Source organism: Paraburkholderia phymatum, from assembly GCF_038900715.1.
In the GTDB taxonomy this organism is placed as follows: Bacteria; Pseudomonadota; Gammaproteobacteria; order Burkholderiales; family Burkholderiaceae; genus Paraburkholderia; species Paraburkholderia phymatum_A.
In genome coordinates this window covers 686,450-733,861 of the sequence record NZ_JAYMRZ010000001.1, presented here as the reverse complement: position 1 = coordinate 733,861, position 47,412 = coordinate 686,450, and the positions used below count along the sequence as shown (strand labels likewise).

Below are 47,412 nucleotides of genomic sequence, written 5' to 3'. Positions count from 1 at the left end.
GGTGCTAAAAACCGCCCTCGAGAGATAGGAAGGAGTCCAAAACCAACCCACACCCGGACCCAAAACCGACCTCAACCCCGACATTTCTAATTAGCCACAACCCCGACATTTCAAAAAAGCCTCGACATTTCGCGTTTATCGCGCTATCTGCCGTGCTTCTGCCGCCATGTTTCCATGATCGACTCTCATCAATACGCGACACATGCTGGAGACCCGTTTTGCACCGAAAAACCCGGATGCATGATTTGCAGCCGATACTCGTATGATATTGATCATCTGCCGCGTATCAAAACTTGTACATACAAATTCGTGTCACCAACGCGTGCGGATGCTCACTTGTGGCCCCAAATGTGGGCTTGAATGTACCAACCGGTTAATCGGGTGTTCGTCTCTCGAACATCGGTTCAGTTTTAAGCGCCCTCTCCGCACGCGCGGGTGCCTACCACACAAACGCGAGTCGGTATCGCCTACGCGATTGGGTGTCGAGAATGCGAAAGTGGCGTTAAAACTCTATCTCTGCCTCTCGCTCGCTCTCTGAGGGTTGCTCTATGGGTGCTCTACGGTTAGGTGCCCGCTTTCCTGTGAATGGGTTACAGGGCCATCCGCTATCGTATCGCTCATGATCTGGTAAAGGCCCGGGCTTTCGTAGCCATAGGCCGGTATCGTCCGGTGTCGTCTTGTCCTGTTTCTCGTGTTCCCTGTCTATTGCCGCCCGCAAGGCTGTTGGATATTCATGCCGCAGCTGGCCCGATTCATAGCCTTTGATCGTCTCGCATACCTTGCATGTATCTGAGAGGTTAAAGAGGCCGTTGGGGTCGGTACGATAGAAACATGAGGCTAGGTAGGCTCCGCATGTATCACAGTACTTGTGGCCTTTAAGATTGGCGAGTCTGTTCTTTTGTCTTTGCGCCGCCGTCATTGCATCGGCTGCTGTGGGCGGTTGGTATTCTGCCTTGCGGATTGGTTGAGGGAGTTTCTTTGGTTTTGCTTCTCCCTCCGCCGCATCAACGCATGTCTTGCAACGTCTGTAATAGCGATTGAGCTTGCCCGTTTGGTAAAACTCACTGAGGGTCTTGTCTGTGTCGCATCCTTTGCAGTGCTTTGTTTCTTGTTTTTCTAATCCCGGCTCCGCCGCGCCACCGGCATTTGACGAAGCGGTTGATTGTGCTTCGCTGAAGTGGATTTTGCTATCAGGTGCATTCGCGCGTGAGGCTTGCACAGGCGCGGGACTCCACAACGATGGATGCAGGGCCGCCGAAATGCATAGCTGCATCCCAGAGGGATTGATTACTCTCACCTTGGCTTGCGCTCTTAGCTCGGCGCGTCTTTGCTGTCTTGTCACGTTAGACTCCCGCGTTAGCCAGAATCTGGCGCGCATCATCGGGCGTTATCGCAAGGCCATCGATTGCCCACGCCATGCCCTCTGCAATCACGACAAGCGCCAGCAAGCGGCCATTGATTTCAACGCCTATTGTTTCCCCTGTCTCTATCGCCATCGTCTCCAAGCGCTCGTAAAGACTCATTGCTCACTCCGTTGATGTAGGGTAATCAACCGCCCCTTAGCATTCGCAAATAGGCTTGGACGCCTTCTGATACGCCCTCACGCGTGATCGGAATACATTGAATAGGCCCGATACCTTTCAGGCTCGACCCGTTCCCTATCGGATTTTCTGGCTCCGCCACTCGCTCTTGCTGCCGCTCCCTTTTGTACTGCACGCGGCCACGCCTCACGAAGGCATATATGGGGGACGTGGCCATGATCGCGGCTCAGTGCTCGATAGCGCTGTTCGGATTGCTGGGCGGCATCCTGTTTTGTCAGGCCGTGGTGATCGTGATCGTGATATCGCTGTTCTTGCCATTGGCAACGATGAACAGGCCATTGGTAAAGGCGATGCTCTGCCCCGTTACCGCTTGCTCATAGTTGGAGCCAAAGGAAATGAGCGGCTTTCCATATGCACCTGTCGTGCTGTCATACAGGCTGAACGTGCCCGCGCCGGATACACCTGTGATGGTGCCCGCGCCTTCGTATATCGCTGCTACGCTGCCAAGCTGTTCCCCTACCCCACCCGGATACTTGCCGGTAAGGACGTCGCCTTGAAACGGGGTGATAGTCAGTGTTGCCATGATGTTCTCCTATAGGACTACGAAAATTCAGGGTTAAATTTCAGGTTCGAGCGTTACCAGAATGCTATACATCATCGCATCCGCCAAATCGTCGGCCCGCTTGTATGCCTTGGGGTCGTTGATGACGAATCCGCAAAACTGGCTTATCAGGTGATTCGCTTGCACTTCCTTATACACTGCCGTCTTGTCTATTGCGTGCTGTGTGAGTCGAACCTGATTGCTATATACAGGGCTACTGCACGCAATAGCTCTATCGTTCTTACCCATTGAAGTGTACTTGGGAGGGATCGCGTTAACCATCCATCCTCTGTCCTCCGCCTCTTGCAGCAACACGGAACCGGATGCCTTGTCCTCTACCCATGCGCCCGCGCTGCCATATCTCGCTCCGCAAAATGCCGCCAGTTCATCGCATCGGGCCAGCACTCCGGGGAGCCATTGAGTAAGGACGTTACCCTTAACCTGCACTACGTCCCAATCGAGAACGATTAGAGGCGTGCCCGCGATCTTGTTACGTGCGAAGTACACAACGGCTGTTCCATCGTGTTGGACGCCATCCTTGATAGCGGTGTCAATCGCGCATCCGATGTAATCGCAGTGCTGCGGAAACGGTACGCCCGCGCCGTTGTTCGTGAGGTTTTGCAGGTCGAAAAACGCCGTGCCAGTGAAGTCTACGAACTCCGCTAGGTACTCTTGGCGAAACACCAGCGGGTGAACCGTTGATTTCTTTAGCGCCAACTCTTCGGGTGGCAAGTGTGGATTGCTCGCGCTAGGTGCGTGGAATACCCGCCACTGTTCCGATACATTCTGATTATGGTTGATCTGCCAAAACCAGTTTTCGGGATTGATGCCTTTGGGTGTTCCTGCAACGATGCAACGCCCGCTATAGTCCAGCAAAGTAGGCTCAATGGATTTTTCCCATTGGTCCTTCATCGTTGAGTCTTTGGTTGACTGCGCTTCGTCAATCAATACACGATGAAATTTTCGGGAGCGTCCCGCATCCTCATCCGTGAGACTGAAAAATTCAATCCGCCCGCCGCTACGTAGCTCAATGATCCTCTCAACCTTTGAACTCTGCGTAATAACGGGTTTGAGATTGAATAGCAGATTGCTAAATATCGGCCTCATCTTTTTGTAGTCGGGCGCGAAGATGCCGACATACCATGAGTTACGCACGGCCCAATTACCTGCCATCGTCTCAAACATGGTGGACTTACCCCACCGCCTCCCGCACCTGAGAACGCTGCGCCGCCCCAAGGCGTGATAGATATTCACCTGGCCTTGGTACATGCGAGCCAGCTTGATCTCTTTTGCCATTACGCGGCCCCTTTCTGCGGCTCTGAGGGGTCGGCATCGGGCTTTTGCTCATCAGGGCTATTGGTTAGCTTGAACGTGCCATCATCGCCCACAAGTTGCGCTCCGTAGTGCTGCGGATCACGGCGCGTCGCAAGCCATTGGATATGTTGCACGCGCAACCGTGCGCGGCCCAAACGCGCGGATGCGTCAACCGATTTGAGGCCGTCAAAGAGGCTGTCGAGCATTGGGAACACACTGTCCACCATGCCATCTACCTGATAGGCGAGAGCATCCCGATACGCCTGTTCGTTCGCCTCGCTCTTTTTGCGCCACACGTGGAATGTCGGTTCGGCGGGCATGCCGGGGCGCTTCGATGCTCCCGCGACGGACTCACCCCGCTTGATCCATTCCAGCATCGCCGCGAATTTGTCGGCGGGCATCGGCTTGGGGCCGGGTTTGGCCTTTAGCGGAACTACTTTAGCCGGTACTGCCAGTTTCGACGGTTTAACGGTTCCCGGTGGATTGAAAGTGATAGCCATTACTGCACCTGTTCGTGTCTAGGTTTGAAATGGCCTTGGTGTTGGTGATGCTCTTTCTTAGTTGTTATGTGCTGCTGTTTGATTGTGCAAAATTACTTCGCTTACTGCATAGGGGTCTCTCTCCAGTGCTGCCGCCAATTCTTGCGCCGCCGTGCTTGCTTCGCTTGCCAGTTGTTCGAGATTGGTTAGCGCGATGCGGTGCGCAAAGAGTCGATTCTCATCATTCATATCGGCATGCCCCGCGCGCAATAGCGTCTGTTCTGCGGACTCAATGAGGCGGCGCATATTTTCGATTCGATCGTTCAGTGTGACACGGTACATGATGTTCTCCGGTACTCAATTTCTGAATCCACTTCATCGCGGCAAGTAAAACTGACTACTGTTCGGGTTCGCCAATACCTTTTGCACCGCCACCGCCGCGCCTGAGTCATATGGTTGCGTCACCAACAAATCAAGAGTCGTGACCCATGCCAGACCATCGCAGTTCCTGCTATCTCCGACATGGCGAACACCTGTAACAAGATAGGAGCCTTGGAAAGCGATTGAGACTTGCGCGGTGTTGACGCCTCCTATCGGCGGCGGCGGGATATAACCTACCTGTGCCCCCGGCCCGATGTTGAGCAATCCTTGCGGGATCGCCACAAAATCGCCTACCTTGATATCTCCGCGCAGCACACAGGTAAGTTGTATTTGCAACGGTTGAGAGTAGGTCGGTTGCCCTATCAGGTCTACGATGTAAATCTGCTTGGGTTTGGTCTGTGCCGTGCCATCGAATAGCAAAATGGTGTTGCCCTGCAATGCCATGTGAACACCCATGTACTCAGCAAGGTCGGGCGCATAGCCTCCCAACATGCTGAGGCTCGCCCTCTTTACCCAATCAGCAAGCTGCGTCAACCGGCTAAACCAATGCCCCTTGATCATGCCGCCAGAATTCACGAGATTCGGATTGATGCTCCCGCTAATGCCGTACTGAGGAAACGGAACCGACAGGCACTGCACTAACGCATCCTGCATCGTCTGGCCGGGGTTCCACGTAAAGACGATGTTGGCGGCCTTGCCGTTTGCCGTGGGAATGGGGAGGGTGCTGGCGGTCGGCGGGTTGCCGGTTGTCTGATTGGCAGTAGCGCTGCTGCCGCCCGCCTGAACATAGATTGCGAGATATTGATCTTTGCCGATCCAATTACCAAAGCACTGCAAAATCTGGCCTTGGCAAAGCGGCCCAATCTGCACAGGATTCGCCAACGGCAGACCTTTCGCCATGCCACCGACCATCATGAAATTGAGGCCGTTAAGGTTTGATCCTTGGCTGATCTCCTGTAGCGAAACACCATCGATGCGGACATAGCTGTTAGCCAAGGGCGCGTCGAGGAAACCAACGGGAATGTCAAAGGACACACTCAACGCGTTGGCGTTGTTCGATGCCAGCGTTGTAGGCGTGCCGCCCGCATACAAAGACGAGTAGGTCCATGTATTGACGTCGAAAGGGACGCGGATAAAACCCGCTTTCCCGTTCAGATTCGCGACCAGAATTTCCCCCGTCTTGGGGTCCGTCACGCGGATAGCGTAGTAGCGGCTCATGATCTCAGTGCGGCAAAGAGCCAATCGTTACGTTGGTGGATGCGCCGGGGACGCTTCGCACATTGACATTCACATTGACGGGGGCCTGTGCGTTGCTCGGCAGATTCTTTCTTTCCGGTGTTCTAAACTGCGAACCGCCGCCCTCCCTGAACACGGATTCGAGCCGGGAAACAAACTTGTCCATACCCGATACAACGCCCATTTCAACGGCGTGCGCGGTCTGATCGGGTGTCGGCTTACCGGCTTGCGACATATCGACAAACTGTTCGCCCTTGTCGAGCGTGCTCTGATCGAGTTTGAGATTCGCATCGTTCTTTGCGCCCGCGAACGCCTTGCTATGGCTCCGCAAATAGGCGCTTTCCTCTGGACTCAAACCAAGGTCGAAACCCTTGTCAAGGAATGGACGAAGATAGTTCAAGGTTTCCTGTTTGGCTTTCATCAGCCACTGGCTACCATCGGCCCTGATATGCGTATCGCCGTCATATGCGGCCAGGCCCTTGGCGAGTGATCCAAACTTGTCGATCAACTCACGCAAGAGTCTGCCGCCCGCGTCAATCGATTGTTGCGGGTTCAACGGATCGATACCCATGCCCTTGGCTGTTGCGGGCATGAATTGCATCAGTCCTTGTGCGCCGCTGGCGGGATTGACGGCGCGCGGATTAAAGCGGCTCTCTACTTCCATCTGTACCGATTGCACGCCAGCGGGTAGGCGATACCTGCTCTCTGCAAGTGATGCCCACCTTTTGAACTGTGTGATGTCGGGGGTGTCGTTCGCATTGGGTTGCGTGACTCCCGGCATGGTGGCATCGGGGATGCTCGGAAATTTCGAGCGAATCCAATCGCCTACCATGCGGAACCCGCTCACGGCATCATTCTGTTTGTAGGCCGGTCCACCTTGCTCTGGACTCTTGAACGTCGTGCCGCTGTTGACAGTATCAATGACGTTCGCACCTTCATCCAGTACCTTGGCTACTTTGGGACCGGCCCAATTCGCCAGCTTGATACCCGCATCCGTCACGGCATCCGCGAAGTGACCTAGTTGCGGCGTGGCCTTGGAAAGCTGCGTATTGAATGCGGTGCCGAACTTGCTGAGGTCTCCGCGTAGCTTCTGCATAAACGCGGTGCTCTGATCGGCGGTTTTTTGATCAACGCCCATTGCCCGCTGATCGGCCAGGTACTTTTCACGCGTGGCTTGCCATTGCTGATCGGACCATGATCCAGCTGCCCGCAACGTTTCGGGGCCAAAGGGATAGCCTCTGGCCTCCGCGATCTGCACGGCGGGCAAACCTTGGCTCTCCCAATCCTTGAACTGTAGCCCCATGCGGCGCACGGCATCCAGTAGCAACTCATCGGGGGCGGCGGTGCGAATCTCCTGCATCGGGATACCGCTGGAAAGCAAGCCTTTCCACAAGCGGGTATCGCTGCGAGCATTCGCAAAGTTATTGAGGTCGGCTTTCGAGAGGCCCAAGGGTTGATAGTCCGCTTCGAATGCGGCTACCTTGCCAATCGGCAATCCGAGTTGACGGCTTTCGAGATTCTTTTTACTGAGGTCGTTTGCTGCGTTCGTGACTGCCCCGCCCGCCGCCGCTGCCAGTCCACCAAGTTTCAACGCGTCCTTACGCAAGCTGGCGGTGTTGAACCAGTTACGTGTGATCGACAGAAAGCTACGATTGGTGTTGCTCGCGTGCTTGTCGATCTCTTTCCATTGCTTCGCGGATTCGGTGCTGTAGTGATTGAACAGAAAGATAAAGCTCTGCGGCCCCGTCATCTTTGATGTGCTCACGGCTTGCGTGATATGGGCCATCTGTTCATTGATCGCGGCGGCGGCCTGTGCTGCATCATTGAAACCCTTGGCGGCTCCCGCAAAAGGATTCGTGGCTTTCTCCGCCTCTTGCTGGTAGTCTTGCCATTTCTTGACGAAGTCATCGAACTGACTCGTATCAACGTTGACTACCAACACTCCCGACTTGTTTTCTGCTGCCATGATCGTGCCGCCTGTCTGTAGTCCTGAAAGCTGCAATTGCAAGTGATTGCATTCTGGGGGTCCGAACTGACGAATCGTGTGATTGCGCTATAGCTAGTGGAGGCTCGCTCCGTTGCGTTCGATGTGGGCCAGTTCATCGGCCCATTGCATCGTCTGAGCCTGCAATACCGTACACATTTCCATCAATTCGGCCAGTCTCGCATCGTCGGGGTACTCAACCATCAATGTCCCTAGTCCGATGCCGACGAAGTGCAACAGGCCACTTAGTGCAAACAGGGTGTCGAGCGACATTTCGCCGCCCGTCGCGAACGCCTCAATCTGCTGATTCGCTACCGCAAGCTGTTTCATCAGTTCGCCTAGCGTGACGGTCTGTTCCATGACTTACCCCGCGTTGAATTTACGGCTACCGGGATTGCGATGTATCGGGCCGTGCTGGTGAAGCTCGCCATGATGTTGCGGCTCTCCCTGTTCTTCACGGATGCGGCGCTGTCTATCCAGTTCTTCGCGTTGCTCTGTTTTTGACAACGCATTCCATTGCTCTTGGCGTTGCTGTTGCTGGCGTTCGTGTTCTCCGCTGGCAATGTCCCTAATCTTTTTGTGCTTCGCTACCAGCTTCATACCGTGATTGACGTCTGAAACATCGCCCCCATCTGCAATGAACGCGTCATACTGCGCCATGACTTCATCATCGTCGTCATAGTAGGCAATCAGGATGCCGATCAATTCGCCCTTTATTCGTTTGAGGCGCGCGTGTGCCGACGCGATTCCTAGCTGCAAGGGCTCTTCGATATGCGGCGGCAAATCGTCGGCGCGCTTCGCCTCACTCTCTTCGAGATACGTGAGTAGCGATTGCATTTCCCGCAAGTTGTTTCGCACTTCGGGCGGGGCTTCGTTCGGGTTCATCGCTGCACCTTCCTGAATGCTCGTTTCAGTTCTTCCAGCTTTTCTGCATCGCTCTTGGAATCGCCCGAACGCATCGGCGCTTCTACTACCGGGGTTTGCCGGTTGTATTGGCGTGGCTTGATTCGCTTTCCGTAGCCGTGATTTCGTTCGGGTTCCATAGTGTTCTCTCAGGTCATGATTTAGGCTCGTGCCAAGGCTTGCTCTGCACGATCACGAAGTCATAACGCATTGCGTAATACGCTGCGAAAACTTCCTCAAGGTGCTTTTGCGCCTCCGCCAAAAGGCGGTCTGCATCGGTTTGGGTTATGGCTCCGCTGGCGATTGACTCACTCGCCGTGGGGCTTTCGATACGCAAGAACAATTTCGGTCTGTACATGGTCGTCTCTCATGCCATCGGGGGTGATCGGCGTGCGCCGCCCGGAACCAGAATCGGACTAGCCATGACCGGCCCTTTAAATTGATTGAGCCAGCATCCCATGCTGCCTTCATATTCGCTGTAGGCCCGCCCCGATCTGTCTTTGAGTTTGATCTCGACTAACCGACCATCGCGGGCCGGTTTCTCAATCGCTTCCTTCAAGACGGTCTGCTCAATGTCGCGAAAGAGTTTTCCATTGATCTTTTCCAGCTTCATCGCCGGATATGTCACGGCGTGAGGCATCAATGCGGTAGCCAAGCGACGCCTGTACAGGTCAACCGATTCTCCGACATAGGGATAATCGACTAGCTGGTTGTTCGCCTGTAGTGCCCTGTCGTATTCCATCCGCACCGCCTCAAAAGGAGCGCGCGGAATCTTTCGAAACGTCTCCGATGCAGGGCACGCCCAATCGAGGTCAATCCGGTGCGCGGGCACGCGCACGGTTGTTTCGGGGCCGGTTGCTTCGATTCTCGACTCCAGTACTTCGCTCATTGCTGGCTCCCCAACGGCACATAGAGGTTTTCGGGCGTAAAGTCTCTTGCGTCCTTGCAGATTCGGACTTGGCGAAAGACGGGCGTTTTGAATTGCCGCATCCACTCATCCATGCTGCCGCCTTCATACTCGGTGATAACGCGGCCCGTTGCGTCCTTGCGTTTGACTGCGCGCATCGGCTCATGCTCGCTCGGCATGTCGCCATAGACGCGGCGCGGTATGCCGTTGGCGTCATTCACAATGCGGCCTTGCGATGCTTCGATGGTGCGCTGGTAACGGGAATTGGCGCGGGCCTGTTCTGCCGCCAGTTCCGCCGCCGACATGCGCATCAGTCTTTGCACGTAGTCACTCATGATCGTTTCCTTAATGACCGTGGCGGCGGGCCACGCCCTTTTGCACGGCTTCCACATATCGCTTGCTGAATTCAACGTCGTCCGAAACCCACTTGTGCCAAATCGACTTCGATGGAAAGTTGGGGTTGCTCTCCAAGACACTGACAAGAGATTTTCCGCCCGCCACTTGCGCCAGAATGAATTCGATAGTCGAATCAGACCAATCTCGAATTGGAGCGGTGATCGTTTCGTGTTCCATCGTCATGACTCGCGTTGATTGATTTGGACTGTAGTCCAATCATGGCGTGTCTTTTTCTAACGTGGAATAGTTCGCGCCACTATTTATTTGTCGTGCAACTTCCGGTTTCGTCAAATCAAAAAAATCTCCGAAACGGGCGGGCAAGAAGGCGCGTGATACATTTCCTTATCGCGCAACTACGGGGACTGCGAATGTGTTCGGTCAATTGGTCGTTGGTGCTGGAATATCTGAAAGTTTTTTTGTCGTGGCCGGTCGTTGTTGGCATCGGCGCGATTGTGGGCGTTGTCCACTTTCGAGATGAATTTCGTTCGTTGGTCAACAGGATCGCCAGCCTGGAGATTGGTGGCGCAAAATTGATGACTCAACAGGCCGTGATCGATGAAGCGACAGCCGGTGAGAATGCAGAGGCCGAACCGGCAATCGTGGAAGAACCCGCGCCCCCGGCATTGGACGCACTACCTATCGCCCCGGAAGAACGGGAGCAACTACAACAGGCGTTTGAGGGTGAGCGCGCGGCGGCTCGCATGTGGGAATACCGCTACCTTAACTACTATTTTGCGCCCACCACACAGGCGGTGCTTAACTGGTTTGTCCACATGGACCAAGCGCCAACGTTCGATGCTTACACAGCATTCTGGATGAACCGTATCCCTTCCGCCGTCGAACGTGAGGCGGTGCTATCGGCACTTGAACGGCATATATGTATCCGCATCAATGGTGAGGTTCTCTCTGTTACGGAAAAGGGCAGAGAGTATGCAATATGGCCGGAACGCCGTATCGTGAACATTACCAACGATGCTTACTTGAACGTGGTACCGATCCTGTTCAGTTGACCCCGCCCTCCGCCGGCAATTAATTGTAGGACTCCTTACGATATAAAAGGCTACCGCCTCATCGGCGCAGGCCTCTTAAAACGCGTTTAGAGCCGTTGCCGCCGTCGCCTATGCTCTGCTATTGCCGGTGCGCTCCCAGCCCGCTGGCGGGGCTGGATTCAAGCGGCATCGGCATTGCCGTTCTTTATCATCGCCACGATAGTTGCTTCGTCGGGGTATAGCTGCCCCATGATCTCTTTAACGCGCTGCCCCCGCGCGGCGCGCTCTGCCGGGGTCAGGGTACTTCTGAGCCATAGCTCTACCGCTTCATTCAGTTTCTTAAGCAACAGGCCCACGTGAGGCGTGCGGTAGTCGTGCGGGATTTCTCCCTCATAGAGGGGCCGCACGAAGCGATACCAGCTACTGTCGAGCGCGATCCACCTGACGAACGGCAAGGGGTCAAGGTAGTCGGTATCGGGGCGGCGGAAGTCGAGCATCAGTTTGCGTAGCTGGCCCCGCTCTTTCGGAGTCGTGCTCCGGCCTGTGCATGCTTCCCATATCCGCACAACCGCCAGCGATCTGGAGGGGGGGCGCGCGGCTACCGGGGGGGAGGCCCCGACCGTAGGGAGGGGGGAAACGCCTTTAGGGTGTGGGGGTAGGGGTTCGGGGTCAGGCGTAGCCCCTGCATCCGCCAAAGGCGGTGCCGGTTCTTCTGTCTCGCTAGAGACAGGTTTAACGCTCTTTACTTCTGGCCTCTTACATGCCTTTAGAAGTGTATTGTTTAACGGGGCAATTTTTACCCGATAGCCACGGGGCAATTTCTGCCCCATAGCCACGGGGCAATTTTCGGTCTGTGAGCCTTGCTGCATAAGGCTTTCCGATTTTTTGTCCTTTAGCAATTCCGCGTAATTGGACGCATCGGGAATGCCGGGGATATGCGCGGCTCCGTCTGCGACCAATGGACGGCATTGCAGCATGTCATAAGGCGTCTTTGCCTTGCGCGTGGCAATCAGATTGCGGGCGCGAAGTACCTTGAAAATGTACTTCATGTGATCGACATTCCACCCTTTACGCGCCGCCCATTTTTTCTGCGGTTGCCCCCACCAATAGGCGCGATTGCCTTCCGCGTCATCGCGGATATTTTCAACCAGCGGTTTCCCGTCCTTCATGACGGTAAAGGGATTGAGAATTTCCCCGTATAGCTCGGCGGCATCATGATTGCCTCCGCACAATTCGAGGTGTAGCTTTCTCATTGCTTTCAAACCCGCATGCGTTTTCGTGTCGATAACGGGGAGATTCTTGAATTCTGGCGGCGGCGCACATTTTCTTTTTGGCGCTTCGTATGGCGTACCTGATTGGAGCCAGTTGGCGGGCACCTGATCTGCGCCGCCGATCATTCTTGCAATGACATTAGCAGTTTGGACTGCCGCCGCCATCATCGCACCATTATTCGATTCGTCATTTTCTGGCAATTGAACAGCCGATTCCATTTCATATGAAGTATTCATGCCAATCTCTGTTAAATATTTTGACAAACTATAGAGATTGGTACAAAATCATAGATAGACGTAACTCCCTTACCGCAATCGCGTTAAAAAGCCCTGAATTAACGGTTCAGGGCTTTTTTCTTTTATCAGGCGGCTTTTTCCTCTGCCTTGGCTTTCTGCGGTTGATGCTTGTCGAGATATTCCCGCAAGGCCACGAACGCGATATGAGACATTTTGATGCCCGTAGCTTGGCGAAAATCCCTGATTTCCAGCATCATTTCACGCGGGAGCCAGATTGTCGTTTGCGCTTTGTCGAGGGTCATGATTAACTCCAAGTGGATAAGGTGATTCGGACTCGCTCGATCAAGCTACATCGTCTTTTTTCAAATGACAAGCAACGGTACTGCGAAAGAAAATAATTCAGTTCCCTTGCCATCGCCTATACTTGGATCGTTGATCATTCGATGCGATCAACAGTAGGAGAGATACCTTGGTTCGGGAGTGACGTTAATTCGTCACTCCTTTTTTCTCCCCGATTTAAAGACAGCATTGCGCTTTTTCCTGACACGTGCATACTGACAGGTACTGATCTGGAATTCAGCCTCCGGTCAGTGGCTTTTCGGCAAGCCGGGGAGAATCGCACTGCTAGCGGTTCTCCCCTTTTTTATTTGTATTTCCGTTTTTCTGTCTGAATTGCCGGTTTTTGGGCGGGGAGCGTCATTGCCTCTTATTTCTTTAAACCATTCGAATGGAGTCGATGAAATGAATACGGAATTCAAAACGGTTGATGTAACGCGCGATGCGGGGGCGCTGATCGGTGCGGCGGCGTTGGTCGGGGTGTCGATCACCCATGAGGTGCGCGAAGCGCTGGAGGTGCCAATTGAGGCGTTGGCGGATGCGTTCGCGCCGGATTGCCGGGAGTTACGCTGGCTCTGAGGGGGAGAGGCCAGGCCAGGGGCGTGGCGTTATTTAGGGGCGTGCGCCGCTATCTCTGCCTCACAGGGCTTGCACGGTGCCGACCATCCAAACAGGCCGTCTGGCTGTTGGGCCAGCTTGGGGAACCCGTTGGCGGCCCGCACGCTGCTACAGTTGGGCCAGCGTTTGTTAAACGTCCGCACGATCATCTGATCGGGCGGCATGAACCTGTCGAGCCATTGCGGCCCGCCGTCCTTCTGTAGCAGGTCAATCGCCATGACGTTCATCCCGGCTATAGGGACGTCTGTAAAGCGGTTCGGGCATGCCGCGTCTACTGCCTGTGTAGCGGGCGTGAGGTCGGTTTCCCGGTTGCCGCCCAGCACGTAGCCAGCATCAAACAAGGCTCTCTGTGTCTGCGGCTCGCATTGCGCCCAAGCCGTTGCCTGCGCCGCCGTCGCGGGCGGGTTCTTCGTATTGATCGACTCCCAACACGTATCGAACCATTGCTGGCCGGTCTGGTAGAACCATCCCGCGTGCAATCCCCACGCTGCTACCCCGGCAATGATCATGACGCCAAATGCGGCGCTTCCGTCGTTATCGCTCATGCTGGCCCCCGTCTTACATGTTTGGTCTGACAGAATTATCAGCGCATGGAGGCGGGCGGGCAATTGCCGCGTGTGAGGTGTTGTGTGGGGTACTGAGCCTGTTGGGGTACTTGTGGGGGTACTGGCTCAGAAATGAGAAAGGGTTAGCAGTCACTAACCGCTAACCCCTTGATTTTACTGGTCGGGGCGAGAGGATTTGAACCTCCGACCACCTGCACCCCATGCAGGTACGCTACCAGGCTGCGCTACGCCCCGAAAGCATAAAAGTATAACAGACACTTCACGCGAATAGAACTGCAACAATCTACAAGAGCGATAAATTCTTCAGTGTCCGAGAAGGTCGATCACCTGCAACAGCTCCTTGCGCAACTGATCGACGTCGACGGTAGCAGTGGTCGGCTGGACGACCGTCCCTTCGACGGCCTCGTCCTCGCCTTCCGGTCCCTGCACGGTGCCATGCGAATCGAGCCGGTTGCGCGCACCGTTGATCGTGAAACCCTGCTCGTACAACAGCTCGCGGATTCGCCGGATCAGCAGCACTTCATGATGCTGGTAGTAACGGCGATTGCCCCGGCGCTTCACCGGACGCAACTGCGTGAACTCCTGCTCCCAGTACCGCAGCACATGTGGCTTCACGCCGCACAGTTCGCTGACTTCACCGATCGTGAAGTAGCGCTTCGCGGGAATCGGAGGCAAGACGACTTTTTCCATCGTCGCTGTCATCGTCAGTTAGCGGTCGGTTAAACCGTCGTAGTGGTTGCGCGGAGCGCGCGATGCGATCAGCGCGCGAAGCTCTCTTCAGCGCCGTTCTCAACCAGCGCCTTCAGCTTTTGACTTGCATGGAACGTCACGACGCGGCGCGCGGCGATGGGAATCGCCTCGCCCGTTTTCGGATTTCTGCCGGGACGCTGCGGCTTGTCGCGCAACTGGAAGTTGCCGAAGCCGGACAGCTTCACGCTGTCGCCGCTCTCCAGCGCATCGCGAATCACCTCGAAGAACGCTTCGACCATGTCCTTCGCTTCCCGCTTGTTGAGCCCGACATTGTCGAACAGCAGCTCGGCAAGCTCAGCCTTGGTGAGCGTCGGCGCTTCGGCCGACGCGGTGGAGGTCGATGAAGGAATATCGCGAATCATGGCGCTACGTTGCGCCGAAAGAAGGGCTTCGAAATCACTCGAGTTCATTTCATTCATATCTGTCAAATGGCGCGTCAACTGCGACGGAACATGCGGAGCAACCGTTATCGGCTATCCGCGCAACCGGGCGCCATACACTCGAGCAAGACGATCCACCAAAGTCTGAATGGCCAAATCGACCGTTTCATCCTGAAGGGTCCCACCAGTATCTTGCAAGGTTACACGGAACGCAAGGCTTTTCTCGTGCGCCGCCAGCCCGCCGGAAGTATTTGATTTTGCACGAAATTCATCGAAAAGCGCAACCCTTTGAATGGTCTTGCACGCGTCTTCGGACAACGCCTTTTGCATCTCGTCAAAGAGCGCCTGGACCTCGATTTTCTGGTCCACAACGATCGCGATATCACGCCGTACCGGCGGAAACTTCGATACTTCCGTCGGACTCGGCAGCGTGCGTTGCATCAGCGCTTGCGCATCGACTTCGAACAGGATCGGTGCATGCGGCAGATCGTACTTCTGCATCCAGCGCGGATGCAGTTCGCCGATCCAACCGATTGCGCGGCCATCGAGTTCGACACGCGCGCTGCGTCCCGGATGCAGCGCCGGATGCTCCGCCTTCACGAAGCGCGCACCGGCCGGTGCAAGCAGCGCTTCGAGATCGCCCTTCACGTCGAAGAAATCGACGGCACGCGTCGCCGCGCCCCACTGCTCTTCGACGACGGGACCATACGCGAGCGCGCCGATCATCTTCGGCTGCGCGAAGCCTTCGACAGTGAGCTCGCCGGCCTTGACGGACGTGTCCTGCACGAACACGCGGCCTGCTTCGAACACGCGGATACGATCCGCGCGACGATTCAAGTTATGGCGCAGCACGCTGATCAGGCTGCCGAACAGCGTCGTGCGCATCACCGACAGCTGGCTCGCGATCGGATTCAGCAGACGCACCGGGTTGTCGTTGCCGGCGAAATCCTGCTCCCATTCGGCATCGACGAAGCTGAAGTTCACCGTTTCCGCGTAATCGCGCGCGGCTAGTGCATGACGGAGCGCATGGATCGAACGCTGCGTCTCGTTCGTGCGGCGCATTTCGCTGCGGGCGATGGGCGGGCGCGCCGGAATCTTCTCGAAGCCATAAATGCGCGCGACTTCTTCGATCAGGTCTTCTTCGATTTCGATATCGAAGCGATACGGCGGCGGCGTCACGAGGAAGTCGTCGCCGTCGCGCTCGAACGGCAGGCCGAGGCGCGTGAAGATCTGCGCGATTTCATCCGCGCCGATCGCAACGCCGATGATGCGGTTCGCGCGCGCGACCCGCATCTTGACGGGCTTGCGCTTCGGCACGTTGACGGTCTGGTCGTCGACGGGACCGGCCTCGCCACCGCAGATATCGAGGATCAGTTGCGTGATGCGCTCGATATGTTCGACGGTCGTCGAGTAATCGACGCCGCGTTCGAAGCGATGGCCCGCGTCCGTCGAGAAGTTGTACCGGCGCGAGCGGCCGCGAATGCTATCGGGCCACCAGAATGCCGCTTCGAGATAGATGTTCGTGGTATCGAGCGTGACGGCCGTGCTGTCGCCGCCCATAATGCCCGCGAGGCTTTCGAGATGGCGGTCGTCGGCGATCACGCCAACCGTCTCGTCCACTTCGACCGTATTGCCGTTCAGCAGCTTGAGCGACTCGCCGCGCTTGCCCCAGCGCACGTCCATGCTGCCGTGGATCTTGTCCAGATCGAACACATGCGACGGACGGCCCAGTTCGAGCATCACATAGTTCGAGATGTCGACCAGCGCGGAAATGCTTCGTTGACCGGAACGTTCGAGGCGCTCGACCATCCACGCCGGCGACTTCGCGCGCGCATTGACGCCGCGGATCACCCGGCCGGAGAAACGGCCGCACAAATCCGGCGCCGAGATCTTCACGGGCAGCGTTTCGTTGAGCTTCACTTCGACGGGCTTGATCTCCAGCGGACGCAGCGGCGCGCCCGTGATCGCAGCCGTCTCGCGTGCGACGCCGAACACCGACAGGCAATCGGCCTTGTTCGGCGTCAGCTTGATCTCGAAGACGGTGTCGTCGAGATTCAGCGTTTCGCGGATGTCCTGGCCAATCGGCGTATCTTCCGGCAGGATCAACAGGCCGCTATGATCGTCCGACAGCTTCAGTTCGCGCGCCGAGCACAGCATGCCCTCGCTCTGCACGCCACGCAGCTTCGACAGCTTGATCGCGAACGGCGCTCCGCCCTCTTCCGCGGGCGGCAACTGCGCGCCCACCAGCGCAACGGGCACCTTGATGCCGGGCGCCACGTTGGGCGCGCCGCACACGATGTTCAGCGTCGCGCCCGTGCCGGCGTCGACCTGACACACGTTGAGCTTGTCGGCGTCCGGGTGCTTGACGACTTCGAGCACGCGGCCCACCACGATCTTCGACGTCGGCGGCGCAGCGGGGCGCAGGTCTTCGACTTCGAGACCGGCCATCGTCAGGGCATGCGACAACTCGTTCGTCGTCAGTTGCGGATCGACAAAGGTTCTGAGCCAGGATTCCGGGAATTGCATGGTTCTGTACGTTCTAAACAGGTTGTGTCCGCATCCGGCCGATACGTCGGCACCGGGCCGGAAGCGCTGTTTGCGGCGCGGCAGTCCTGATGCTGGACACCGGGCCGCTCTCGTAGCGCGCCTAAAGCTTGAGCTTGAGTATGATGGCGCTCGCGCTCAGGCTCTCGCTGCGTCAGGCGAACTGGCGCAGGAAACGCAGGTCGTTTTCAAAGAACAGACGCAGGTCCTGAACGCCATAGCGCAACATGGTCAGACGCTCGAGGCCGCTGCCAAACGCAAAGCCGATGTATCGCTCCGGGTCGAGGCCCATGTTGCGGATCACCGTCGGGTGCACCTGGCCCGAGCCCGAAATTTCGAGCCACTTGCCGGCGTTCTTGCCCTGCTCGAACATCATGTCGATCTCGGCGGACGGCTCGGTGAACGGGAAATACGAAGGACGGAAGCGCACGAGAATATCGTCGCGTTCGAAGAATTTCTTGAGGAAATCAGTGTAAACACCCTTCAGGTCGGCGAAGCTGATGTTCTCGTCAATCCACAGGCCTTCCACCTGGTTGAACATCGGCGAATGCGTCGCGTCGCTGTCGACGCGGTACGTGCGGCCCGGCACGATCACCTTGATGGGCGGCGTGTTGGTGCGCGCGTAGCGGACCTGCATCGGGCTGGTATGCGTGCGCAGCAGCAACGGACGGCCTTCCGCGTCCGTGCCATCGACGTAAAAGGTGTCTTGCATCGAACGCGCCGGATGGTTCTCGGGGCTGTTCAGCGACGTGAAGTTGTACCAGTCGGTTTCGATTTCGGGGCCGTCGGCCACATCGAAGCCAATCGTGCGGAAGATCTGCTCGACGCGCTCCCATGTGTGCATCACGGGATGCAGGCTGCCTGTACCCATGCCGCGGCCGGGCAGCGTGACGTCGATGGCTTCGGCGGCAAGACGCTGGTTCAGCAGCGCGTCGGCCAGCGCCTGCCGGCGCGTCGTCAGCGCGGCTTCGACCTGCTGCTTGGCGATGTTGATCCGCGCGCCTTCCGTCTTGCGCGCTTCGGGATCGAGCTTGCCCAGCCCCTTCAACAGTTCCGTCAGGGCACCCGACTTGCCGAGAAAGCGCGCCTTCTCGTTTTCGAGCGTGGTGACGTCGGAGGCTTGTTCAAAGGCGCTTTGCGCGTCGGCGACAATCTGGTCCAGATCCATTGATCCCATCTTTTCAACGTCAGTATTCAATCGAAGTAAAACTGGCTCGACCAACAAAAAAGGGGCTCGGTGAGGAGCCCCGTTTTTGTTGCAGCGTCACCGGGACTACCGGATTGTTCGCTGCAACGAACCACGCAGTACTAGATGCTAACAGCGCAATCAGGCTGCGACGGCGGCTTTCACCTGCTTGACGATCGCAGCAAAAGCAGCCTTGTCGAACACAGCCATGTCGGCCAGCACCTTGCGGTCGAGTTCGATCGACGCCTTCTTCAGGCCGTTGATGAACACGCTGTACGTCATGTCGTGCTGACGCACCGCCGCGTTGATACGCGTGATCCACAGTGCGCGGAACACACGCTTCTTGTTGCGGCGATCGCGGTAGGCGTACTGGCCTGCGCGCATGACCGCCTGCTTGGCGATGCGATAGACGTTATTGCGGCGGCCGCGGTAACCCTTGGCCAGCTTGATGATCTTCTTGTGACGGGCCCGTGCGGTAACCCCACGTTTGACTCGAGGCATGTTTCGCTCCTATGAGTGTCGGTTAAGGGGTTAGGCGAACGGCAGCATCGCGCGTACGGAGTTCAGATCAGCATCATGAACTGCCGTGGCGCCGCGCAGGTGACGCTTGTTCTTGGTGGTCTTCTTGGTAAGAATGTGGCGCTTGAAGGCTTGACCGCGCTTGACGGTACCGCCCGGACGAACCACGAAACGCTTTGCAGCGCTCTTCTTGGTCTTCATCTTCGGCATGACAGACAACTCCATTATTTGATGGACATGGGTGTGCGGTCGGCTCAGAAAGCCCTCACCCGCCCTTCGAAACCCACTCCACTTGGTATGCAGCAAACCTGAACCGCTGGCCGCTGCTTTTCGGGAAAGGCGCCCGCTGTACGACAAAATGCGGCCGACTTTCCGAAACCTGCTTCGTTGCCGTCATATTGAGACGGCACACTGACTCTCAAGCTTTCCAACTTTCGACAAACGGGCTGCGCACGTTCAGATGCACAGCGGCCGTCTGCTTACTTCTTTTTCTTCGGCGCCAGCACCATGATCATCTGGCGGCCTTCCATCTTGGGCATTTGCTCGACCTGACCGACTTCATCCAGATCGGTGCGCAGACGTTCGAGCATGCGCATGCCGATTTCCTGGTGAGCCATTTCGCGGCCACGGAAACGCAACGTGATTTTCGTCTTGTCGCCATCTTCGAGGAAGCGGACAAGGTTACGCAGCTTGACGTTGTAGTCACCGTCATCCGTACCCGGCCGGAATTTGACTTCCTTGACCTGGATGACCTTCTGCTTGAGCTTGGCCTCGTGCTGCTTCTTTGCTTCCTGGTACTTGAACTTGCCGTAGTCCATCAGGCGGCAGACAGGCGGAACCGCTTGCGGCGCGATTTCGACCAGATCCACATCCTGCTGTTCCGACAAGCGGAAGGCATCAGCGAGTTTTACGATGCCGAGCGGTTCGTTGTCGACTCCGACCAGACGCACTTCGGGCGCAGTGATTTCACCGTTGATGCGATGCGACGACTTATCAGTAGCGATGTTACGTTTCCTCTAAAGATTAAAAAAACGAGCCGCGCTGCCAGGTGGTTTAGTTGAACGTCTGTACGTCCTGACGCAGACGCTCGCTGAAGGCATCGACGGACATCACGCCCAGATCGACACCGCCACGGGCACGCACGGCTACCGTTTGTGCATCACGCTCCTTGTCGCCGACGACCAGCAAATACGGCACCTTTTCAAGCGTGTGCTCGCGTATTTTATAGCTAATCTTCTCATTGCGCAAATCGGCCTCCACTCTAACCCCTTGTTTTTGCAACGATTGGGCCAGAGATTGAGCGTATTCCGCCTGACTTTCGGCGATATTCATCACGACGACCTGCATCGGCGCGAGCCACACAGGCATTGCACCAGCATGGTGCTCGATCAGAATGCCGAGAAAACGCTCCATTGATCCGACGATTGCCCGGTGCAGCATAATCGGCCGGCGGCGGCTGTTGTCTTCTGCGACGTACTCGGCGCCCAGACGCTCCGGCAGCACCATGTCGAGCTGCAGCGTGCCGCATTGCCACGAGCGGCCCAGCGCGTCCTTGATGTGATATTCGACCTTCGGACCGTAAAACGCGCCCTCGCCCGGCAATTCTTCCCACGTCACGCCGCAGGCGGTCAGTGCGTCGCGCAGACCCTGCTCGGCGCGATCCCAGATTTCATCCGTGCCCGCGCGCGCGTCGGGGCGCAGCGACAGCTTGATCTCGACATTGTCGAAACCAAAATCCTTATAGACACTCATCGCCAGCGTGTTGAACGCAATCGATTCGCTGATGAACTGGTCTTCCGTACAGAAGATATGCGCATCGTCCTGGACGAATCCGCGAACGCGCATCAGACCATGCAGCGCGCCCGACGACTCGTTGCGATGGCACGAGCCGAACTCCGCATAGCGCAGCGGCAGATCGCGGTACGAGCGCAAGCCGTGATTGAACACCTGCACGTGCCCCGGGCAGTTCATCGGCTTGATCGCGTAGTCGCGCTTTTCCGACTCGGTCGTGAACATGTTTTCACGATAGTTCTGCCAGTGACCCGACGCTTCCCACAGCGAGCGGTCCATGATCATCGGCGTCTTGATCTCGAGATAGCCCGCTTCGTTCACGCGCCGGCGCATGTACTGCTCGACCTGCTGCCACAGCGTCCAGCCGCGCGGATGCCAGAACACCATGCCCGGCGACTCGTCCTGCATGTGGAACAGGTCCAGTTGCTTGCCGAGCTTGCGGTGATCGCGCTTTTCCGCCTCTTCCAGCATGTGCAGATACGCGTCCTGGTCTTCCTTCTTCGTCCAGGCCGTGCCGTAGATACGCTGCAACTGCTCGTTCTTCGAGTCACCGCGCCAGTAAGCACCCGCGACCTTCATCAGCTTGAAGACCTTCAGCTTGCCCGTCGACGGCACGTGCGGGCCGCGGCACAGGTCCGTGAAGCCGCCGTGCGCGTACAGCTTGATTTCATCGCTGGCGGGAATCGATTCGATGATCTCCGCCTTGTACTTTTCGCCGATGCTCTTGAAGTACTCGACCGCCTCATCGCGCGACACGACACGGCGCGACACCGGCTCGTCTTTCTTTGCCAGCTCCTGCATGCGCTTTTCGATCTTCTCGAGATCTTCGGGCGTGAAGGGACGGCTGTACGAAAAGTCATAGTAGAAACCGTTGTCGATCACCGGCCCAATCGTCACCTGCGCTTCCGGGAAAAGATCCTTCACCGCGTAAGCGAGCAGGTGCGCCGTCGAGTGGCGAATGATGTCCAGACCGTCTGCGTCCTTGTCCGTGACGATCGCGAGCGACACGTCGTGGTCGATCAGCGCGGACGTATCGACCAGCTCGCCGTCGATCTTGCCGCCGAGTGCAGCCTTCGCGAGACCGGGGCCAATCGATGCAGCCACTTCGGCGACAGTCACGGGGTGCTCGTACTGTCGAACGGAACCATCGGGCAGTCGTATCGAAACCATTGCGTTCTCCGTAATGCCGGCGAGCGGCGGCACATGCAACAAGCGCTAAAGACAAAAAAAATGCGGCCCCGCTTTCGAGGGGCCGCATTCACATTTCTGCAAACTACTGCAAACAACAAGGGCGAAAGTGGTCCTCGACTAGCGTCGCTCCGAAACGGTTCCGGTCAACGTTCGCGGTGTCATAACCATGTTCGCCTGATTCGCTCTTTACGCCGAAGCGCTCATTGCTACTTGCGTTTGCGAAACCTCGGCAAGCCGAAGCTTCATATTCGTTGGTAGGCTCGATTGGACTCGAACCAACGACCCCCACCATGTCAAGGTGGTGCTCTAACCAGCTGAGCTACGAGCCTAGAGAAACGAGATTATATGGAGCACAGAGAAAGTTGGCAAGCGTTTTTATGCGTCGGCACCAAAATTTCGATGCGCGTGCGCACGGGCGCGGAAACGGACAGCACGAGCGCATTGCCCACGGCTTCACTTGCGCGTCGCCCTGACGACGCCCGCCACTTCCCCGAGCATCGCGCACGCGCGCTGGATCTGCGCGGCACTCGACACTTCCACGGTGAACTGCATGAACGCCGCGTTGCGTCGTGACTGCGACTTCACGCCGATCACGTTCATCTTCTCGCGCGCAAACACTTCGGAAATGTCGCGCAACAGGCCCTGCCGGTCGGTTGCCTCGATCGACAGGTCGACGGGATACACCGACTTGCCGCGCCCGCTCATCACATCGGCGGACCACGCGGTTTGGAGCACGCGCTCCGGCGCGCGCTCGGCCATGCGCCGGAACGTCGGGCAGTCGCTGCGATGAATCGACATGCCTTTGCCGCGCGTCACGAAACCGGCGATGTCATCGGGCGGCGCCGGACGGCAGCAGCGCGCGAGCTGCGTCAGCAGCGCATCGACGCCGACGACGAGCACGCCCGTCGACGCGCCATGCGCGACACTCGCGCCGCTACTGCGTTTCTCGAACTGCTCGGGCGCCTCGACGACAGGCTCGGCGGGCGGCGCATCGCTGAGCGCCTGCTCGACGAGCCGCAAGCTGAACTCTTCCTTGCCGACCACCGAGAACAGATCCTCGGGCGACTTGAAGCCGAGCTTCGCAGCCAGCTGATCGAGACTGACGGATGTCTTGCCTTCGCGCTGCAAGGTCTTTTCAACCATCGCGCGCCCGGTGGCGACGTTCTCCTGCGCTTCGACGGCATTGAACCACGCACGCACCTTTTGGCGCGCGCGGTTGCTTTGCAGGTAGCCGAGTTGCGGATTGAGCCAGTCGCGCGACGGGCCGCCCTCCTTGATCGCGACGATCTCGACCGTCTGCCCGTTCTGCAACGGCGTATTCAACGGCACCATCGCACCGTCGACGCGCGCTCCGCGGCAGCGATGCCCCAGCTCGCTATGCAGGTGATAGGCGAAGTCGAGCGGCGTCGAGCCCTGCGGTAACGGAATCACACGCGCCTGCGGCGTGAGCGTGTAGATGTGATCGTCGTCGAGCGTTGCCTGGCGCAACTGCTCCCAAGGCTTCGCCGCGCCCTTGTCGCCGTGCTTGCCTTCGGACACATCGTCCTTCCACGCAAGCAGTTGACGCAGCCACGCAATCTTCTCGTCGTATTTCTCGCTCGCGCTGAATTGGCCGCCATAACCGCGCGTGCCGGCTTCCTTATAGCGCCAGTGCGCGGCCACGCCGTATTCGGCGAACCGATGCATCTCCTGCGTACGGATCTGCACTTCGAACGCGCGGCCGTCGTCGCCGATCACGACCGTATGCAGCGACTTGTAGCCGTTCGGCTTGGGCCGCGAGATGTAGTCGTCGAACTCCCTCGGCACCGGCTGCCACAGGTTGTGCACGATGCCGAGCACCGTGTAGCAATCCTTGATGTCCGGCACGATCACGCGAAACGCGCGCACATCGTAAAGCTCGGAGAAATCGAGCTCCTTGCCGCGCATCTTGCGCCAGATGCTGTAGATGTGCTTCGGCCGGCCGCTCACTTCGGCCTCGATGTGCGCGGCCGAGAGTTCCCGCTGCAGCCGCGCGATCGCTTCAGCGACATAGGTTTCGCGTTCGACGCGCTTCTCGTCAAGCAGCTTCGCGATGCGCTTGTACGTCTGCGGCTCTTCGAAGCGGAACGCGAGATCTTCGAGCTCCCACTTCAGTTGCCAGATGCCAAGACGATTCGCGAGCGGCGCGTAGATGTCCAGCGTCTCGCGCGCCACATCGGGCGACGGCGTGATCTTCGCCGCCGCGTAATAGCGCATCGATTGCAGCCGCGACGCGAGCCGGATCAGCACGACGCGAATGTCCTGCGCGAACGCGAGCAGCATCTTGCGCAGCGCTTCGACCTGCGCTCGGCGCGCGGCCTGCGCGTCGCGGCCCGCTTCGGGCATCGTGTTCTGCGCGGCGCGCATGCTCACAGTGCCGAGGCGCAACAGCTTGCGCACGTCGCTCACCAGTTGCGCGACTTCCTCGCCGAAGTTGTCGGCGATGGTCTGTTCCGGATTCTCGAGATGCGGCGTCAGTGAGAACAGCGCCGCCGCCAGCACGGCGGGCGGATCGACGTTGAGCGTGCGCATGATGGAAGCCGTGCCCGCCGCATGATCGGCGAGCAACTCACCCGACGACAGCCGCGCGTCACGCGCGTGCTCGCGCACGAACGCAAGCGCGTCGTCGAATGACGGCGTCGGGTTCGGAGCGGTCGTGACGGTATCGCTATTCATCGTGCAGCGGGCCCGCGGCTCGCGCGGGCGAATTAGGCCAATGCAAATGACTGAAACGTATGTTGCGCGTGTTGCGTATTGCGCGTGTATGGCCTGTATCAGCTGCGCTGGGCGGCGACCACGACCACTTCGACGAGGCACTTCGGATTCGCGAGCTTCGCTTCGACGGTTGCGCGCGGCGGCGTGTTGCCTTGCGCGACCCACTCGTCCCACACGGCGTTCATGCCGGCGAAGTCCGCCATGTCTGCGATGTAGATCTGCACCGAAAGCAGATGCGCCTTGTCGCTGTTGGCTTCACCGAGCAAACGGTCGATGTGGCCGAGCACTTCGCGCATTTGACCGGCGATGTCCTGATCGGTGTCCTCGGCGATCTGGCCAGCCAGATAGACCGTGCCGTTATGCACAGCGGTTTCCGAAAGGCGCTTGCCGACGTGATGACGAATGACTGCCATGAAATTTCCTGTCCGTTGTGAATGAAGAGTGAACCGACGCCATGCGATGTTCGATTTTCGCACGATGCGCCGATCGCGCTCGAACAGCGGTCGATCTACACGCGCGCCAACCTCATATTATGACGCGTCGGCGCTGTTGCCGATAAGGAAGCGTTTCGCAATTTCGATCTGATCAGCGGAAAGAAAGGCCGGCGCATGGCCTACTCCCGGGATTTCGACGCTCGATACATTGCGCCCCTTCTCGATCATCTTCGCGACGGTTTCGCGCGACAGGAGGTCGGATTGCTCGCCACGCACGACGAGCACGGGCCCTGCGGTCGAAGCAAACGACTGCCACAACGCCGCCTCGCCGAGCGCCGCCAGTTCGGGGGTGGTCTGCGTGAACGGCTCCGCGATGCGCGGATCGTAGCGAAAGCGCCACGCGCCATCGCGCTCGTGCATGAGTGGCGTATTGATCTCGCGCCATTCGTCCGGCGTCAACGGCCCGAACGATTGAGCGAGCAACGCGGCGTGATCGATCGCTTCCTGCTGCGTGGCGAACGACACCGGCTGCCCGAGATAGCTGCCGATGCGCTCGATGGCGACCGGTTCCACATGCGGGCCGACATCGTTGACGATCATCTTGCGTATCGGCGAATCCTTCAGCCCAGCGAACGCCATGCCGATCAGCCCGCCCATCGACGTGCCGAACCAGTCCACGGTCTCGACGCCGAGCCTCGCGATCAGCGTGACCATATCGCCGACGTACTGCGGAATTCCATAGTAAGTGGGGTTGGCGAGCCACGCAGACAAGCCTCGCCCGACCACATCCGGACACACCACGCGATACACCGGCGACAGCGCCGCCGCGAGCCGGTCGAAGTCGCGGCCGGAACGCGTCAGTCCATGCACGCACACGAGCACGCGAGGGTTGTCGGGTGCGCCCCATTCGGTGTACGCGATGCGGTGCAGCCCGGCAGGACTCGCGCATTGCACATAGCGCTGACGGGGCACGGTGGTGTCGACAACGGGCGAAACAGCGACGGGCGTAACGGTCATCAGAGTTCCCTCGATCGAAAAGCTGCAGCGTGCATGAAAGGCACACAGGACACGATCGATTCTAAACCGCTTCGTCTCGCGCGCTCATCGGCGTGAAGGCATAGGACGAAAGCACGAAACCGGCAAACGCGGGCCTCGAGGCACAAGGACAAAAAAGCGGGCGCGACTTGCATCGCGCCCGCTTTTCAACAACTGCCTTCGATAACCGCTTTCGACGCAAGGTCGAACGAAGAGACTCAGCTCACTGCGCTCGTATCGAGCAGCGCGCCCGTCTTCGCCTTGATTTCGTCGACGGTCACGCCGTCAGCCAGCTCGACCACTTTCAGGCCGCCATCGACCACGTCGATCACGCCCAGGTCCGTGATGATCCGGTCGACCACACCGACGCCCGTCAGCGGCAGCGTGCATTCTTCGAGGATCTTGTGCTGGTCGCCCTTCGCGACGTGCTCCATCAGCACGACGACGCGCTTGACGCCCGCCACCAGATCCATCGCGCCGCCCATGCCCTTGATCATCTTGCCGGGGATCATCCAGTTCGCCAGATCGCCCTGCTTGCTGATCTGCATCGCGCCGAGGATCGCAAGGTTGATGTGGCCGCCGCGAATCATCGCGAACGAATCGGCCGACGAGAAAATCGACGAGCCCGGCAGCGTCGTCACCGTCTGCTTGCCGGCGTTGATCAGGTCGGCGTCCACTTCTTCTTCATACGGCGACGGGCCGATGCCGAGCAGACCGTTCTCCGACTGCAGCCACACTTCCATGCCCGCGGGCACGTGGTTGGCGACGAGCGTCGGCAGGCCGATGCCGAGGTTCACATAAAAGCCGTCTTGCAGTTCCTGCGCCGCGCGCGCGGCCATCTGGTCACGATTCCAAGCCATGATTACTCTCCTTTCGCGCGGACGATGCGTTGTTCGATGCGTTTTTCCGGGTGCGCGTTCAGCACGAGGCGCTGCACGAAGATACCCGGCGTATGGATCGCGTCCGGATCGAGTTCGCCCGTCTCGACGATCTCTTCGACTTCCGCGACCGTGATCTTGCCCGCCATCGCGCACATCGGGTTGAAGTTGCGTGCGGTGCGGCGATAGATCAGGTTGCCCGACTTGTCGGCCTTCCATGCCTTGACGAGCGCGACGTCGGCCGTCAGCGACGGTTCGAGCACGTAGTGGTTCTCGCCGAACTGGCGCGTTTCCTTGCCTTCCGCGATGATCGTGCCGAAACCGGTGTTCGTGTAGAACGCCGGAATGCCCGCGCCGCCCGCGCGCAGCTTTTCGGCGAGCGTGCCTTGCGGCGTGAATTCCAGCTCGAGTTCGCCCGCCAGATACTGGCGCTCGAATTCCTTGTTCTCGCCGACGTACGACGAGATCATCTTCCTGATCTGGCGCGTTTCCAGCAGCAGCCCGAGGCCGAAGCCGTCGACGCCCGCATTGTTGCTGATGCAGGTGATGCCCTTCACGCCGGAATCGCGCAGGGCGGCGATCAGCGCTTCAGGAATGCCGCACAGCCCAAAGCCGCCGACGGCGAATGTCTGCCCGTCCTTGACGATGCCTTCGAGCGCGGCGGCCGCGCTTGAGTAGACTTTATTCATCAGTGTGTCCCTTCCTTGATTGGATACCCGAAATCCGGATCGATGCGACGCCGTTCCTGTGTCGACTCGCGCCTGCTCCTGCTCGCGACTGCGCTTGCACGAGCCGGCTGCCGGGGCGCTGCGGGCACAGCCCGAAACGTCATTCTAGTCATCTGCGGCGAACGGTGGCGCGATGAGGACAAAACCTCGCCGCGCCAGCCGCCCATCTTGTGATGTGCCGAAAGGGTACGATGCGGCGGTGTTGCGGCACAATACGCAAAAATACATAAGTAGTCGCACCCTCTGATTTCATGCCCGAACTGGATTACCAAACCGCTTTTCACCTTGCGCCGATCGGCCTCGTGCTGTCGCGCGAGCGGTTCATCGAAGACTGCAACGAGCAGGTCGCCGCCATCTTTTGCCGTTCGCGCGAGTCGTTGCTGGGGCAATCGTTCGCGGTGCTGTATCCGTCGCCGGATGAATTCGAGCGCATCGGCGCGCGCATCCCGCCCATCATGACGGCGCAAGGCAGCTACGCCGACGACCGCATCATGAAGCGCGCGAACGGCGAGCTGTTCTGGTGCCATGTGACGGGGCGCTCGCTCGATCTTTCGGTGCCGCATGCAGCGGGCGTCTGGACCTTCGAGGATCTGAGCGCGACGCGGCGCGTCGCCGTCGAGCTGACGCCGCGCGAGCGCGAGATCGCCGCGCAGCTGGTGACGGGGAAAACGAGCAAGCAGATCGGCCGGATTCTCGACATCAGCTCGCGGACAGTGGACGTCTACCGCTCCCGGTTGATGCGCAAATACGACACGGGCAACGCGACTGAACTGCTGCAGCGGCTGCTCGGCAATTGACTTTCGACTGTCGACTGAAAGAAGCGCCGGCCGCGAGAGCCGGCACGCATCGAATGGGAGGGTAAAGCTCAGGCCTTGACGAGTTGGGCGCTTTCGATGGTCGAGCGCAGCAGATCGGGAAGCGGCATCGACTTGCCTGCCGCGTAGTCGATCCACACGCACTTCGCGGAGCCGCGCGCATAGAGCGCGTCGGAATCGTCGGCGCGAAACAGCTCGAAGCGCGTATCGAAGCTGCTGCGGCCCGGCGTGCCCACCGTCATGCGGCCGATCACGTCGCCCGGATAGTGCAGCTGCTTCAGGAATTCCATCGACGCATTGACGATCACGGGCCCCTGCCCCTCGCCGTTGCCGCCGGCGATGCCGAGCTGCTCGAACCAGGAAATCCGCACCTGCTCCATGTAGCGGAAATAGACCGTGTTGTTCACATGGCCGAACGCGTCCATATCGCCCCAGCGGATCGGCATCGACATTTCAAAAACGGGGTGGTAATCGCTCATCGCACTTCTTCTACGGTTTGGATCTGAATCGTGAAAACGGAACTGCGCGGGCCGCGTCCGGCAATGGGCGCACGACCCGCGAATTGCAGCGGCTAAAAGGGTTCCGGCTTAAAAGTTCGTGCAACGTCGGCGCTGTGCCGATGCTGCACACGGGCGTCAATGATCGCGCTTTTCGCGCGTTTCTGCCGCGAAGCTAACAGGCAAGCGTGTCAGTCAAACGATTGCCTGCCAGCGTTTAGGAGAGACCGAAACCATCGTCGGCGGCGATCACCGAGCCGTTGATGAACTGCGACTCATCGGCGGCAAGCAGCAGCAACAACCCGTCGAGGTCTTCCGGCTTGCCCACGCGATGCCGCGGCAGCATCGAAATCAGCTTTTGCCCCTGATCGGTCGACCAGTGATGGTGATTGATCTCGGTATCGATGTAACCGGGGCAGATCGCGTTCACGTTGATGCCGTGCCGACCCCATTCCTGCGCCATCGCTTTCGTCATGTGGACCACGGCTGCCTTGCTCATCGAGTACAGCCCGATTTGCGGCAGCACGCGCAGCCCCGCCACCGACGCGATATTGATGATCCGGTACGGCGGCTTGTTCGAGCCGCCGCCGCGCATGATCATCCGCTTGGCCACTTCCTGCGCGACGAAGAATGCGCCGCGCGTGTTCGTGTCGAACACGTATTCGAAGTCCGCGGGGGTCACGTCGGTCAGCTTTTGCGTCGTCGATACGCCCGAGTTGTTGACGAGAATATCGATCGTGCCCGCCTCCGTCTCCGCATGCGCGACGGCCGACTTGATGCTCTGATAATCGGTCACGTCGAGCGAGACGACGTGCGCGGCTCCGCCCGACGCCTCGATCTCGGCGCGCAATTCCTTCAGACGTTCGATGCGTCGGCTTGCCAGCACGACCTTTGCGCCCGCTTGCGACAGCACCATGGCAAACCGCTTGCCCAGTCCACTCGATGCGCCCGTAATCAGCGCCACCTTGCCTTCCAGATTGATCGAACGGCCCATTGTCGTTTTCCTTGGAACATGAATGTGACGAAATGCATGCCCACACGCCGCGCGGGCATAAGGGTCAACCCATAGTCACAATAACAGTACGGTCGTGCTAATCTTGCCTCTTTGTGTTGCAGCGTAGGGATCGTTCAATGACAATACGATCCCGAAAAAAGCATTCTAACGGTAAGAGGAGCATCAATGACCCCCGCAAGCCTGATCGAGCAGTACGGCCCGCGCGAATCGATGGAATATGACGTGGTGATCGTCGGCGGCGGCCCGGCGGGCCTGTCGGCGGCCATTCGTCTGAAGCAGCGCGCGGCGGAAAAAGGCGTCGAGATTGGCGTCTGCGTGCTCGAAAAGGGCTCGGAAATTGGGGCGCATATCCTCTCGGGCGCCGTGATGGACCCGCGCGCGTTAAATGAACTGATTCCGGACTGGAAGGAAAAAGGCGCGCCGCTGGACGTCGAAGTGACGGAAGACCGCTTCCTGTTCCTCTCCGAAGCCGGCGCGAAGTCCGTGCCGAACTGGGCGCTGCCCGACAACTTCAAGAATCACGGCAATTACGTGATCAGCCTCGCGAACGTGACGCGCTGGCTGGGCCAGCAGGCCGAAGCGGTGGGCGTCGAGATTTTCCCGGGGTTTGCAGCGGCGGAAGTGCTGTACAACGACGATGGTTCGGTCAAGGGCGTGGCGACGGGCAACCTCGGCATCGGCAAGGACGGCGAGCCGACCGAGAACTTCCAGCTCGGGATGGAGCTGCACGCGAAGTACACGCTCTTCTGCGAAGGCGCGCGCGGACATCTCGGCCGTCAGCTGTCGGACAGGTTCAAACTGCGCGATGGCGCCGATCCGCAGGTCTACGGTATCGGCATCAAGGAACTGTGGGAAATCGATCCGTCGAAGCACAAGCCCGGTCTCGTGATTCACACGGCCGGCTGGCCGCTCGATACGCAGACGTATGGCGGCTCGTTCCTCTACCACATCGACAACAACCAGGTGATGGTCGGCTTCGTGGTGGGCCTCGGCTATTCGAACCCGTATCTGTCGCCGTTCGAGGAGTTCCAGCGCTACAAGACGCACCCGGAAATCCGCAAGTTCCTCGAAGGCGGCAAGCGCGTGTCGTATGGCGCGCGCGCGATCACGGCAGGCGGGCTGATGTCGCTGCCGAAGCTCGTCTTTCCGGGCGGCGCGCTCGTCGGCGACGATGCGGGCTTTCTGAACGCATCGCGGATCAAGGGCTCGCACGCGGCGATCAAGACGGGCATGTTGGCCGCCGATGCCGCGTTCGACGCGGTTCAGGCTGGCCGTCAGTCGGATGAACTCGCCGCGTATCCGGAGTCGTTCAAGACCTCGTGGCTGCACACCGAACTCTATCGCGCACGCAATTTCAAGCAGTGGATGAGCAAGGGCCTGTACCTCGGCACGCTGATGGTCGGCATCGAGCAGAAGCTGCTGGGCGGCAACGTGCCATGGACGCTGCATCATCAGCACTGGGACCACGAGATGCTGAAGCCGGCGTCGCAGTGCAAGCCGATCGACTATCCGAAACCTGATGGCAAGCTCACATTCGACCGGCTCTCCTCGGTGTTCATCTCGAACACGAATCACGAAGAGAACCAGCCCGCGCATCTGACGCTGAAAGATCCGTCGGTGCCCGTCAAGGTGAATCTGCAAACGTACGCGGGCCCCGAGGGCCGCTACTGCCCTGCCGCCGTGTACGAGTTCGTGAAGAACGACGACGGCAGCGAACGCCTCGTGATCAACGCGCAGAACTGCGTGCACTGCAAGACGTGCGACATCAAGGACCCGACGCAGAACATCGTGTGGGTCACGCCCGAAGGCGGCGGCGGTCCGAACTATCCGAACATGTGACGCGCGCCGCGTCTGGACAAACGAAAAACGCCGCTCATCGAGCGGCGTTTTTGCATGACGGCTTGCCGACGCCCACGCTTCACGCCGCGAGCGCCTCCAGCCGCGCGCGCACCCGTTCGATAACAGGCGCCCACACGCCGACGGACGGCTGGCGAAACAGCTCGACCGACTGATACCACGGCGTGCGCTCCGTCTCCTCGCCCCAGAACCACGCGGACACGTAGTCGATCATCAGCCAGGTCGGCACGCCGAGCGCGCCTGCCAGATGGGCGGGACCGCTGTCGATGGTCACGAGCGCGTCGAGATTCACGAGCAGCGCGGCCACATCGTCGAAGCCCGCTTCGAAGTGCGCGGTCGGATCGACGATATCGACACCCTGCGTTCGCCATTGCCCGACCGTCGCCTGACGCCCCGGCGACACCGCGAAGAACGTGATGCCCGGCACGTTCAAAAGCGGCGCAAGCAGCTCGACGGGAATCGAGCGCCGCGCATCGCGGATATGATCGGAATTACCGTTCCATACGAGGCCGACCGTCTTGTTCCCCGCCTTCGCAGCGCCCGCGACACGCTCGCGCCACGGCTCGGCCCGCGCAGGATCGGCGCTCAGATACGGACGCCCCCACATGGACGGATCGTCGATGCCGAGCCGCAGCGGCAGGCTCATCAGCCCGCAGTGATATTCCGGCTTCGTTTCGAGGCTCGTTTCGATCCTGATCGCGGCGGGCAGCATGCGTTCGAACAGATGCTGCATCGGCCCCGCATAGCCGAAGATCACGCGGCCGCCTTCGCGTTGCGCGCGTTCGGCGAGCACACGCAGAAAGCGCACCGACCACAGGCAATCCCCGTTGCCCTGCTCGCCGTACACGACGAGCGTCTTGCGCGCGAGCGATTCGCCGCGCCAGTTGGGACTGATCGCCGCAAGCGCTACTTTCGCGGCGTTCACATCGTCGGCGAATACGACGCGCGCTTCATAGTCGAGCCAGCCTTGCGCATATCGCCCCGCGCGCATTTCCAGCTCCGACAGATCGAACAGCGCGTGCGCATTGTTCGGCGTCATTTCTAGCACGCGCCGCAGCAGCGCCTCGGCTTCGGCGAAACGGCCTTGTTCCTTGATGCACAACGCGAGCTTGTGCAGCACGATGTGGTTGCCCGGCGCGGCGCGCGCAGCCTCATGCAGCAAGCGTTGGGCTTCGGCGAAATCGTCGCGTTGCTGGAAAGCAGCCGAGCGCCAGACGAGCGCGTTCGCGTCGTTGGCGTCGCGCGCCAATAGCAGCGCCGTCGCCGATTCGACGAGCGCCCAGTTCCGCAGAATGAAGGCCGTCTGCGCGATTTCGTGCAGCAACCGCGCGTCGCAGTTCGCGTCGAGCCGGTATGCGCGCACGAGTGCATCGACCGCCTGGCCCAGCCGCGCCTTGTCGCCGTTCGCCCCGGCCAGCAGCGCCTTGCCGAGCGCGAGCCAGTCCGTTGCGACGGCGTCGGGCGCCGACGTGCGCGCATAAAGCTGCGCGAGAGCGTCGGTGCGCGTGGAGTCGTTGTGATTCACGTTGTGACTCATGCTGACCGCCCTGTCGATAACCAGCGAGCCTGCGGAGCCGGGTTTCGACTATTCGACTTCAGGGCGCGCTGGCCGCGATCTTCGGCGTATCGACGACGACATCGCCGCACTGCGCGCGATGCCGAAGCGCATGGTCGATCAGCACGAGCGCAAGCATCGCCTCGGCGATCGGCGTCGCGCGAATCCCGACGCACGGATCATGGCGCCCAAACGTTTCGACGACGGCAGGCTGCCCGCTCTTGTCGATCGAGCGGCGCGGCGTGCGGATGCTCGACGTCGGCTTGATCGCGATCGATACCGTGATGTCCTGCCCCGTCGAAATGCCGCCGAGCACGCCGCCCGCGTGATTGCCGACGAAACCTTCTGGCGTCAGTTCGTCGCCGTGCACCGAACCGCGCTGCGCGACGCTCGCGAAGCCCGCGCCGATCTCGACGCCCTTCACCGCGTTGATGCCCATCATCGCGTGCGCGATGTCAGCGTCGAGCCGGTCGAAAAGCGGCTCGCCGAGACCGACGGGCACGCCCGACGCCACCACGTTGATGCGCGCGCCGATCGAATCGCCGTCCTTGCGCAGCGCGTCCATATACGCTTCGAGCTGCGGCACGATGTCCGCGTTCGGCACGAAGAACGGGTTCTCCCGCACGTGCTGCCAGTCGACGAACGGCACGTCGATCTCGCCCAGCGCTGCCATATAGCCGCGAATTTCGGTGCCGAACTTCTCGCGCAGCCATTTCTTCGCGACGGCACCCGCCGCCACCGTCGGCGCCGTCAGCCGCGCTGAGGAACGGCCGCCGCCACGATGGTCGCGGATGCCGTATTTCTGCCAGTAGGTGTAGTCGGCGTGGCCCGGACGGAAGGTTTCCGCGATGTTGCCGTAGTCCTTGCTGCGCTGGTCGGTGTTGCGGATCAGGAGCGCGATGGGCGCGCCCGTCGTCTTGCCCTCGAAGACACCCGAAAGAATTTCGACCTTGTCTTCTTCCTGACGCTGCGTCACGTGCCGCGACGTGCCGGGCTTGCGGCGATCGAGTTCGAACTGGATGTCCGCCTCGGCAAGCGACATGCCCGGCGGGCAGCCGTCGATCACACAGCCGATAGCCGGGCCATGCGATTCGCCGAAGGTCGTGACGGTGAAGAGCGTACCGAGGGTATTGCCGGACATGAGCGTCGTCCAAAGAAATGCGGGGAGAGCGTTATTATGCCAGCCCGGCCGCCCCGCCGTGGCGCGCGGGGACTCCGGCGATCGTTATAGGACAAACGCACGAAAGTGCGTTGCGCCGCAGGGCGGGCGGCCACGCCCGAAACCCTATTTCCGCGCGCCGCGCAGTTCGGACACGATCTGCTGGAGGACTTCCGGCGTCGCCTGCGCGGGATCGAGCGGCTCGCCGACAGCCAGCGTCAGACGGCTCATCACGCCCTTGTGGATCGGACGCGGGAATCGCGCATCGGCGCTGCGCGACCAGACGCTGCCCCACAGGCCGCGCAACGCCATCGGCACGACGGGCACAGGCGCGCGCCTCAGGACTTCCGACACGCCGTGGCGGAACGGATTCATATCACCCGTATTGGTCAGCTTGCCTTCGGGAAAAATGCAGACAAGATCGCCATCGTCGAGCGCCTTCGCACAGGCGTCGTAGGCACGCTTGAGCAGTTCCCCGTCTTCGTGCGCGGGGGCAATCGGAATTGCCTTTGCGTGTCTGAACAGCCAGCCGGCAAACGGTGTGCGGAAGATCCGGTGGTCCATCACGAAACGGATAGGCCGCGGACTTTCGGCCATGATCACGATCGCATCGACATAGCTCACGTGATTGCAGACGAGCACGGCCGCGCCTTCTTCAGGAATGCGCTCGGCGTGAACGAGACGAATCCGATAGAACGTATGCACGAGCAGCCACGCAACGAAGCGCAGCAGGAACTCGGGCACGAGCGAATAGATGTAGACGGCCACGACCACGTTGAGCAGCGCCGTCACGAGAAACAGCCCCGGAATGCCGACGCCCGCCGACGTCAGCGCGACGGCCATCAGCGACGACACGATCATGAACAGCGAATTGAGGATGTTGTTCGCCGCGATGATCCGCGCGCGATGGCTCGGCTGGCTGCGGCTCTGGATCAGCGCATAGAGCGGCACGCTGTAGAAGCCGCCGAACATCGCGAGCAGGAACAGATCGGCGAGCACGCGCCAATGCACGGGCAGCGTCATGAATTCGGCCACCGTCAGCAGATGCGCGGCTTTCGGCAACGTGTGACTCGCAAAGAACAAGTCGATCGCGAACACGCTGATGCCGATCGAGCCGAGCGGCACGAGGCCGATCTCGATGCGCTTCTTCGACAGCCGCTCGCACAGCAGCGAGCCCGTGCCGATACCGATCGAAAACGTTGCGAGCAGCACGGTCACGACATCGGGGTTCGCGGACAGCACGTCCTTTGCGAAACGGAAGAACGACGACAGAAACGTCGCGCCGACAAACCACAACCAGGAAATGCCGAGCAGGCTCAGAAAGACGGTCCGGTTTTCGCGCGCCAACGTCAGATTGCGCCAGGTTTCGCTGATCGGATTCCAGTTGATGCGCAGATCGGGCTGAGATGGCGCCGATTGCGGCACGAAGCCAGACGCCACGCGCCCAATCAGCGCGATCGCCACGCAGCCGAACGCGAGAATCGCCGCGCCGTGCGCCTCCGACCCCGCCGCCGCGCCGCCCGCAATCGTGCCGAGCAGAATCGCGACGAACGTGCCCATTTCGACCATGCCGTTGCCGCCGACCAGTTCCGTCTTGTCCAGATGCTGCGGCAGATACGCGTATTTGACGGGACCGAACACGGTCGAATGGACGCCCATCAGGAACGTGCACAGATACAGCAGCAGCGCGTCGTGCAGCCAGAAGCCCGCGCCGCCGACCAGCATCACGCCGATTTCGAACGTTTTCACGAAGCGCGTGAGCATCGCCTTGTCGTACTTGTCGGCGACCTGCCCGGACGTCGCCGAAAACAGGACGAACGGCAGAATGAAGATCGCCGAAATCAGAAAGGCCGCAGTGTCCGCATTCACGCCTGAGAATCGCGCGGCCTGATACGTGACGAGCGACGTAAAGCCGATCTTGAACACGTTGTCATTCATCGCGCCGAGAAACTGCGTCCAGAAAAACGGTGCGAAACGTCGCTCGCGCAACAGGCGAAACTGCGAGCCATGTTCGTGCGCGTCGCGCCTTGCGCGTTGGGCGGTGGACAACGGACGATCGCTCATCGAATGCTTGATAGAGGGGGCGCGCTCCGCGCAAATTCACAGCGGTGCTGCGCGAATAGCGGACACAAAAAAGCGCACGCTTTTCGCGCGCGCTTCGAGGATGGTTCAGTCATGCGACAGCGGCATGTCGGCGCACTGCAAGCCGGTCAGACCGATCGAGATAGCGAGGCCAAACGACAGGCCAAACAGCAGGCCAACCCGGGCCGACGAAAATCAGCGCGACGGCTGCTCCTGCTGCGGCTCGTCTTCTGCCGGCCAGTCGCGAATATAGGCCTTCAGCATCCGGTTCTCGAAGCCCTGCTCTTCGACGACAGCCTTGGCGACGTCGTAGAACGAAATCACGCCCATCAGCGCGCGGCTTTCCATGACGGGCAGATAGCGCACGTGATGCTCGAGCATCATGCGGCGCACTTCGTTGACATCCGTTTCGGGCGTGCACGTGAGCGGATGATCGTCCATGATCTTGCGGATCGTCGTGCCGCTGACGCTGCCGCCGTTGCGGCTCAACACCAGGATGATTTCGCGGAAGGTCAGCATGCCGACGAGATCGCCATACTCCATCACGACGAGCGAGCCGATGTCGTGCTCGGCCATTGTGTTGACGGCCTCGTTGAGCGGCGTATCGGGTGTGACCGTGAACAGGGTGTTGCCCTTGACCTTCAGAATGTCGCTGACTCGCATGATTTGTCTCCTGTCGACCAGAGTTGGCGCCTTGGCGCGTTACGTTGCTCTGGTCCCATGCAACATGGTGGCAGATGAGGCCCGGTGAAGCATTAAGGGCATGACTGACTTTCGATGCTAGCGGAAAGGCCCGCAAAAGGAAAGCGGACGGGCCGGACGATAGCGCGTCACCGAACGTCCGACAGACGGCGCTCACAGGCATCTCGGAACAGTCGTCGAACGCGGTCCGTGTGATCCGCAACGCCGCCGCGCTCAGGCGAATCATGCCCGCGAGCGCGTCGCCATGCGGGCGAAAACCGAGTGGTTCGCGCGCGGCCCGGTGATACGATGGCCGTCACTTTCACCTTCGCCGGGCCGCCGACGCCCGGCCGTCCACGATGCCTGCCAACCGTTTCGACACGCTTGCGCTGCATGCGGGCGCCGCGCCCGACCCCGCGACGGGAGCGCGCGCGACGCCCATCTATCAGACCACGTCGTTCTCGTTCCGCGACGCCGATCACGCCGCCGCGCTCTTCAACATGGAGCGCGCGGGCCATGTGTATTCGCGCATCTCGAACCCGACCGTCGCCGTGTTCGAAGAGCGCGTCGCCGCGCTCGAAAACGGCGCGGGCGCGATCGGCACGGCGAGCGGCCAGGCCGCGCTGCATCTCGCCATCGCGACGCTGATGGGCGCGGGCTCGCACATCGTCGCATCGAGCGCGCTGTACGGCGGCTCGCACAACCTGCTCAGCTACACGTTGCCGCGCTTCGGCATCGAAACGACGTTCGTGAAGCCCGGCGATATCGACGCATGGCGTGCCGCGCTGCGCCCGAACACGAAGCTGTTGTTCGGCGAAACGCTCGGCAACCCCGGCCTCGACGTTCTGGACATCGCAACAGTCGCGCAGATCGCGCATGAGCACCGCGTGCCGCTGCTGGTCGACTCGACGTTCACCACGCCGTATCTGTTGAAGCCCTTCGATCACGGCGCTGATTTCGTCTACCACTCGGCGACCAAGTTTCTCGGCGGCCACGGCACGACGATCGGCGGCGTGCTCGTCGACGGCGGCACGTTCGACTTCGAGGCTTCGGGACGCTTCCCGGAATTCACCGAACCATACGAAGGCTTTCACGGCATGGTCTTCGCCGAGGAAAGCACCGTCGCGCCCTTCCTGCTGCGCGCGCGCCGCGAAGGTCTGCGCGACTTCGGCGCGTGTCTGCATCCGCAAGCCGCCTGGCAACTGCTGCAAGGCATCGAAACGCTGCCGCTGCGGATGGAGCGACATGTGGCGAATACGCGCAAGGTCGTCGAATTTCTTGCCGCGCACGCCGCCGTGGAATCCATCGCGTATCCGGAACTGCCCACGCATCCGGACCATGCGCTCGCCCAACGCCTGCTGCCGCGCGGCGCAGGCGCCGTGTTCAGCTTCAACTTGCGCGGAGACCGCGCCGCCGGCCGCGCGTTCATCGAAGCGCTATCGCTGTTCTCGCATCTGGCGAACGTCGGCGACGCGCGCTCGCTCGTGATCCACCCGGCATCGACGACGCACTTCCGCATGGACGCCGCCGCCCTTGCCGCGGCGGGCATCGCGGAGGGCACGATCCGCCTTTCGATCGGCCTCGAAGACCCCGACGATCTGATCGACGACCTCAAGCGCGCGCTCAAGGCCGCGCAGAAGTCGGCGGTCGGTTCTGCCACTCAATCCGCCCCGCAATCCGCCAGCAAGCCGGCGGCCACTGGACGCAAGGAGTCCGCATGATCGTCGACGTGAACGGCAAACCGGCCTATGCATACACGGGCGGCAAGGCATTCGATGCCGCGCTGCCTGCGGCCGTCTTCATTCATGGCGCCGAGCACGATCACAGCGTGTGGGCGCTGCAGACGCGCTACTTCGCGCACCACGGCTTCAACGTGCTCGCTGTCGATCTGCCCGGCCATCATCGCAGCGCCGGCCCCGCGCTGACCAACATCGGCGCGATGGCCGGCTGGCTGGCCGCGTTGCTCGACGCGCTGGGCGTCGCGCGCGCTTTCGTCGCCGGACACAGCATGGGCTCGCTCGTCGCGCTCGACTTCGCGGCCCGCTACCCGTCGCGCGCGACCCACATCGCCCTCGTCGCGACGGCCGTGCCGATGGCCGTCTCCGATACGCTGCTCGACGCCGCCCGCGAGCGCGAGCCGGATGCGATCGAGATGGTGAACCAGTGGTCGCATTCGACCATCGCCGCAAAGCCCTCGTGCCCCGCGCCCGGCTTCTGGTTGCACGGCATGAACCAGCGGCTGATGGAGCGCGTGTCGGCAACGGGCGAGGCGCAGCTCTTTCACACCGACTTCAGCGCGTGCAACACATACACGGACGGCCTCGGCCGCGCCGCGCAAGTGACGTGCCCAGTGCGCCTGATCGTCGGCCGGCGCGACCTGATGACGCCGCCGCGCGCGGCCAAAGCGCTCGCCGACGCGCTGCGCGAAGCAGGCGTGCCCGTCGACACGATCACGCTCGACGCCGGTCACGCGCTGATGACCGAGCAGCCCGACGCGACACTCGACGCGCTCTACACGTTTGCGACCACACGCACTTCGAACCGTCCACCCGCGTCACCGACCGCTACACATTAACCGCGCCGTAAAGCGCGCGCCATATGCCGGATGGCCAGGTTGCACGTGCCTGTCGATAGCAGCACAATGAATCCATGCTTGCGCGGGTCGGACCGTACCTGCGCCGACGCACGCAGGCAATGGAGGCGATCATGAGCCATCAGACAACGCACGACGCGCACTTCGCGAGCTTCGCGGAGTTCTATCCGTACTATCTGACCGAGCATCGCAACACGATGTCGCGGCGGCTGCATTTCGTCGGATCGCTGGGCGTGATCGGCTGCGTCGCGATGGCCATCGCGACGGGCGACTGGTTGTGGCTGCCCGCTGCCGTCGTGTGCGGCTATGGGTTCGCGTGGGTCGGGCACTTCTTCTTCGAAAAGAACAGACCCGCGACATTCCGGCATCCCGTCTACAGCCTGATGGGCGACTGGGTGATGTTCAAGGACATCTGCACGGGGCGCATTTCGCTCTAGCGTCGGCGCCGGATGAAATACGCAAGAGAGCGCGCAAGAGTCGAATCGACAGTCAAAAGCAGGCGTTGAACGGTAAGCAGTTTCAAGCCGTCTGCTGCGGCAACGCGGGCGTGCCGTTCGAGCCCGTCTGAGACTGCTGCGCAATCCCACGGGAAGCCGCCCGCGCCGCCAGCAAACTCGAGAGCGACACGTTGAGCCGTTCGCTATCGAGCGCGGCGAGCAGCATCGCGCTGTCGACGCGCGTCGAATCGAGTTTCAGCTGATAAGCCAGTTCGTCACGGTCGATCACGAACAGGTCGAAGAGGCGCTTGACCGTGATCTGATTCGGATTCGCGACCAGCAGAAAATGCGGCCGCTGGCCGTTCTCGTCGAGCTGGACGATCCAGTCGATCGCCTCCAGTTGCTGCAACAGGCGCACGGTCGTCGCCAGATCGCGCCGCAATGCGCGAGCGAGTTCAGGCACCGTGTAGCCGTGCGTGCCCGCATCGCGCGCATCGGCGAGGCGCGCCAGCAGTTCGAGCGAATCGAGCAGATCGCTGCCCGGAAAGTCCCGGCGATGGAACTGCCCGATGCGTATCGCGGGCAGCGCCGACGCGATCATCGCGCCCGCGAGCGTGATGAACCAACTGAGGTACATCCACAGCAGGAAGAGCGGCACGACGGCGAACGCGCCATACACGGCCGTATAAGTCGGAATGCGCCGGATGTAGAAGCCGAAGCCGCGCTTCGCAATCTCGAACGCGATCGCGGCCGTCACGCCGCCGACAATCGCATCGCGCCACTCGACGCGGCAGTTCGGCAAGAACACATAGAGCATCGTGAAGGCGAGCACCGTCAACGGCAGCGCCGCGCCCGCCAGCGCCCATTCGATCAGCGGCGTGATGCGTTGCGCGGCCGTATAGCTCATCGACTGCGTGAACAGATAAGACGAGATCGACAGGCTCACGCCGATCAGAATCGGCCCGAGCGTCAGGATCGCCCAGTAGACCAGCACGCGCTGCGCGAACGGACGCGCCTTGCGCACGCGCCAGATCACGTTGAACGCGGATTCGACCGTCATCATCGTCATCACGGACGTGACGAACAGCACGATCATCCCGAGCGTGGTCAGGCCCTTCGCCTTCGATGCGAACTGGTTCAGATACTTGAAGATCTGGCTGCTGACCTGATCGGGCATCAGGTGTTCGGCGAGAAAGGTCTGCAGCGACGCCTGGAATTGCGCAAAGATCGGGAACGCCGTGAAGAGCGCGAACGCGACGGTCGCGAGCGGCACCAGCGACAGCATCGTCGTGAACGTCAGACTGCCAGCCACCTGCGGGATGCGATCCTCGCCGCTGCGCTTCGCGGCGAATTCCGCGAGACGCTTCAGCGCGTCGAGATCGAGACGCAACCTGGACAACAAGACAACCTCCTCCGACTTTCGACTTCGATACACGCGCCTGCATGCGCGTGACGGCCGACGCATCATCAGGCGTTCGAAAATTCATCCGAAAGCGCTCATCGCGAAAGCGGACCGCAAGCAACATTGATGAACGCCGACAGACTCGCGGCACCGTCATCGGACCCACCCCTATAATACCCGTTCACTGAAAACGCCTATGAAAGACATCCTCGTGCTTTATTACAGCCGGCACGGCGCCACGCGCGAACTCGCGCTGGCGATCGCGCATGGCATCGACAGCGTTCCCGGCATGCAGGCGCGCGTGCGCACGGTGCCGCCCGTCTCGACCGTCTGCGAGGCCACGCAGCCCGACATTCCGGAAGAAGGCCCGCCCTACGCGGAACTGAGCGACCTCGAAGAATGCGCGGGACTCGCGCTCGGCTCGCCGACGCGCTTCGGCAACATGGCCGCGCCGCTCAAATACTTTCTCGACGGCACCACGCCGCAGTGGCTCTCGGGCGCGCTCGCAGGCAAGCCGGCTTGCGTGTTCACGTCGACGGGCAGTCTGCACGGCGGCCAGGAGTCGACGCTGCTGTCGATGATGCTGCCGCTCCTGCATCACGGCATGATGATTCTCGGCATTCCATACACCGAAAGCACGCTGACCACGACGCTCACGGGCGGCACGCCGTATGGCGCGTCGCATTTCGCGCGCGCGGACTCCGCGGGCCACGGCATTTCCGCCGACGAGAAAACGCTCGCGATCGCGCTGGGCGCGCGCATCGCCCGCGCGGCGGCGTCGATGAGCGAGCGGCCGTGAACATGCCGCGCGACACGACTGGCATGGGCGCGCCGGGCAATCGCGTCGCCGCATCGGGCGCGGCGCTTGCGCTCATCGCTTTGATCGCGCTGTGCGTCGCGTGGGAATGGTGGCTCGCGCCGTTGCGCGCAGGCGGCTCGCTGCTGGTGCTCAAGGCCGTGCCGCTGCTGTTCGCGCTGCCGGGCGTGTTCCGCAAGCGGCTCTATACGCTGCAATGGGCGTCGATGCTGAGCCTGCTGTATCTGATGGAAGGCATCGTGCGCGGCATGTCCGACCGCGGCCTGAGCGCTCGCCTCGGCTGGTGCGAGGTGCTCCTCGCCACGACGTTCTTCGTCTGCGCGCTCGCCTACGTCGCGCCGTTCAAGCGCGCGGCGAAACGCCGTGCGCGCGAAAATGAACCGGCAAGCGAACATGCAAGCGGATCTGCAGGCGGTTCCGCCTGAATTGCCCGCCGCCGCGCGACGCCAGCCCCGCCGCGCAGCGCCCCGATGATCCGCTGGCCACTCTGGCCACGACGGCCCAACCCGCGCGAACCGATTCGCGCAAAGCCGAACATGCCCTACCCGTTCTGACCGACCAACATGACTTCCGCCGCTACTTCGCCCTTCGTCGCCGCATGCATCGATGCCATCGGCGCCGCGCACGTCCTCACCGATCCGCACGACACCGCGCCCTTTCTGACCGACTGGCGCCGCCGCTACACGGGCAGCGCGTGCGCGGTGCTGTGTCCGTCGACGGCTGAAGAAGTGGCCGCGCTCGTGCGGCTCGCGAACGAGCACCGCGTCGCGATCGTGCCGCAAGGCGGCAATACGGGCCTCGCCGGCGGCGCCACGCCCGATGCGAGCGGCGCGCAAGCCGTGCTGAGTCTCAAGCGCCTGAACCGCGTGCGCGACGTCGATCCGCACAACAACACGATCACGGTCGAAGCAGGCGTCGTGCTCGCGGACATGCAGGCGCGCGCCGAAGCGGCGGGCCGCCTGTTCCCGCTGAGCCTCGCGGCGGAAGGCAGTTGCTCGATCGGCGGCAATCTGTCGACGAACGCGGGCGGCACGGGCGTGCTGCGCTACGGCAACACGCGCGAGCTGTGTCTCGGCCTCGAAGTGGTGACGCCGCAAGGCGAGTTGTGGGACGGGCTGCGCGGACTGCGCAAGGACAATACGGGCTACGATCTGCGCGATCTTTTCATCGGCGCGGAAGGCACGCTCGGCATCATCACGGCCGCCGTGATGAAGCTGCATCCGCAGCCGGCCGCGCGCGTGACCGCGCTCGCCGCGCTGCCGTCGCCGCATGCCGCGCTGGATTTCCTGTCGCTCGCGCAGCGTCACGCCGGACCGCTGCTGACGGGCTTCGAATTGATGTCGGACTTCTGCCTGCAACTCGTGGGCAAGCATTTCCCGCAGATGCGCTATCCGTTCGCGCAACGGCATGCGCAGATCGTGCTGCTCGAACTGTCGGACAGCGAGAGCGAGGAGCACGCGCGCGCCCTCTTCGAGCGGCTGATGGAAACGGCGCTCGAAGACAACCTCGTCGAAGATGCCGTGGTCGCGGAGAATCTCGCGCAGTCGAAGGCATTCTGGAATCTGCGCGAGCACATTCCCCTCGCGCAGGCCGAAGAAGGATTGAACATCAAGCACGATATCGCCGTGCCGATTTCGCGCATCGGCCACTTCATCGACGAAACCGACGCCGCAATCGCAAAGGCCGTGCCGGGCGCGCGCATGGTCACGTTCGGCCATCTCGGCGACGGTAATCTGCACTACAACGTGCAGGCACCGGAAGGCGTCGATGCGAAAGCGTTTCTCGCCCAGTATCAGAGCGCGATGAATCAGATCGTCTACGAAAGCGTGCATCGGCATCGCGGCAGCATCAGCGCGGAGCATGGAGTCGGGCAGCTGAAAATCGACGAAGCCGCGCATTACAAGTCGGACGTCGAAGTGCGTCTGATGAAGACATTGAAAGCGGCACTCGATCCGCTCAACCTGATGAATCCCGGCAAGGTGCTACGCTAACGGCATCGGTATCGACGAGAGGCGTTTATGAAGATTCGCGTGCTGTCCGACCTGCATCTCGAGTGCGACGAGCCGGAAGTGATCCCGCATGCAAACGCCGATCTCGTCGTGCTGGCAGGCGACATTCACAACCACGCCGAAGGGTTGCGCTGGGCGGCCGAAACGTTCGACGGCGCGGTGCCCGTCGTCTACGTGCCGGGCAATCACGAGTACTACGACGGCGAGTTCGGCGCGCTCGAAGCGGCGATGCACGACGCGGCCGCGAGCGTCGACAACGTGCACTTTCTCAACAACGCGACGCTCGTCGATCCGGATGGAAAGTGGCGCGTGCTCGGCACGACGCTATGGACCGACTTCGACCTGTATGGCGCCGATGAAAAATCGCGCGCGACATCGATTGCAGCCGCCGAACGCGTGATGCTCGACTATCGCGGATTGATTCAGGTGACGTGGACGGCGGGCAACGATGCCGACAATCCAGCCGGCCCACATCGCGCGAACCGCTTACAGGACCGCGTACACGACAACACGCCGCGCAACCTGACCGCCGCCGATACGCTTGCGCTCCATCGGCACGCACGCGCGTGGCTCGAAGCGGAACTGGCCAAGCCGTTCGGCGGCAAGACGATCGTCGTCACGCATCACGCGCCGCATCGGCGCAGTCTCGCCGCGCGTTACGCGGACGACCCCGTGTCGGCGGGCTTCGTGAACCACCTGCCGTCGCTCGTGCGCGCGCCTGTCGCGCTGTGGGTGCATGGACACACGCACACGGCCTTCGATTACGTGGAGAGCGGCACGCGCGTCGTCTGCAATCCGCGCGGCTATATCGACCGCCGCACGCGTCGGCTCGAAAATGACAAGTTCGCGTGGGACAAGGTCGTCGAACTCTGAAGGTCAGCCTGAAGTCTTCCTCAGGATCTGCGTGAAGACCCGCCCGAAGGCCCACTTGAGGGTCTGCCTGAAGGCCTGCTTGGAGGTCTGCTTAAAGGCGAAGGCCCGCTTGAGGGTCTGCTTAAACGCCTGCTACCCGCCGACTACATGCTGCTTGCATCGCGCGAGCGCCGCGCGGGCTGTCCGGCGCGCACGGGCGCGAGCCGCGCCTGGGGCCGCAGCCGCCTAAGCATGTCGCGCGACGCTGCGATTCCAATCAGTCCGAGCATGACGGCGACGCCGATCATCAGATGCGTATCCATGATTTCCTCTTCGTTTCAGATGTGCCTGCGTGCCGGGAGCTCTCGGCCTTGACGAAACGTTAGCAAACCCGATGCCGCCAGGAAGTAAGGAAGTGTTGCGGCGCAACGGCGGGATGTAACAGAGCGTCAAAGGTCTTTCCTGCGTCCTTCCTGCGCTTTTCTGCATCACGCGGTACATCACACACCACACGTCGCATGCCGCGTGCCGCACATCGCGCCGCGCCCGCCGGGGTCAGGTGCGCGCGAATTTGCGCAGTTCGGCCTGATCGGCGGCGAGCGTCGCGGGCAGTTCGTCGCGCAGGAATTCGACCCACGTGCGGATCTTCGCGTCCAGATACTGCCGCGACGGATATAGCGCGTACACGTTCATCTCCTGCGAGATGTACTCGGGGAGAATCCACACGAGTTCGCCGCTGCGCAGGCCCGCAATCGCCGAATAGATCGGCAGCACCGCGACGCCCATTCCTTCGCGCACGGCCACGGCCATCGCCTCCGCGACGTTGATCTGGAACGTGGTCGCGCCGAGATGCAGCGTCTCCTGGCCGTTGGGACCGTCGAACGTCCATTCGTCGGCGGGCGTGACGGGCGTGATCATCTGCAGGCAGGTATGGCCGCGCAGATCGGCGAGCGTCTGCGGCACGCCGCTGCGCTCCAGATAGTCGGGCGACGCGCACGCGATGCTGAACGCGCTGCCCAGGCGCTGCGACACGAGCCCGGAGTCCGGCAGGCTCTGCGCGAGCACGAGCGCGACGTCATAGCCTTCGTCGAGCAGATCGGGCATGCGCTGCGCGAGCGTCAGTTCGAGATGGACGTCGGGATAGCGCTGCTGATAGCGGCCCACGGCGGGCACCACGTAGTGCTGGCCGAAGCTCGTCATCGCATGGACTTTCAGCTTGCCCGACGGGCGCGCGTGCGCGTCGCTGGCTTCGGCTTCCGCCTGATCGACGTACGCGAGGATCTGCTCGCACCGCTGCAGATAGCGTTCGCCCGCTTCCGTGAGCGCGATGCGGCGCGTCGTGCGGTTCAACAGACGCGTGCGCAGATGCGCCTCCAGATCCGATACGGCACGCGACGCATACGCCGTCGTCGTGTTGAGGTGCTGGGCCGCGCCCGTAAAGCTGCCCGCTTCGACGACGCGGACAAATACGCGCATGTTCTGAAGCGTATCCATTTTCGAATCCAATCTCTCTGTACGGGAAGGATTGTTGCACGATTTGGAAAGACGATTATCACATTCTCCGTAAGTATGCGTTGCATCCTTACGGGTTATTCCATAATTACCTGAAAAATATAATGACGCTCAACGTTATATAGCCTTTTGGAGAGCGAATCGTGCAGTTTCCGGTAAGGAAAGGGATCGCCGCACTGTCGGTTCTTACGATCTCGTTGA

At 60.7% G+C, this 47,412-nt stretch carries 53 protein-coding genes and 2 tRNA genes (1 of these 55 running past the window's edge); 13 read left to right on the top strand and 42 right to left on the bottom strand.

What is annotated here, in order from left to right; genetic code table 11:
- Positions 1–502: 502 nt before the first annotated feature.
- The 15 genes from VSR68_RS03380 to VSR68_RS03310 form a co-directional block, all read right to left on the bottom strand.
- Positions 503–1,219 (bottom strand): hypothetical protein, encoded by a 717-nt coding sequence (locus VSR68_RS03380; RefSeq protein WP_342938411.1) that lies wholly within the window; start codon positions 1,217–1,219, stop codon positions 503–505.
- A gap of 124 nt (positions 1,220–1,343) precedes the next feature.
- Complete coding sequence (locus tag VSR68_RS03375; protein ID WP_342938410.1) at positions 1,344–1,523, bottom strand: hypothetical protein; 180 nt, start codon at positions 1,521–1,523, stop codon at positions 1,344–1,346.
- Between the two features lie 292 nt (positions 1,524–1,815).
- A complete protein-coding gene (locus tag VSR68_RS03370; RefSeq protein ID WP_342938409.1) occupies positions 1,816–2,124 on the bottom strand; it encodes a hypothetical protein in 309 nt (102 codons plus the stop codon).
- Between the two features lie 33 nt (positions 2,125–2,157).
- Positions 2,158–3,438: a hypothetical protein gene (locus tag VSR68_RS03365; RefSeq protein ID WP_342938408.1), complete on the bottom strand. Its 1,281-nt coding sequence runs from the start codon at positions 3,436–3,438 to the stop codon at positions 2,158–2,160.
- Positions 3,438–3,956 carry a hypothetical protein gene (locus VSR68_RS03360; protein ID WP_342938407.1) on the bottom strand — a complete coding sequence of 173 codons (519 nt, stop codon included), beginning with the start codon at positions 3,954–3,956 and terminating at the stop codon, positions 3,438–3,440. Before VSR68_RS03360 ends, VSR68_RS03365 begins: the two co-directional genes overlap by 1 nt.
- A 57-nt stretch (positions 3,957–4,013) precedes the next feature.
- A complete protein-coding gene (locus VSR68_RS03355) occupies positions 4,014–4,277 on the bottom strand; it encodes a hypothetical protein (RefSeq protein ID WP_342938406.1) in 264 nt (87 codons plus the stop codon).
- A 33-nt stretch (positions 4,278–4,310) separates the two neighbouring features.
- On the bottom strand, positions 4,311–5,534 hold the full coding sequence (locus VSR68_RS03350; protein WP_342938405.1) for a hypothetical protein: 1,224 nt from the start codon (positions 5,532–5,534) through the stop codon (positions 4,311–4,313).
- Between the two features lie 4 nt (positions 5,535–5,538).
- Positions 5,539–7,518, bottom strand: coding sequence for a lytic transglycosylase domain-containing protein (locus VSR68_RS03345; RefSeq protein ID WP_342938404.1), 1,980 nt, complete (start codon positions 7,516–7,518; stop codon positions 5,539–5,541).
- 93 nt (positions 7,519–7,611) lie between these two features.
- Complete coding sequence (locus tag VSR68_RS03340; RefSeq protein WP_342938403.1) at positions 7,612–7,896, bottom strand: hypothetical protein; 285 nt, start codon at positions 7,894–7,896, stop codon at positions 7,612–7,614.
- Positions 7,897–7,899: 3 nt separating this feature from the next.
- Positions 7,900–8,421: a hypothetical protein gene (locus VSR68_RS03335; protein WP_342938402.1), complete on the bottom strand. Its 522-nt coding sequence runs from the start codon at positions 8,419–8,421 to the stop codon at positions 7,900–7,902.
- Positions 8,418–8,579, bottom strand: coding sequence for a hypothetical protein (locus tag VSR68_RS03330; protein ID WP_342938401.1), 162 nt, complete (start codon positions 8,577–8,579; stop codon positions 8,418–8,420). The genes VSR68_RS03335 and VSR68_RS03330 overlap by 4 nt, the downstream gene beginning before the upstream one ends.
- Before the next feature lie 14 nt (positions 8,580–8,593).
- On the bottom strand, positions 8,594–8,797 hold the full coding sequence (locus VSR68_RS03325; protein WP_342938400.1) for a hypothetical protein: 204 nt from the start codon (positions 8,795–8,797) through the stop codon (positions 8,594–8,596).
- A 9-nt stretch (positions 8,798–8,806) separates the two neighbouring features.
- On the bottom strand, positions 8,807–9,328 hold the full coding sequence (locus tag VSR68_RS03320; RefSeq protein ID WP_342938399.1) for a hypothetical protein: 522 nt from the start codon (positions 9,326–9,328) through the stop codon (positions 8,807–8,809).
- On the bottom strand, positions 9,325–9,681 hold the full coding sequence (locus tag VSR68_RS03315; RefSeq protein WP_342938398.1) for a hypothetical protein: 357 nt from the start codon (positions 9,679–9,681) through the stop codon (positions 9,325–9,327). The genes VSR68_RS03320 and VSR68_RS03315 overlap by 4 nt, the downstream gene beginning before the upstream one ends.
- A gap of 10 nt (positions 9,682–9,691) precedes the next feature.
- Positions 9,692–9,919 carry a hypothetical protein gene (locus VSR68_RS03310; RefSeq protein WP_342938397.1) on the bottom strand — a complete coding sequence of 76 codons (228 nt, stop codon included), beginning with the start codon at positions 9,917–9,919 and terminating at the stop codon, positions 9,692–9,694.
- 191 nt (positions 9,920–10,110) lie between these two features.
- On the opposite strand from VSR68_RS03310, the gene VSR68_RS03305 reads away from it, so the two are divergent.
- The gene (locus VSR68_RS03305; RefSeq protein ID WP_342938396.1) at positions 10,111–10,752 is read left to right on the top strand and encodes a hypothetical protein; all 642 of its coding nucleotides are present in this window, start codon (positions 10,111–10,113) and stop codon (positions 10,750–10,752) included.
- 158 nt (positions 10,753–10,910) lie between these two features.
- Here VSR68_RS03305 and VSR68_RS03300 read toward each other — a convergent pair whose 3' ends face one another.
- Together VSR68_RS03300 and VSR68_RS03295 are read right to left on the bottom strand one after the other, a co-directional pair.
- Positions 10,911–12,239 (bottom strand): hypothetical protein, encoded by a 1,329-nt coding sequence (locus VSR68_RS03300; protein WP_342938395.1) that lies wholly within the window; start codon positions 12,237–12,239, stop codon positions 10,911–10,913.
- Between the two features lie 125 nt (positions 12,240–12,364).
- Positions 12,365–12,541, bottom strand: coding sequence for a hypothetical protein (locus VSR68_RS03295; RefSeq protein WP_342938394.1), 177 nt, complete (start codon positions 12,539–12,541; stop codon positions 12,365–12,367).
- Between the two features lie 439 nt (positions 12,542–12,980).
- On the opposite strand from VSR68_RS03295, the gene VSR68_RS03290 reads away from it, so the two are divergent.
- Entirely contained in the window at positions 12,981–13,154 is a 174-nt protein-coding gene (locus tag VSR68_RS03290) for a hypothetical protein (RefSeq protein WP_342938393.1), read from the top strand.
- Positions 13,155–13,183: 29 nt separating this feature from the next.
- Here the strand turns inward: VSR68_RS03290 and VSR68_RS03285 are convergent, their stop codons facing one another.
- The 9 genes from VSR68_RS03285 to infC form a co-directional block, all read right to left on the bottom strand.
- Positions 13,184–13,738: a hypothetical protein gene (locus VSR68_RS03285; protein WP_342938392.1), complete on the bottom strand. Its 555-nt coding sequence runs from the start codon at positions 13,736–13,738 to the stop codon at positions 13,184–13,186.
- A 178-nt stretch (positions 13,739–13,916) separates the two neighbouring features.
- A tRNA-Pro gene (locus tag VSR68_RS03280) sits at positions 13,917–13,993 on the bottom strand.
- A gap of 69 nt (positions 13,994–14,062) precedes the next feature.
- A complete protein-coding gene (locus VSR68_RS03275) occupies positions 14,063–14,461 on the bottom strand; it encodes a MerR family transcriptional regulator (protein ID WP_342938391.1) in 399 nt (132 codons plus the stop codon).
- 56 nt (positions 14,462–14,517) lie between these two features.
- The gene (locus VSR68_RS03270) at positions 14,518–14,928 is read right to left on the bottom strand and encodes an integration host factor subunit alpha (RefSeq protein ID WP_342932975.1); all 411 of its coding nucleotides are present in this window, start codon (positions 14,926–14,928) and stop codon (positions 14,518–14,520) included.
- Positions 14,929–14,982: 54 nt separating this feature from the next.
- Entirely contained in the window at positions 14,983–17,415 is a 2,433-nt protein-coding gene (gene pheT / locus VSR68_RS03265; protein WP_342938390.1) for a phenylalanine--tRNA ligase subunit beta, read from the bottom strand.
- Between the two features lie 172 nt (positions 17,416–17,587).
- Entirely contained in the window at positions 17,588–18,601 is a 1,014-nt protein-coding gene (gene pheS, locus VSR68_RS03260; protein ID WP_342938389.1) for a phenylalanine--tRNA ligase subunit alpha, read from the bottom strand.
- 159 nt (positions 18,602–18,760) lie between these two features.
- On the bottom strand, positions 18,761–19,120 hold the full coding sequence (gene rplT / locus VSR68_RS03255) for a 50S ribosomal protein L20 (RefSeq protein WP_007585475.1): 360 nt from the start codon (positions 19,118–19,120) through the stop codon (positions 18,761–18,763).
- A 30-nt stretch (positions 19,121–19,150) separates the two neighbouring features.
- Positions 19,151–19,348, bottom strand: a complete 198-nt coding sequence (rpmI, locus tag VSR68_RS03250) for a 50S ribosomal protein L35 (protein ID WP_090872017.1) — start codon at positions 19,346–19,348, stop codon at positions 19,151–19,153.
- Positions 19,349–19,617: 269 nt separating this feature from the next.
- A complete protein-coding gene (infC, locus tag VSR68_RS03245; RefSeq protein ID WP_241024061.1) occupies positions 19,618–20,082 on the bottom strand; it encodes a translation initiation factor IF-3 in 465 nt (154 codons plus the stop codon).
- Between infC and VSR68_RS03240 the strand changes: the two genes are divergently transcribed.
- Entirely contained in the window at positions 19,981–20,199 is a 219-nt protein-coding gene (locus VSR68_RS03240; protein ID WP_342938439.1) for a hypothetical protein, read from the top strand. The two genes, infC and VSR68_RS03240, sit on opposite strands and share 102 nt — an antisense overlap.
- Here VSR68_RS03240 and thrS read toward each other — a convergent pair.
- From thrS to VSR68_RS03205, 7 genes are all read right to left on the bottom strand, one after another.
- Entirely contained in the window at positions 20,192–22,099 is a 1,908-nt protein-coding gene (gene thrS / locus VSR68_RS03235) for a threonine--tRNA ligase (protein WP_090872015.1), read from the bottom strand. The two genes, VSR68_RS03240 and thrS, sit on opposite strands and share 8 nt — an antisense overlap.
- Before the next feature lie 273 nt (positions 22,100–22,372).
- A tRNA-Val gene (locus tag VSR68_RS03230) sits at positions 22,373–22,449 on the bottom strand.
- A gap of 124 nt (positions 22,450–22,573) precedes the next feature.
- Entirely contained in the window at positions 22,574–24,814 is a 2,241-nt protein-coding gene (locus VSR68_RS03225) for a bifunctional (p)ppGpp synthetase/guanosine-3',5'-bis(diphosphate) 3'-pyrophosphohydrolase (RefSeq protein ID WP_342938388.1), read from the bottom strand.
- Between the two features lie 98 nt (positions 24,815–24,912).
- Positions 24,913–25,266, bottom strand: a complete 354-nt coding sequence (locus tag VSR68_RS03220) for a RidA family protein (RefSeq protein WP_090872013.1) — start codon at positions 25,264–25,266, stop codon at positions 24,913–24,915.
- A 117-nt stretch (positions 25,267–25,383) separates the two neighbouring features.
- Positions 25,384–26,304 (bottom strand): alpha/beta hydrolase, encoded by a 921-nt coding sequence (locus VSR68_RS03215; RefSeq protein ID WP_342938387.1) that lies wholly within the window; start codon positions 26,302–26,304, stop codon positions 25,384–25,386.
- 236 nt (positions 26,305–26,540) lie between these two features.
- Positions 26,541–27,182, bottom strand: a complete 642-nt coding sequence (locus tag VSR68_RS03210) for a CoA transferase subunit B (protein ID WP_342938386.1) — start codon at positions 27,180–27,182, stop codon at positions 26,541–26,543.
- 2 nt (positions 27,183–27,184) lie between these two features.
- On the bottom strand, positions 27,185–27,889 hold the full coding sequence (locus VSR68_RS03205; protein WP_342938385.1) for a CoA transferase subunit A: 705 nt from the start codon (positions 27,887–27,889) through the stop codon (positions 27,185–27,187).
- Positions 27,890–28,179: 290 nt separating this feature from the next.
- Here VSR68_RS03205 and VSR68_RS03200 point away from each other — a divergent pair, with 290 nt between their 5' ends.
- Entirely contained in the window at positions 28,180–28,725 is a 546-nt protein-coding gene (locus VSR68_RS03200) for a PAS and helix-turn-helix domain-containing protein (RefSeq protein ID WP_342938384.1), read from the top strand.
- Positions 28,726–28,793: 68 nt separating this feature from the next.
- Here the strand turns inward: VSR68_RS03200 and VSR68_RS03195 are convergent, their stop codons facing one another.
- Together VSR68_RS03195 and VSR68_RS03190 are read right to left on the bottom strand one after the other, a co-directional pair.
- Positions 28,794–29,222 carry an acyl-CoA thioesterase gene (locus VSR68_RS03195; RefSeq protein WP_342938383.1) on the bottom strand — a complete coding sequence of 143 codons (429 nt, stop codon included), beginning with the start codon at positions 29,220–29,222 and terminating at the stop codon, positions 28,794–28,796.
- A gap of 235 nt (positions 29,223–29,457) precedes the next feature.
- Complete coding sequence (locus tag VSR68_RS03190) at positions 29,458–30,234, bottom strand: SDR family oxidoreductase (protein ID WP_090872002.1); 777 nt, start codon at positions 30,232–30,234, stop codon at positions 29,458–29,460.
- Positions 30,235–30,420: 186 nt separating this feature from the next.
- On the opposite strand from VSR68_RS03190, the gene VSR68_RS03185 reads away from it, so the two are divergent.
- A complete protein-coding gene (locus VSR68_RS03185; RefSeq protein WP_342938382.1) occupies positions 30,421–32,094 on the top strand; it encodes an electron transfer flavoprotein-ubiquinone oxidoreductase in 1,674 nt (557 codons plus the stop codon).
- A gap of 79 nt (positions 32,095–32,173) precedes the next feature.
- On the opposite strand, the gene VSR68_RS03180 is transcribed toward VSR68_RS03185, so the two are convergent.
- The 4 genes from VSR68_RS03180 to VSR68_RS03165 all read right to left on the bottom strand — a co-directional run bounded on the left by VSR68_RS03180 (position 32,174) and on the right by VSR68_RS03165 (position 37,571).
- Complete coding sequence (locus tag VSR68_RS03180; protein ID WP_428983441.1) at positions 32,174–33,649, bottom strand: tetratricopeptide repeat protein; 1,476 nt, start codon at positions 33,647–33,649, stop codon at positions 32,174–32,176.
- Between the two features lie 58 nt (positions 33,650–33,707).
- Positions 33,708–34,808 carry a chorismate synthase gene (aroC, locus tag VSR68_RS03175; protein ID WP_342938380.1) on the bottom strand — a complete coding sequence of 367 codons (1,101 nt, stop codon included), beginning with the start codon at positions 34,806–34,808 and terminating at the stop codon, positions 33,708–33,710.
- Positions 34,809–34,952: 144 nt separating this feature from the next.
- Positions 34,953–36,890, bottom strand: coding sequence for an MFS transporter (locus VSR68_RS03170; RefSeq protein WP_342938379.1), 1,938 nt, complete (start codon positions 36,888–36,890; stop codon positions 34,953–34,955).
- A gap of 213 nt (positions 36,891–37,103) precedes the next feature.
- Positions 37,104–37,571 (bottom strand): CBS domain-containing protein, encoded by a 468-nt coding sequence (locus tag VSR68_RS03165; RefSeq protein ID WP_342938378.1) that lies wholly within the window; start codon positions 37,569–37,571, stop codon positions 37,104–37,106.
- 377 nt (positions 37,572–37,948) lie between these two features.
- Between VSR68_RS03165 and VSR68_RS03160 the strand changes: the two genes are divergently transcribed.
- The 3 genes from VSR68_RS03160 (at position 37,949) to VSR68_RS03150 (ending at position 40,619) form a co-directional block, all read left to right on the top strand.
- Complete coding sequence (locus VSR68_RS03160; RefSeq protein ID WP_342938377.1) at positions 37,949–39,310, top strand: O-acetylhomoserine aminocarboxypropyltransferase; 1,362 nt, start codon at positions 37,949–37,951, stop codon at positions 39,308–39,310.
- Positions 39,307–40,164, top strand: coding sequence for an alpha/beta hydrolase (locus tag VSR68_RS03155; protein WP_342938376.1), 858 nt, complete (start codon positions 39,307–39,309; stop codon positions 40,162–40,164). Before VSR68_RS03160 ends, VSR68_RS03155 begins: the two co-directional genes overlap by 4 nt.
- 131 nt (positions 40,165–40,295) lie before the next feature.
- Complete coding sequence (locus VSR68_RS03150; RefSeq protein WP_342938375.1) at positions 40,296–40,619, top strand: Mpo1-like protein; 324 nt, start codon at positions 40,296–40,298, stop codon at positions 40,617–40,619.
- 82 nt (positions 40,620–40,701) lie between these two features.
- On the opposite strand, the gene VSR68_RS03145 is transcribed toward VSR68_RS03150, so the two are convergent.
- A complete protein-coding gene (locus tag VSR68_RS03145; RefSeq protein WP_342938374.1) occupies positions 40,702–42,021 on the bottom strand; it encodes a YihY family inner membrane protein in 1,320 nt (439 codons plus the stop codon).
- Positions 42,022–42,217: 196 nt separating this feature from the next.
- On the opposite strand from VSR68_RS03145, the gene wrbA reads away from it, so the two are divergent.
- The 4 genes from wrbA to VSR68_RS03125 all read left to right on the top strand — a co-directional run bounded on the left by wrbA (position 42,218) and on the right by VSR68_RS03125 (position 45,720).
- On the top strand, positions 42,218–42,820 hold the full coding sequence (wrbA, locus tag VSR68_RS03140; RefSeq protein WP_342938373.1) for an NAD(P)H:quinone oxidoreductase: 603 nt from the start codon (positions 42,218–42,220) through the stop codon (positions 42,818–42,820).
- Between the two features lie 2 nt (positions 42,821–42,822).
- Positions 42,823–43,263, top strand: coding sequence for a DUF2069 domain-containing protein (locus tag VSR68_RS03135; protein WP_342938438.1), 441 nt, complete (start codon positions 42,823–42,825; stop codon positions 43,261–43,263).
- Positions 43,264–43,401: 138 nt separating this feature from the next.
- Positions 43,402–44,829, top strand: coding sequence for an FAD-binding oxidoreductase (locus VSR68_RS03130; protein WP_342938372.1), 1,428 nt, complete (start codon positions 43,402–43,404; stop codon positions 44,827–44,829).
- Positions 44,830–44,856: 27 nt separating this feature from the next.
- Complete coding sequence (locus tag VSR68_RS03125) at positions 44,857–45,720, top strand: metallophosphoesterase (protein WP_342938371.1); 864 nt, start codon at positions 44,857–44,859, stop codon at positions 45,718–45,720.
- Between the two features lie 143 nt (positions 45,721–45,863).
- Here the strand turns inward: VSR68_RS03125 and VSR68_RS03120 are convergent, their stop codons facing one another.
- The gene (locus VSR68_RS03120; protein WP_342938370.1) at positions 45,864–46,022 is read right to left on the bottom strand and encodes a hypothetical protein; all 159 of its coding nucleotides are present in this window, start codon (positions 46,020–46,022) and stop codon (positions 45,864–45,866) included.
- A 232-nt stretch (positions 46,023–46,254) separates the two neighbouring features.
- Positions 46,255–47,193 (bottom strand): LysR family transcriptional regulator, encoded by a 939-nt coding sequence (locus VSR68_RS03115; RefSeq protein ID WP_342938369.1) that lies wholly within the window; start codon positions 47,191–47,193, stop codon positions 46,255–46,257.
- A gap of 161 nt (positions 47,194–47,354) precedes the next feature.
- Between VSR68_RS03115 and VSR68_RS03110 the strand changes: the two genes are divergently transcribed.
- Positions 47,355–47,412: the 5' end (the start) of an efflux transporter outer membrane subunit gene (locus VSR68_RS03110; RefSeq protein WP_342938368.1), read on the top strand. Its footprint extends 1,547 nt past the window's final position; the window shows 58 of its 1,605 coding nt (coding positions 1–58); its start codon is at positions 47,355–47,357; the stop codon falls past the right edge of the window.

Coding starts and splice junctions, on each gene's coding strand:
- VSR68_RS03375 (WP_342938410.1), bottom strand. CDS start 1,523: ATGAGTCTTTACGAGCGCTTGGAGACGATGGCGATAGAGACAGGGGAA.
- VSR68_RS03370 (WP_342938409.1), bottom strand. CDS start 2,124: ATGGCAACACTGACTATCACCCCGTTTCAAGGCGACGTCCTTACCGGC.
- VSR68_RS03365 (WP_342938408.1), bottom strand. CDS start 3,438: ATGGCAAAAGAGATCAAGCTGGCTCGCATGTACCAAGGCCAGGTGAAT.
- VSR68_RS03360 (WP_342938407.1), bottom strand. CDS start 3,956: ATGGCTATCACTTTCAATCCACCGGGAACCGTTAAACCGTCGAAACTG.
- VSR68_RS03355 (WP_342938406.1), bottom strand. CDS start 4,277: ATGTACCGTGTCACACTGAACGATCGAATCGAAAATATGCGCCGCCTC.
- VSR68_RS03350 (WP_342938405.1), bottom strand. CDS start 5,534: ATGAGCCGCTACTACGCTATCCGCGTGACGGACCCCAAGACGGGGGAA.
- VSR68_RS03345 (WP_342938404.1), bottom strand. CDS start 7,518: ATGGCAGCAGAAAACAAGTCGGGAGTGTTGGTAGTCAACGTTGATACG.
- VSR68_RS03340 (WP_342938403.1), bottom strand. CDS start 7,896: ATGGAACAGACCGTCACGCTAGGCGAACTGATGAAACAGCTTGCGGTA.
- VSR68_RS03335 (WP_342938402.1), bottom strand. CDS start 8,421: ATGAACCCGAACGAAGCCCCGCCCGAAGTGCGAAACAACTTGCGGGAA.
- VSR68_RS03330 (WP_342938401.1), bottom strand. CDS start 8,579: ATGGAACCCGAACGAAATCACGGCTACGGAAAGCGAATCAAGCCACGC.
- VSR68_RS03325 (WP_342938400.1), bottom strand. CDS start 8,797: ATGTACAGACCGAAATTGTTCTTGCGTATCGAAAGCCCCACGGCGAGT.
- VSR68_RS03320 (WP_342938399.1), bottom strand. CDS start 9,328: ATGAGCGAAGTACTGGAGTCGAGAATCGAAGCAACCGGCCCCGAAACA.
- VSR68_RS03315 (WP_342938398.1), bottom strand. CDS start 9,681: ATGAGTGACTACGTGCAAAGACTGATGCGCATGTCGGCGGCGGAACTG.
- VSR68_RS03310 (WP_342938397.1), bottom strand. CDS start 9,919: ATGGAACACGAAACGATCACCGCTCCAATTCGAGATTGGTCTGATTCG.
- VSR68_RS03305 (WP_342938396.1), top strand. CDS start 10,111: ATGTGTTCGGTCAATTGGTCGTTGGTGCTGGAATATCTGAAAGTTTTT.
- VSR68_RS03300 (WP_342938395.1), bottom strand. CDS start 12,239: ATGAATACTTCATATGAAATGGAATCGGCTGTTCAATTGCCAGAAAAT.
- VSR68_RS03295 (WP_342938394.1), bottom strand. CDS start 12,541: ATGACCCTCGACAAAGCGCAAACGACAATCTGGCTCCCGCGTGAAATG.
- VSR68_RS03290 (WP_342938393.1), top strand. CDS start 12,981: ATGAATACGGAATTCAAAACGGTTGATGTAACGCGCGATGCGGGGGCG.
- VSR68_RS03285 (WP_342938392.1), bottom strand. CDS start 13,738: ATGAGCGATAACGACGGAAGCGCCGCATTTGGCGTCATGATCATTGCC.
- VSR68_RS03275 (WP_342938391.1), bottom strand. CDS start 14,461: ATGACAGCGACGATGGAAAAAGTCGTCTTGCCTCCGATTCCCGCGAAG.
- VSR68_RS03270 (WP_342932975.1), bottom strand. CDS start 14,928: ATGAATGAAATGAACTCGAGTGATTTCGAAGCCCTTCTTTCGGCGCAA.
- pheT (WP_342938390.1), bottom strand. CDS start 17,415: ATGCAATTCCCGGAATCCTGGCTCAGAACCTTTGTCGATCCGCAACTG.
- pheS (WP_342938389.1), bottom strand. CDS start 18,601: ATGGATCTGGACCAGATTGTCGCCGACGCGCAAAGCGCCTTTGAACAA.
- rplT (WP_007585475.1), bottom strand. CDS start 19,120: ATGCCTCGAGTCAAACGTGGGGTTACCGCACGGGCCCGTCACAAGAAG.
- rpmI (WP_090872017.1), bottom strand. CDS start 19,348: ATGCCGAAGATGAAGACCAAGAAGAGCGCTGCAAAGCGTTTCGTGGTT.
- thrS (WP_090872015.1), bottom strand. CDS start 22,099: ATGGTTTCGATACGACTGCCCGATGGTTCCGTTCGACAGTACGAGCAC.
- VSR68_RS03225 (WP_342938388.1), bottom strand. CDS start 24,814: ATGAATAGCGATACCGTCACGACCGCTCCGAACCCGACGCCGTCATTC.
- VSR68_RS03220 (WP_090872013.1), bottom strand. CDS start 25,266: ATGGCAGTCATTCGTCATCACGTCGGCAAGCGCCTTTCGGAAACCGCT.
- VSR68_RS03215 (WP_342938387.1), bottom strand. CDS start 26,304: ATGACCGTTACGCCCGTCGCTGTTTCGCCCGTTGTCGACACCACCGTG.
- VSR68_RS03210 (WP_342938386.1), bottom strand. CDS start 27,182: ATGGCTTGGAATCGTGACCAGATGGCCGCGCGCGCGGCGCAGGAACTG.
- VSR68_RS03205 (WP_342938385.1), bottom strand. CDS start 27,889: ATGAATAAAGTCTACTCAAGCGCGGCCGCCGCGCTCGAAGGCATCGTC.
- VSR68_RS03200 (WP_342938384.1), top strand. CDS start 28,180: ATGCCCGAACTGGATTACCAAACCGCTTTTCACCTTGCGCCGATCGGC.
- VSR68_RS03195 (WP_342938383.1), bottom strand. CDS start 29,222: ATGAGCGATTACCACCCCGTTTTTGAAATGTCGATGCCGATCCGCTGG.
- VSR68_RS03190 (WP_090872002.1), bottom strand. CDS start 30,234: ATGGGCCGTTCGATCAATCTGGAAGGCAAGGTGGCGCTGATTACGGGC.
- VSR68_RS03185 (WP_342938382.1), top strand. CDS start 30,421: ATGACCCCCGCAAGCCTGATCGAGCAGTACGGCCCGCGCGAATCGATG.
- VSR68_RS03180 (WP_428983441.1), bottom strand. CDS start 33,649: ATGAGTCACAACGTGAATCACAACGACTCCACGCGCACCGACGCTCTC.
- aroC (WP_342938380.1), bottom strand. CDS start 34,808: ATGTCCGGCAATACCCTCGGTACGCTCTTCACCGTCACGACCTTCGGC.
- VSR68_RS03170 (WP_342938379.1), bottom strand. CDS start 36,890: ATGAGCGATCGTCCGTTGTCCACCGCCCAACGCGCAAGGCGCGACGCG.
- VSR68_RS03165 (WP_342938378.1), bottom strand. CDS start 37,571: ATGCGAGTCAGCGACATTCTGAAGGTCAAGGGCAACACCCTGTTCACG.
- VSR68_RS03160 (WP_342938377.1), top strand. CDS start 37,949: ATGCCTGCCAACCGTTTCGACACGCTTGCGCTGCATGCGGGCGCCGCG.
- VSR68_RS03155 (WP_342938376.1), top strand. CDS start 39,307: ATGATCGTCGACGTGAACGGCAAACCGGCCTATGCATACACGGGCGGC.
- VSR68_RS03150 (WP_342938375.1), top strand. CDS start 40,296: ATGAGCCATCAGACAACGCACGACGCGCACTTCGCGAGCTTCGCGGAG.
- wrbA (WP_342938373.1), top strand. CDS start 42,218: ATGAAAGACATCCTCGTGCTTTATTACAGCCGGCACGGCGCCACGCGC.
- VSR68_RS03135 (WP_342938438.1), top strand. CDS start 42,823: ATGCCGCGCGACACGACTGGCATGGGCGCGCCGGGCAATCGCGTCGCC.
- VSR68_RS03130 (WP_342938372.1), top strand. CDS start 43,402: ATGACTTCCGCCGCTACTTCGCCCTTCGTCGCCGCATGCATCGATGCC.
- VSR68_RS03125 (WP_342938371.1), top strand. CDS start 44,857: ATGAAGATTCGCGTGCTGTCCGACCTGCATCTCGAGTGCGACGAGCCG.
- VSR68_RS03120 (WP_342938370.1), bottom strand. CDS start 46,022: ATGGATACGCATCTGATGATCGGCGTCGCCGTCATGCTCGGACTGATT.
- VSR68_RS03115 (WP_342938369.1), bottom strand. CDS start 47,193: ATGGATACGCTTCAGAACATGCGCGTATTTGTCCGCGTCGTCGAAGCG.